General features: G+C 31.9%; 38 protein-coding genes and 1 tRNA gene (1 of these 39 running past the window's edge). 29 read left to right on the forward strand and 10 right to left on the reverse strand.

The features are described from left to right. The first annotated feature begins 11 nt into the window (after positions 1-11). Positions 12-1,793, forward strand: a complete 1,782-nt coding sequence (locus HY951_09800) for an arginine--tRNA ligase (GenBank protein ID MBI5540339.1) — start codon at positions 12-14, stop codon at positions 1,791-1,793. Positions 1,794-1,965: 172 nt separating this feature from the next. Here the strand turns inward: HY951_09800 and HY951_09805 are convergent, their stop codons facing one another. After that, a complete protein-coding gene (locus tag HY951_09805; GenBank protein MBI5540340.1) occupies positions 1,966-2,310 on the reverse strand; it encodes a hypothetical protein in 345 nt (114 codons plus the stop codon). A 208-nt stretch (positions 2,311-2,518) separates the two neighbouring features. Between HY951_09805 and HY951_09810 the strand changes: the two genes are divergently transcribed. Next, on the forward strand, positions 2,519-5,581 hold the full coding sequence (locus HY951_09810; GenBank protein ID MBI5540341.1) for an ATP-binding cassette domain-containing protein: 3,063 nt from the start codon (positions 2,519-2,521) through the stop codon (positions 5,579-5,581). 5 nt (positions 5,582-5,586) lie between these two features. Beyond that, positions 5,587-6,492: a hypothetical protein gene (locus HY951_09815; GenBank protein MBI5540342.1), complete on the forward strand. Its 906-nt coding sequence runs from the start codon at positions 5,587-5,589 to the stop codon at positions 6,490-6,492. 46 nt (positions 6,493-6,538) lie between these two features. Here the strand turns inward: HY951_09815 and HY951_09820 are convergent, their stop codons facing one another. Beyond that, entirely contained in the window at positions 6,539-7,348 is an 810-nt protein-coding gene (locus HY951_09820) for a hypothetical protein (GenBank protein ID MBI5540343.1), read from the reverse strand. 273 nt (positions 7,349-7,621) lie between these two features. Here HY951_09820 and HY951_09825 point away from each other — a divergent pair, with 273 nt between their 5' ends. From HY951_09825 to HY951_09895, 15 genes are all read left to right on the forward strand, one after another. Beyond that, positions 7,622-8,794 carry a proline dehydrogenase family protein gene (locus HY951_09825; GenBank protein MBI5540344.1) on the forward strand — a complete coding sequence of 391 codons (1,173 nt, stop codon included), beginning with the start codon at positions 7,622-7,624 and terminating at the stop codon, positions 8,792-8,794. Then, positions 8,781-9,266, forward strand: coding sequence for a hypothetical protein (locus tag HY951_09830; GenBank protein ID MBI5540345.1), 486 nt, complete (start codon positions 8,781-8,783; stop codon positions 9,264-9,266). Before HY951_09825 ends, HY951_09830 begins: the two co-directional genes overlap by 14 nt. Beyond that, positions 9,266-10,402 (forward strand): DNA-protecting protein DprA, encoded by a 1,137-nt coding sequence (dprA, locus tag HY951_09835; protein MBI5540346.1) that lies wholly within the window; start codon positions 9,266-9,268, stop codon positions 10,400-10,402. The genes HY951_09830 and dprA overlap by 1 nt, the downstream gene beginning before the upstream one ends. Positions 10,403-10,421: 19 nt before the next feature. Continuing rightward, the gene (locus HY951_09840; protein MBI5540347.1) at positions 10,422-11,189 is read left to right on the forward strand and encodes a TatD family hydrolase; all 768 of its coding nucleotides are present in this window, start codon (positions 10,422-10,424) and stop codon (positions 11,187-11,189) included. Between the two features lie 4 nt (positions 11,190-11,193). Continuing rightward, positions 11,194-12,231 (forward strand): asparaginase, encoded by a 1,038-nt coding sequence (locus HY951_09845; protein ID MBI5540348.1) that lies wholly within the window; start codon positions 11,194-11,196, stop codon positions 12,229-12,231. A 117-nt stretch (positions 12,232-12,348) separates the two neighbouring features. Beyond that, positions 12,349-12,439: transfer RNA gene (locus HY951_09850), tRNA-Ser, on the forward strand. Between the two features lie 19 nt (positions 12,440-12,458). Beyond that, on the forward strand, positions 12,459-12,686 hold the full coding sequence (locus tag HY951_09855) for a hypothetical protein (GenBank protein MBI5540349.1): 228 nt from the start codon (positions 12,459-12,461) through the stop codon (positions 12,684-12,686). Then, on the forward strand, positions 12,679-13,614 hold the full coding sequence (locus HY951_09860; protein ID MBI5540350.1) for a substrate-binding domain-containing protein: 936 nt from the start codon (positions 12,679-12,681) through the stop codon (positions 13,612-13,614). The genes HY951_09855 and HY951_09860 overlap by 8 nt, the downstream gene beginning before the upstream one ends. Positions 13,615-13,625: 11 nt before the next feature. After that, on the forward strand, positions 13,626-15,347 hold the full coding sequence (locus HY951_09865) for a tetratricopeptide repeat protein (GenBank protein ID MBI5540351.1): 1,722 nt from the start codon (positions 13,626-13,628) through the stop codon (positions 15,345-15,347). A 434-nt stretch (positions 15,348-15,781) separates the two neighbouring features. Then, on the forward strand, positions 15,782-16,594 hold the full coding sequence (locus tag HY951_09870) for a MotA/TolQ/ExbB proton channel family protein (protein MBI5540352.1): 813 nt from the start codon (positions 15,782-15,784) through the stop codon (positions 16,592-16,594). A 72-nt stretch (positions 16,595-16,666) separates the two neighbouring features. Next, on the forward strand, positions 16,667-17,266 hold the full coding sequence (locus HY951_09875) for a biopolymer transporter ExbD (GenBank protein ID MBI5540353.1): 600 nt from the start codon (positions 16,667-16,669) through the stop codon (positions 17,264-17,266). 14 nt (positions 17,267-17,280) lie between these two features. Continuing rightward, positions 17,281-17,916, forward strand: a complete 636-nt coding sequence (locus HY951_09880) for a biopolymer transporter ExbD (protein MBI5540354.1) — start codon at positions 17,281-17,283, stop codon at positions 17,914-17,916. Between the two features lie 11 nt (positions 17,917-17,927). Beyond that, a complete protein-coding gene (locus tag HY951_09885; protein ID MBI5540355.1) occupies positions 17,928-18,695 on the forward strand; it encodes an energy transducer TonB in 768 nt (255 codons plus the stop codon). Positions 18,696-18,879: 184 nt separating this feature from the next. Then, complete coding sequence (locus HY951_09890; protein MBI5540356.1) at positions 18,880-19,659, forward strand: energy transducer TonB; 780 nt, start codon at positions 18,880-18,882, stop codon at positions 19,657-19,659. A gap of 218 nt (positions 19,660-19,877) precedes the next feature. After that, entirely contained in the window at positions 19,878-20,648 is a 771-nt protein-coding gene (locus HY951_09895; protein MBI5540357.1) for an energy transducer TonB, read from the forward strand. A 69-nt stretch (positions 20,649-20,717) separates the two neighbouring features. Here the strand turns inward: HY951_09895 and HY951_09900 are convergent, their stop codons facing one another. Beyond that, entirely contained in the window at positions 20,718-21,329 is a 612-nt protein-coding gene (locus HY951_09900) for a riboflavin synthase (protein MBI5540358.1), read from the reverse strand. 178 nt (positions 21,330-21,507) lie between these two features. Here HY951_09900 and HY951_09905 point away from each other — a divergent pair, with 178 nt between their 5' ends. Beyond that, positions 21,508-23,661, forward strand: a complete 2,154-nt coding sequence (locus HY951_09905) for a cation:proton antiporter (protein ID MBI5540359.1) — start codon at positions 21,508-21,510, stop codon at positions 23,659-23,661. Positions 23,662-23,717: 56 nt separating this feature from the next. Here the strand turns inward: HY951_09905 and HY951_09910 are convergent, their stop codons facing one another. The 6 genes from HY951_09910 to alaS all read right to left on the reverse strand — a co-directional run bounded on the left by HY951_09910 (position 23,718) and on the right by alaS (position 31,169). Next, entirely contained in the window at positions 23,718-24,569 is an 852-nt protein-coding gene (locus tag HY951_09910; GenBank protein MBI5540360.1) for a hypothetical protein, read from the reverse strand. Positions 24,570-24,664: 95 nt separating this feature from the next. Then, positions 24,665-25,435: a carboxypeptidase-like regulatory domain-containing protein gene (locus HY951_09915; protein MBI5540361.1), complete on the reverse strand. Its 771-nt coding sequence runs from the start codon at positions 25,433-25,435 to the stop codon at positions 24,665-24,667. Between the two features lie 61 nt (positions 25,436-25,496). Beyond that, positions 25,497-25,985 carry a hypothetical protein gene (locus tag HY951_09920; protein MBI5540362.1) on the reverse strand — a complete coding sequence of 163 codons (489 nt, stop codon included), beginning with the start codon at positions 25,983-25,985 and terminating at the stop codon, positions 25,497-25,499. Between the two features lie 16 nt (positions 25,986-26,001). Then, positions 26,002-26,583, reverse strand: coding sequence for a GNAT family N-acetyltransferase (locus HY951_09925; protein ID MBI5540363.1), 582 nt, complete (start codon positions 26,581-26,583; stop codon positions 26,002-26,004). A gap of 11 nt (positions 26,584-26,594) precedes the next feature. After that, positions 26,595-28,544, reverse strand: a complete 1,950-nt coding sequence (locus HY951_09930) for an ABC-F family ATP-binding cassette domain-containing protein (protein ID MBI5540364.1) — start codon at positions 28,542-28,544, stop codon at positions 26,595-26,597. Continuing rightward, complete coding sequence (alaS, locus tag HY951_09935; protein ID MBI5540365.1) at positions 28,545-31,169, reverse strand: alanine--tRNA ligase; 2,625 nt, start codon at positions 31,167-31,169, stop codon at positions 28,545-28,547. A 105-nt stretch (positions 31,170-31,274) separates the two neighbouring features. On the opposite strand from alaS, the gene HY951_09940 reads away from it, so the two are divergent. Together HY951_09940 and HY951_09945 are read left to right on the forward strand one after the other, a co-directional pair. Then, on the forward strand, positions 31,275-32,252 hold the full coding sequence (locus HY951_09940; protein ID MBI5540366.1) for a M23 family metallopeptidase: 978 nt from the start codon (positions 31,275-31,277) through the stop codon (positions 32,250-32,252). A gap of 36 nt (positions 32,253-32,288) precedes the next feature. Continuing rightward, positions 32,289-32,657, forward strand: a complete 369-nt coding sequence (locus HY951_09945; protein MBI5540367.1) for a MerR family transcriptional regulator — start codon at positions 32,289-32,291, stop codon at positions 32,655-32,657. Here HY951_09945 and HY951_09950 read toward each other — a convergent pair. Continuing rightward, positions 32,632-33,162: a hypothetical protein gene (locus HY951_09950; protein MBI5540368.1), complete on the reverse strand. Its 531-nt coding sequence runs from the start codon at positions 33,160-33,162 to the stop codon at positions 32,632-32,634. The two genes, HY951_09945 and HY951_09950, sit on opposite strands and share 26 nt — an antisense overlap. Before the next feature lie 75 nt (positions 33,163-33,237). Between HY951_09950 and HY951_09955 the strand changes: the two genes are divergently transcribed. The 8 genes from HY951_09955 to HY951_09990 all read left to right on the forward strand — a co-directional run. Then, positions 33,238-35,454: a tetratricopeptide repeat protein gene (locus HY951_09955; GenBank protein MBI5540369.1), complete on the forward strand. Its 2,217-nt coding sequence runs from the start codon at positions 33,238-33,240 to the stop codon at positions 35,452-35,454. 10 nt (positions 35,455-35,464) lie between these two features. Next, a complete protein-coding gene (locus HY951_09960) occupies positions 35,465-36,235 on the forward strand; it encodes a hypothetical protein (GenBank protein ID MBI5540370.1) in 771 nt (256 codons plus the stop codon). 428 nt (positions 36,236-36,663) lie between these two features. Continuing rightward, positions 36,664-37,884 (forward strand): aminotransferase class I/II-fold pyridoxal phosphate-dependent enzyme, encoded by a 1,221-nt coding sequence (locus HY951_09965; protein ID MBI5540371.1) that lies wholly within the window; start codon positions 36,664-36,666, stop codon positions 37,882-37,884. Between the two features lie 86 nt (positions 37,885-37,970). Beyond that, positions 37,971-39,620 (forward strand): phosphoenolpyruvate carboxykinase (ATP), encoded by a 1,650-nt coding sequence (gene pckA, locus HY951_09970; protein ID MBI5540372.1) that lies wholly within the window; start codon positions 37,971-37,973, stop codon positions 39,618-39,620. A 147-nt stretch (positions 39,621-39,767) separates the two neighbouring features. After that, entirely contained in the window at positions 39,768-42,104 is a 2,337-nt protein-coding gene (locus HY951_09975) for a tetratricopeptide repeat protein (GenBank protein MBI5540373.1), read from the forward strand. Between the two features lie 67 nt (positions 42,105-42,171). Continuing rightward, positions 42,172-44,379, forward strand: coding sequence for a tetratricopeptide repeat protein (locus HY951_09980; GenBank protein ID MBI5540374.1), 2,208 nt, complete (start codon positions 42,172-42,174; stop codon positions 44,377-44,379). 9 nt (positions 44,380-44,388) lie between these two features. Then, on the forward strand, positions 44,389-44,727 hold the full coding sequence (locus HY951_09985; protein MBI5540375.1) for a translation initiation factor: 339 nt from the start codon (positions 44,389-44,391) through the stop codon (positions 44,725-44,727). A gap of 334 nt (positions 44,728-45,061) precedes the next feature. Continuing rightward, a protein-coding gene (locus tag HY951_09990) for a gliding motility-associated C-terminal domain-containing protein (GenBank protein MBI5540376.1) crosses the window boundary here: on the forward strand, positions 45,062-57,671 show its 5' portion. The gene runs 4,631 nt beyond the window's last position; the window shows 12,610 of its 17,241 coding nt (coding positions 1-12,610); its start codon is at positions 45,062-45,064; its stop codon lies off the right edge, out of view.

The following is a 57,671-nucleotide window of genomic DNA, read 5'->3' on the forward strand; positions in this document are numbered from 1 at the left end:
AAAAACAGAAAATGACAATTGAAAATTTTCTTTGTACCGAGTTTTGTATAGCCATTAAGAATTTATATTCTCAGGAAATTGAAATAAAGCAAGTACAAATTCAGAAAACAAAAAAGGATTTTAACGGTGATTATACTGTTAATGTATTTCCTTTTTTAAAACTTTCTAAAAAATCTCCTGAACAAACGGCAACTGAAATAGGAGATTTTCTTAAAAATTCTTTAAAAGAAATAAGCAATTACGAAGTAATAAAAGGATTTTTAAATATTAGTTTTTCAAATTCATTTTGGATTAGTAAACTAAATGGAATAATTTCCAATAATAAATCTGATTCATCTGACAATAAAAATATTTTAATAGAATACTCCTCTCCTAACACAAATAAACCATTACATTTAGGGCATATTCGTAATAATTTACTGGGACATAGTTTATCAGAAATTTTAAAAGCAAATGGTAACAAAGTAACAAAAGTAAATTTGGTAAACGACAGAGGTATTCACATTTGCAAGTCAATGCTTGCATGGCAAAAATGGGGTAATAACATTACACCCGAAAAAGCAGGAAAAAAAGGAGATAAACTTGTTGGAGATTTTTATGTTTTGTTTGATAAGGAATATAAAAAACAAGTAGCAGAATTAATATCGCAAGGAAAAACACAAAAGGAAGCTGAGAATCAGTCTCAATTTATTATCGAAGCTCGTGAAATGCTTCAGAAATGGGAAGCTCATGATCCTGAAGTTTTAGAACTCTGGAATAAAATGAATGGATGGGTTTATGATGGTTTTGAGAAAACATATGTTGAATTAGGAATAACATTTGACAAAATATATTACGAATCGCAAACATACGAACTGGGTAAAGACGAGGTAATAAAAGGTTTAACAAATGGTGCACTTATTAAAAAAGAAGACAATACTATTTGTGCCGATTTAACCAATGATGGTCTTGACGAAAAAGTACTTTTAAGAAGCGATGGAACTTCAGTTTATATGACACAGGATATTGGAACAGCCATTATGCGTAAGGAAGAGTTTAATGCCGATGAAATGATTTATGTTGTTGGTAACGAGCAAAATTATCATTTTCAGGTTTTAAAACTTGTATTAAAAAAACTAGGAAAAGATTGGTCTGATCAGATTTCGCATTTATCATATGGCATGGTTGAATTACCCGAAGGTAAAATGAAATCACGCGAGGGAACTGTAGTTGATGCTGATGACTTAATTGAAGAAATGTATTCAACTGCAAAAACAATTTCCAATGAATTAGGAAAACTTGATGGCATTCCTGAAAATGAGAAAAATGAAATAATAAAAATGGTAGGACTAGGAGCTTTAAAATATTTTATTTTAAAAGTCGATCCTAAAAAGAATATGGTTTTTAATCCAAAAGAATCTATTGATTTTGATGGTAACACTGGTCCGTTTATACAATATACCCATGCAAGAATAAAATCAGTATTACGAAAAGCAAATGATACAGGTATTACAATTCCAAATAGTATTTCAGAAAATATTGAAATAAATGAAACTGAGAAATCAATAATTAAACAAATTGCAGAATATTATAATATTATTTCGGAAGCAGCAAAAGAACAAAACCCTGCAGTAATTGTAAATTATACTTACAACCTTGTTAAAGAATATAATCAGTTTTATCATAACCATACTATTTTAAAAGAAGAAAATTCGGAAATTAAAGGATTAAGACTTTTATTAAGTAATGTTACAGCAGAAAGAATAAAAGAGTCAATGAAACTTTTAGGAATAAATGTTCCTGAAAGAATGTAAGAGGAAAAGTTATAAATGCCTTAAGTACTTAAAGTGCCTTAAGTATAAAAAATAAGATTCATAGACCATGTAAGTTTTTTCTTTTTAATTAGTGTCAATTAGTGTCAGTATTTAAAAAAAAGACCCCCCATCTTTTACAATGGAGGGTAGCTAAACTAACCAATGAACAAGATTACTTGCTGAAGATAAACTTGTAAACAAACGACTTTTCGGTTAACTTAGACACTTTCTTGATTACTACTTTCTCAAGCTTTTCTTTTACGTAACTAACTAAATCAGGGCTACCATTAATTTCGTTAACAACAATTTTTCCGTTTTCATTAACCCTAAAATCAACTGCAACGGTAGCAATTCCTTCAAAACACACTTCTGAATCTTTTGGATAATCTACAGCACTTGAAACTACTCTTTTAACTTTTCCTTCTTCATTTGTTGGATTTGAACCCGCAAATGATTGTACATTCATTAAGAGTAAAAAAAATGTACTTGTTACGATTAGAATCTTTATTGTTTTCATATTACTTAATTTTTAATGTTTTAACAAATTTGATCGTATGACGTCATCAAATATTTAAAAGTTACAAGTCAAACAATAAAATATTTTAATAATCTCATATTCAGACATATTTACTTGTTAATATACATTAATAAAAAATAGTAAATCTTAATCGTTATTTTTTTATTTCTTTGTATAATTGTTATTCAATTCTGAAAAAAACTGAACTATGAGCGAATCCATTTTAAAAGCATTAATGAGGCTTTTTGCAATAATAGCCGATGTTGAAATTGGTGAAAACGGTGAAATTAATAATCCTGGAAGAGTTATTGTTGCATCATATTTAAAACAACAACTTAATCAAGAACTTGTAGACGAATATTTAAAACTTTTTGACGAATATATTGCACAACACCATAATAAAAAAGGCAAAAAACGTATGTCGGCTAATAGCGTTAAAGTTTTGGCTATTTGCTCACAGGTTAACGATGAACTTCGTCAGGAACAAAAAATGCTTGTTCTTCTTAAATTATTTGAATTTATACATCATGGAAGTGACATTAAAGAGGAAGAACTGGAGTTTGTAAAAACAGTTGCAGATACTTTTAATATTAACGAATTAGAATACAATAATTGCAAATCATTAATTCTAGACACACCTGATAAAATTCCACATAAAGAAAATCTACTTTTAATTGATGGTAATAAGGAATTTTCTAATCCTGAAGTTAAACATATTTTTATTGAACACTTTGTAGGACAATTGGTTATTTTACATATCGAAAGTACAAACATGTATGCTTTTGGTTATGTTGGCGAAGAAACATTCTACTTAAACAGTCAGGTTATTAACCCTATGAGGGTTTATGTGCTTGTAAAAGGTTCTTCAATCAGAAGCAGAAAAACCAGTCCTATTTATTACAGCGATATTGTTGGTGCATTTCTTAGCCAGTCAAAATCTGAGAAAATTATTTTCACTGCTAAAAATGTTGAGTTCAGATTTAAAAATTCGGATAACGGTTTACATTGTTTTAATTTCTCTGAAGAAACAGGTCAGTTAATTGGTGTTATGGGTGGAAGCGGTGCTGGAAAGTCAACGCTTTTAAATATTTTAAATGGTAACATTCAACCACAAAAAGGTGATGTTTTAATAAACGGTTATAATATTTACACTGAAAAAGAAGCTATCAAAGGCGTTGTTGGCTTTGTTCCACAAGATGACTTGCTTATTGAAGAGCTTACTGTTTACCAAAATCTTTACTATAACTCAAAACTTTGCTTTAGCGGATACACTGAAACCCAGATTGATGATGCTGTAACAAAAGTCTTACAGGATCTGGATCTTTATGAAATAAGAAATTTAAAAGTAGGCGGTCCGTTAAATAAATACATCAGCGGTGGTCAGCGAAAAAGACTAAATATTGCACTTGAATTAATTCGTGAGCCAGATGTTATGTTTGTTGATGAACCGACTTCCGGGCTTTCTTCAATGGACTCCGAAATGGTAATGGATTTACTTAAGGAAATTACCCTAAAAGGAAAACTTGCAATAATAAATATTCATCAGCCATCATCAGATATTTTTAAATTATTTGATAAAATATTAATTCTCGATAAAGGTGGGCACCCTATTTACTTTGGTAACCCTACCGAATCAATTGTTTATTTCAAAAAAGCAACCAACCATGTAAATGCAAACGAAGGCGAATGCACAACTTGCGGAAATGTTAACCCAGAGCAGGTATTACAAATTATTGAATCGAAGGTAGTCGATGAATATGGAAAGTTAACAAAGAGCAGAAAGATTTCTGCAAAAGAATGGAATAAGCATTACATGGATACTCTTGATGTTAATTTTAAAGAAAAAGAGTATTCTAAGACTATTCCAAAAAACAACTTCAAAATTCCTAACAAAATAAATCAGTTTAGAATTTTCACAGTTCGCGATGTACTCTCAAAGCTTACTAACAAACAATACATTTTACTAAATTTCCTTGAGGCTCCTCTTCTTGCATTTATTCTTGGATATTTTACAAAATATGTTGCAGGTGAGAAATTTTTATTCAGCGAAAATGAAAACCTTTACGCTTATTTATTCATGGCAATTGTTGTTTCATTATTCTTAGGAATGACAGTAAGTGCTGAAGAAATAATTCGTGACAGAAAGATATTACAACGAGAACGATTCTTAAGTTTGAGTCGCTTTAGCTACATCAACTCTAAAGTAATGATAATGTTTATTTTATCAGCAATTCAAATGTTCACATTTGTAATTATTGGTAATTACATTTTGGGTATAAAAGGATTAACATTCAATTACTTTATTATTTTATACAGTACATCATGTTTTGCTAATATGCTTGGATTAAACATTTCCTCGGCATTAAACTCTGTTGTAACAATTTACATTTTAATTCCTTTCATATTAGTTCCACAACTTCTTTTGAGTGGTGTTATTGTAAAATTTGACAAACTGCATAAATCATTTGCATCACATAAATTTGTCCCTGTTGTTGGTGATTTAATGACTTCCAGATGGGCATTTGAGGCATTAGCTGTAACACAATATAAAGATAACAAATGGGAAAAAAACTTTTTTGATATCGAAAAAAAGAAAAGCTATGCAGAATTCAGATTTAATTATCTTATTCCAGAGTTAATAAATAAACTTGACGGATGCCAAAGATATTTAGAACAACCTACAGCTGAAATTAATATTAATAAGAACTTACTTATTCTTAAAAACGAAATTGAATTATTAGACAAAAGTTTTTCTAAAAAAACTTTTAAGAAATTAGATCAGCTTAATAAAAAATCTTTTAATAGTGAAGTAGCTGAATATACTTTAAATTATCTTGAATCGAAAAAGAAATATTTTAATAAAAAATATAACGAATCAACAATTGAAGCTGATAAAAAGTACACAGAACTTACAAAACAATATCCAAATAAAAATGATTTAATTACATTAAAAGAGGATTATTTCAGTAACGGATTATCTGATCTGGTAACAAATAAAAATAGTTTTCAAACAATTTACGAAACAGATGACAGACTGATTCAGATGACCAAACCAATTTATAAAGATCCTGAATCAAATTACGGTCGTGCCCATTTCTACGCTCCATACAAAAATTTATTTGGAAAAAAGATAGATACATTATGGTTTAATACAGGATTTATATGGCTAACAACAATATTCATGTATCTTGCTTTAGTTTTCGACTGGCTTAAAAAGCTATTAAATATTGGCGATAAAATTAAGTTTGGTCGTAAAAAAGATCGTGACTAATGGCTATGACTATTAGTGGCTTCACAATGGTGAGAAATGCCACACGTTTTTATTTTCCTGTAAAAGAGTCAATATTAAGTATATTGCCAATTGTTGACGAATTTGTTATTGCTCTTGGCAAAGGCGATGAAAGTGATAAAACCGAAGAAGAAATACTTTCAATTGGCTCACCAAAAATCAAGATTATTCATAGAGTCTGGGACGAATCAAGGTTTTTAAACTCTGCTGTTTTTCGCGATGAAACAAATGCTGCATTAAAAGAATGTAAAGGCGATTGGTGTTTTTATATACAGGCAGATGAAGTAGTTCACGAAGACGATCTAGAAGAAATAAAGAATGTTTGCCAAAAACATCTTAACAATAAAAAAGTGGAAGGAATACTTTTTAATTATTATCATTTCTGGGGCGACTACAATCATTATTTACCTTTTCATGGTTGGTATAAAAATGAAATGAGGATAGTAAGAAACAATCCTGACATAGTTTCATATAAGGATGCACAATCGTTCAGAAAAAAAGATAACTCCAAGCTAACAGTTGCAAGTTCTAAGGCACATATTTATCATTATGGCTGGGTACGACCGCCCGATAGAATGAAAAGCAAAAAGAAGGAACATGATTCAATTCACAGAGGAAAAACAAATAACGAACAAGTTATAACTTATCAAGGTTTTGATTATGGTCCTTTAGGAAGAATTCCATTATTTAAAGGAACACATCCTAAAGTAATGAATGAAAAAATAAAAGAGTTTTTCTGGAAGGATAAACTAAATTATGGCAATAAATTAACAAAGGACCATGATTTATATAAACACGAAAAAATAAAGTATAGATTAATTACATGGTTTGAACGAAATATATTTGGAGGAAAACAATTATTCGGATATTCTAACTGGAAACTAATAAAATAAAAAAAGAGGCATTAAGCCTCTTTTTTTATTTTATTAAATATTGTTATTACAATCTAGGTTTCAAAGTAGCGGTCTCAAAACCTTTTTCTGAGTATGAATCACCGGTAGAAACGCCATTACTAATAGTTGCAGTTTGAACTACATCATCAATATCACGTTCCATAACAATTTTCTTACTTCTTAATTCTCTTAATACCCAAGTCTGTGCAAATTCGCCATTTGAATATTTTCTTTCACTGCTTGTTACAAAAGTATTAAATGTATTTCCTGGAAGAGTAACTCCATTTTCATCTACCTGCCAGTATGTTAATACAGTTGTTTGAGTAATGTTATTAGATTCAAATATCAGACATAGTCTTTCTTTATCTTTATATTTATTTACACCATGTTTTTCAACACTGCTTAAGAAATTCCATGAACCGGCAGCTCTTTCAACATATGTATATACCATTTTATTGTAAGTTGTAATATTTGTAGCTTCATCCATTTTTGTCCATAATTTAGACATTTCATAATGAAACAAATACTCCATTTTACTATTTTTATCGAAACGATAAAAATCTTCTTTAATAATACCATTTGTTGTTACTGAAGTGTCATGAGAAGTATTAACTGAATCTACAATTTCAGCTATTTTATCATCCGTGACTTTAAAATTAATTTTGGCGGTAGTTCCGTCATTTAACAATTGGGTAACATTACGTTCCATTGTTTCAATGGCCCAGTCACCTGTAACTCTTGCTTTGCGACTGCGAATAGAGAAAAACGGGTCATCATCTCCTCTTTTACAACCGTCAAATACCAAAATGCTACTTAATACGATTAAAATTACTGCGTATCCAGATAGTCTTTTCATAGTTTAATCCTTTAATTATTAGGCACTTCTATGTTAGCGTTTAAAACCTTTTGAAAAACGTAAAATTATTCTATTTCTCTAATTAAACAAAAAAAAACATTTTTTTTTCAACATATAATTAACAAATAATTCACAATTCTACATTTACATGGCACAAATATAACAATTAAATAATTAAACTAAAGTAATTTAAAATTTATTTTCTACTGTTAAAAAAAGTTCATTTTTTTTCATTTTTCATTAGTAATTTTGAAAATTCGAATAATCAATAATATGATTTCATTAGAAAATACAAAAGTTGCATTTGAAAATAAGTCTGTAAAAGACCTTAAGAGAATGCGTCTATTATTTAAAATGATTTCTAAAAATTGGATTGTAAATTCATCTAAATCACTAGTTAAAATTGCTTTATATATTCACTTTCCTATAAAATGGATTGTAAAGCCAACCATCTTTAAACACTTTTGTGGTGGAGAAACTTTAGAAGATTGCTTCAATACTGTTAATAAGCTTTCAATTAATAATGTTTACTCAATATTAGATTTTTCTGCTGAAAGCACAAGTTCAATTGAAATAATTAATGAAGTTACTTTAGAAATTATTAGAAACATTAAAAATGCTGCAAATAATAAAAATATACCTTTTGCAGTTTTTAAGCCATCTGCTTTAATTCCAAACCAAATTCTTGAAAAAAAATCAAATGGTGAAGTTTTAAACGAAAACGAAAAAATTGAATTCGAGAAATTCGTACAAAGAATAAATTCCATTACTAATGAAGCATATAATAATAAAGTAAAACTATTAATTGACGCAGAATACTTCAGATTTCAAAACATCATTGATATTATTGTTTCAGACATGATGGAAAAGTACAATAAAGAAGAAGCTTTTGTTTTTAATACTTTGCAGATGTACCGTAAAGACAGATTACAATATTTGAAAAATGCTCATAAGATTGCTTTATCCAAGAATTACAAACTAGGTATTAAATTCGTTAGAGGCGCTTATATGGAAGAAGAAAGATTACTTGCTAAAAGCAATAATTATCCATCGCCAATTCATGATACAAAAGAAGAAACAGATAACGATTTTGACTCAGGTATTGAATATACAGTTAGTAATATTAACAGTATTGAAACTTTTTGCGGAACTCATAACGAAAAAAGCTGTTTACTTTTAGCTGAATTGATAATTAAAAACAACATAAAGTGTAACGATAAAAGAATTTGGTTCTCTCAATTATATGGAATGAGTGATAATATTAGTTACAACTTAGCTAAAGAAGGCTTTAATATTGTAAAATATATTCCATACGGGCCGGTTAAAAAAGTTTTACCATATTTAATAAGACGTGCAGAAGAAAACACTTCAATTAAAGGGCAAACAAATAGAGAACTTTCTTTAATTAATAAAGAACTAAACAGAAGAAAAAATGAAATTAGATAACAAAGATGCATATGATAGAATAAGAGGACAATTTGTTTTAGCAATTTTTATTGCTGCAACTCTGATTTCCTTTTCTGTATTCTACGATTATTTAACATTATATTTTATACCTATCAGCAATCTTGCATATGCAATTATTTTTAGTTCTTTATTTATTATATATATTATATACAGACTTCAACTTAAATATCATTTTATAATTTATGACGACGAAGGTGACAAAATAGTTATAAGATATTACCCAGTAACTTCATTTATCACTAAATACATTTCAATTGAAATACCTTTTGATTCTTTATTCAAAATTGAAATTAAACGTACTTTCTTTAACCAAAGAGAAGAACTAATAGTTCATCAGACTACAAAAAAAGGAATTGCAAAGTATAAACCTATTCCATTAACAGCCTTAACAAATAACCAAAAAAGGGATTTAATTAACGCTTTAAATTCATTAGCAAAAGTAAAAATGTAATGAGCGAACAATCAGATCTCTTTAAAATCGCAATAAAGCTTATTCCTCTTGTTGGTGATATAGTTGCAAAACGTATTATTGGATATTGTGGTAGCCTTGAAGCGGTTTTTACAGAAAAAGAAAGAAATCTTGCTAAAATTCCAGGAATAGGAACTATTATAGCTTCATCAATTGCTAACAATTCTAAGAAGAAAGAAATTTTTAAGATAGCAGAAAAAGAAGTAGCATTTAATATTAAATACGGAGTAAGAACTGTGTTCTTTCTTGATGAGGATTATCCGAGAAGATTAGTTCATTGTGAAGATTCACCTGTAACAATCTTTGTATTAGGAAATATTGATTTAAATCACCCAAAAGTTTTAAGTATTGTTGGCACAAGAAAAGCTACACAATATGGAAAAGACTTTTGCAATAAATTAATTTCAGACTTTAAAGACTTAAATATTAATGTTCAAATTATTAGCGGACTTGCTTTTGGTATTGACATTGCTGCACATAAAGCTGCCATGGAGTTTAATCTTTCAACAGCTGGAATTTTAGCACATGGCTTAGATAAAATATACCCGGCTTTACATAGAAAATATGCTAAACAAATGATAGAAGAAGGCGGATTAATTACCGAATTTATTACTAATACAACACCCGACAAACAAAATTTTGTAAAAAGAAATAGAATAATTGCAGGCCTTGCTGATGCTACACTTGTTGTAGAATCGGGTAAAAAAGGGGGTTCACTTATTACAGCGGATATTGCAAACTCATATAATAGAGATGTTTTTGCAGTTCCAGGCAGAACAATTGATCCATGGTCATCCGGAACAAATTATTTAATAAAAACAAACAGGGCTGCACTTGCAGAATCAGCTTCTGATATTGCCAATTATTTAAGCTGGGAAACAAATTTAAAAAGTAAAAATATACAATCACCACTCTTTATAGATTTTGAACCCGACGAACTTTTAATTGCACAACAAATTGAAAAACAAGGAGATTTAACAATAGACATATTGTCATTACTTTGTAAAATGCCAGTAAGTAAAATCTCAGCTACACTTTTAGGAATGGAATTTAAAGGAATTGTAAAATGCCTACCAGGAAAAGTTTTTCAATTGTGTGTAACCATACCTAAAAATTAAACATTTTATTTTTTTATTTATGTTTATTGATACCCATACACATATATATGCTGAACAATTTGATACTGACAGATCGGAAGCTATTAAAAGAGCTGTTAATGATGGCATAAAATCTTTACTATTACCTGCAATTGATAAAAGTACACAAAATTCATTATTAGATTGTGTAAGAAACTTTCCAGAAAATTGTTTACCAATGACTGGACTCCACCCTACTTCTGTAAAAGAAAATTATCTTGATGAACTGGATTTTGTAAAAAACGAATTAAAAAATAACAAATATCACGGAATCGGTGAAACTGGATTAGATTACTATTGGGACAAAACATATATTAAAGAGCAGGAAATTGCTTTAAGAGTACAAATTGAATTAGCTTTGGAATATTCACTTCCAATTGTTCTTCATTCACGTAAATCTTTAAATGAACTTTTTAACATTATACGCGAATATAAAAATACCGGACTTACAGGGGTTTTTCATTGCTTTCCCGGAAATATAATTGAAGCACAAAAAGCCATCGATTTTGGGTTTTATCTTGGAATTGGAGGAGTAGTAACATACAAAAATTCAGATATGGCTGAAGTGGCAAAAAATGTTTCATTAAGTAACATTATACTCGAAACAGATTCACCATATTTAACACCTGCTCCTTTTCGTGGAAAAAGAAATGAAAGTTTGTATATTAAAAATATAGCAGAAAAAATTGCAGAGCTTAAAAATATAACATTAAACGAAGTTGCAGAGATAACAACAAAAAATGCAAAGCAATTATTCAAATTAAGTTGATTTTATGAAAGAAAATAAACCTTCAATACTTATTATTTACACTGGTGGGACTATTGGAATGATAAGAGATCATGAGACAGACTCTTTGCAACCGTTTGATTTTTCAGGAATCGAAAACAAAGTGCCAGAAATTAAAAAATTCGGTTACCAGATTGATACAATTTCTCTAAAACCATTAATTGACTCATCAAATATAAATATCAGTTCATGGGTAAAAATGGCAACCGTTATAAAAGAGAATTATAATAACTATGATGGTTTTGTGGTTTTACATGGTACCGATACTATGTCATATTCGGCATCTGCATTAAGTTTCATGCTAGAAAATCTTGAAAAACCAATCATATTTACTGGATCTCAATTACCTATAGGAACTCTTAGAACTGATGGAAAAGAAAATCTTATTACATCTATTGAGATTGCAGCAGCAAAACTAAACGGAACTGCAATTGTTCCCGAAGTATGTATTTATTTTGAAAATAAACTTTTCAGAGGTAACAGAACTACAAAACACAGCACAAAAAATTTCAGTGCATTTATTTCAGACAATTATCCCCCACTTGCAATTGCCGGAATTGAAATTGAATATAATTTAAGTGCAATTCATTACCCAACATCAGCTGGAAAGTTCAGAATTTATAACAAATTAAACGAAAATGTAATTATCATAAAATTATTCCCCGGATTAAGTAAAGAAGCATTCTCGTCAATTCTTTCTATTCCAAATTTAAAAGGCATAGTGTTAGAAACGTATGGATCAGGGAATGCTCCTACCACAAAATGGTTTCTTTCTCTTTTAAAACAAGCTATTGAAAATGAAATAATAATTTTAAACATTACACAATGTGACTCTGGTGGTATAAATATGGGAAAATACGAAACCAGTCGAGAATTATTAAGGATGGGAGTTGTAAACGGTGCCGATTTAACAACAGAGGCAGCATCAACAAAACTCATGTTTATTTTAGAAAAACAATTAACATATAACGAAATCAGAAATCAATTACAACATTCAATTCGTGGAGAAATGAGTGAATCATAATGCACTATTTAGCTCTTAAACACAACAAAAAATTAAAAATAAAGTTTTATAGGTTAAGTTTTATTTAGTACTTTCACGCTCTTAAAAAAAGTTCTTTTTTTTAATCTTAAAATAATTGGAGAGGTGTCCGAGTGGTCGAAGGAGCACGCCTGGAAAGTGTGTATACCTCAAAAGGGTATCGGGGGTTCGAATCCCTTCCTCTCCGCCAGAAATTAATAAATGACAAAATGCCAAATCATTTTTCATTTTCTAATATAATGTTTTATTTCGGGCTTATAATGATTTTATTTTACATTGGAGCCGGACTAATACTTATTTTTGCATCAGTATTACCAAATACTCCAAAAGAGTTTAAAGTAATATTTGGCATTTTCTTTGTCCTTTATGGAATATTTCGCTTTGTAAGAGTATACCCAAAACTAAAAAACCGCAATCAAGATGAAGAAAATGAGTAAATTATGTTACCTAGCATTGGTTATTTTATTATTTTCTTGTAACCAACAACCAAGTCAGACTTATGACGAAACTCCAACTCGAGGAAATATAAAAATCGCCTGCGACGAATCTTTCAAACTTCTTTTTGATACTGAGATATATACATTTGAAAGTTTATACAAATTCGCAAAAATTAATCCAACATATTTACCTGAAAATGATTTATTCAATCTGTTTTTCAATGACTCTGTTAGATTAATTGTAACCACAAGAAAACTTACAAAAAGTGAAGAAGATGGATTGGTTGGCAATAATATAGTACCAAAAACTACTGTTATTGCTTACGACGCATTAGCGTTTATTATTAATAATGATAATACTGATACAACAATTATATATAGTAATATTAAAAAAATATTTACAGGAGAAATTAAAACCTGGAAAGATTTAAATCCTAAATCAGAATTAGGCGATATTGCTATGGTATTTGATAACGAAAAATCAGGCAATGTCAGATATATCAATGAAAAATTTGAATTAAAACAAGGATTTCCTTCAACCTGTTTTGCAGTTAATTCTAATGAAGAAGTTATTAATTATGTAGAAAAAAATAAAAACGCAATTGGATTATTAAGCGTAAATTACATAAGTGACAGACACGATTCTTTAACTATAAACTTTTTAAATAGAATTAAAGTACTTGCAATTAGTGCTGAAACAGATGATGGCACTACTGGTTATTATTTTAGACCATATCAGGCTTATATCGCAAATGTATCTTACCCATTCAGACGAGATGTATATATTATTAGTCGTGAAACATTTACAGGACTTGGCTCAGGTTTTAAACAATTTGTTGCGGGTGAAGTTGGTCAGAGAATTATTTTAAAATCAGGACTTGTTCCTTCTAATATGCCTATTAGGTTAATACAATTATCAAATGAATAATTTTTTGTAATATGACAAAAAGAATTTTAATTTTAGTCGCATTAGTTAGTTTACTAAGTTTTAGTAGTTTTAAAAGTCAGTCACAAACTTTAACTGATGCTATTCGCTTAATGCAAAGCGAACAATTTGATGCTGCAAAAAAAGCATACAAAAGTGTAATTTCTAAAGAACCAAGAAATGGTGATGCCTATTTTTATTTTGGGCAATGTTATCTTTATTCATTTATTGTTGATTCGCTTTCATATTCATTAGATGAAGTAGCCGATTCTGCTTATTTTTACTACAAAAAAGGTACAGAATCAGATCCACTCAATCCTCTTAATTACACAGGTTTGGGAAAAGTAGAATTACTTAAAAAAAATGCAGCAAATGCAAAAGCAAGTTTTGATAAAGCCATTTCATTACTTCCAAGTAAAACTAATAAAAACAGCGAAATATCAAAAGAAAAACAAGCATTAACCTATGCTAAAATTGCTGAAGCATATGCCCAGGTTACTCCATCACAAATGAAAGAGGCATATGCTTACTTGCAATCAGCCCAGTCATATTCAATTCAAGATCCTGCAATATATATCATTACAGGTGATATTTACTTAGAGGATGGAGATGCAACTAATGCAATATTAAACTATAAAAAAGCTCAGGATTTATTACCAAATTCTCCATTAGCAAAAATAAAAATTGGAAACATTTACGTTCGTGGCAGAAACCTAAAAGCAGCCATACCTTATTTTGAAGAGGCTCAAGTAATAGACCCAAAATTTGCTCCGGTATATCGCGAAATGGGCGAATTATATATAAAATCAGGCAATAACGAAAAAGCTAAAGAGAATTTCTCAAAATTCTTAGAATTATCTAACAAAAATATTGCTGCAAGAATTAAATATATTTATGCACTTTTCCTTTGCAAAGATTATAACAATGTACTTGTTCAGATTAACGAAGTATTTGCGACAGACACATCATCAACTATTCTTAATAGGCTTGCTGGATATTCATATTTTGAAACTACAAAATATAATGAGGCTAAGAAATCAATGGATGTTTTCTTTTACAAAACCAAACCAGAACGCATAATAAGCAGCGATTTTGCATATTACGGACGTATCCAGAGCAAATTAGGAAGTGATTCACTTGCAATCGAAAGCTTTAAAAAAGCAATTTCTAAAGATACTTCTAACTATGATCTACTAACAGAGACAGCAAACATCTTAACAAAGCAAAAAAGAAATAATGAAGCTATTGATTTGTTTAATAAAAAAATAAATTCGGGTAAAGCAACTTCACTAGACTACTATTACCTGTCAAAAATATATTATGGTTTATTTGTTAATATAAGTTCCAAACCAGAATATCCAAAAACAGATAGTTTAAAAGTTAAAGCAATTGAATATTTAACTAAAGCAGACACATTATGTGGAAGTTTTATAGCCGACCAACCATCTTCTATGCAAGGACTTCAAAGACGCGCTCAGATTAAAGCTGCATTAGATCCCGAATTTAAAGGTTTAGCAAAACCATTTTATGAAAAAGTATTGGAAAAAGCTCAGGCAGACTCTGTAAAATATACTAAAGAATTAATGGATTCATATGAGTATATGGGATGGTATAATTATATTACAACTCAAAACTATGCAGTTTCTAAAATGTATTACAATAGAATTTTAGCCATCGATCCAAAAAATGCAAAAGCTAAAAAAGTGTTGGAACTGCCAAAACTTAAGAATTTATAAAATAGCTATTCATAACAATTAAAACCCTTATGTTATTATCAGCATAAGGGTTTTTTATTTTTATTAGTACAACTATAGTACGATATAAAACAATAAAATTTAATAAAAGAAGTTTTTATCACAACAGAATTTATCAGTAAAAAATCTCTGTATTTTTTGATTTTAATTTTAGATAATTATTAAACATATTTTAAATGAAAAAAAGTACATCTGTTAAAACTCTAATAAGTTGCAAATCATTAATATTTTACTGATTTAAAAAAAGGATGGCAAATTTGATTTTTATAAAATCATATATTATATTTGCGACGATAAAAAGCGCATTGGAATTAATTTTTAGGCGATTTTTATTCTCTTTTCATAATTTAAAATTGTTTAATTTCAACAATATTATTTCAATCATTAATTAAAAATAACCTTTAAATCAAACAGTAATGAGTAAAAGTGGTCAATCTCTGAAAGATGCTCTGCAATCGGTATTTGCTGGCGGCGCAATAATTATTGCTTTAATAATTGCTTATTTAGTTTTTAAATTTGTAATGGGAAACCCTGTTAATTTTCAGGGAGGAAACCCAGATGGCGAACCTATGCCTGGTAACTATTTAGCTATTATCTACAAAGGGGGTGTAATTGTTCCTATTTTAATGGCTTTAATTATTATTCTTATTACTTTCACTATCGAAAGATTTTTATCTATTCGTCGTGCTCGTGGAAAAAAACGTTTAAATGTTTTTGTTAAACAATTACAAGGTCTTCTTGCAGAAGATAAAATTGAAGAAGCTTCAGCAGCTTGTGATAAACAAAAAGGATCATTAGGTAATGTAATGAAAGCTGGTTTACACAGATATCGTTCATTAGAAAACGAAACCAATTTAAACAAAGATCAAAAGATTCTTGCGCTTCAGAAAGAAATTGAAGAAGCTACAGCATTAGAACTTCCTATGCTTTCAAAGAATCTAGTAATTCTATCAACCATTGCTTCTATCGCCGTTCTTATCGGTCTTATTGGTACTGTATTAGGTATGATTAAAGCTTTTGCTGCTCTTGCTCAAGCTGGTGCTCCAGATGCTCTTGCTTTAGCAACCGGTATTTCTGAAGCTCTTATTAATACAGCTTTTGGTATTGGTGGTTCAACTTTAGCTATCATTCTTTATAACTTCTTCTCTACAAAGATTGATGCAATGACATTCAAAATTGATGAAGCAGGATTTAGCTTAACACAAACATTTGCTTCTAAAGTAAAATAATTTAGCAAATTATAGCTAAAAATGTCTAAAATTAAGATACATAAGAGTAGTCCGCACATCGACATGACGCCGATGGTAGACTTGTTTGCTCTGCTTCTTACATTTTTCATGCTTACTTCAACGTTTCGTCCTCAAGAACCTGCAGTTATTGATACACCTGCTTCTATTTCCGAAAAACAGGCACCTGATAAGGAAATATTAAGCATATCTATTGATAAACTAGGTAAAGTTTATTTCAATCTTGATAATGGACCAGATACAACAACGAAGTTTCGTGAAAAAGTGCTTGAAAAAATGGCCGAGCAATACAAATTAACTTTCACACCCAAGCAGTATGAAACATTTGCTAAGCTTGGTGCGTTTGGTATGCCTGTTCAGCTTCTAAACCAATGGATTGACAAAAAAGATCCTACTGAAAGAGATAAATTTCAGAAACAATTGGTTGAAGCAAAAAAAGATGGCATCCCAACCGACTCTGTTGATAACCAGTTAGCATGGTGGATACTAATTACTAGACAAGTTGATCAGAATATTCAGGTTGGTATTAAAGCCGACATGGAAACCGATTATAAAGTGGTAAAAAAGGTTCTGGATATTTTGCAAGACAAGAAAGTAAATAAGTTTAATCTTACTACCAACCTTGAAAAAGTTGAAGTTAAAGTTGAAAACTAAAAAAAGGAAATGGTATGGCACAAATAATAGAAAATAATGCCGGTAAAGGCGGAGGCGGTAAAAGAAAACCTAAAAAACATTCGACAGCCATAGATATGACTCCTATGGTGGATTTGATGTGTCTCCTTATTACATTTTTCATGTTAACAACTGCTTTCAGTAAACCAAAGGTTATGGAAATAGTTTTACCTGAAAAAGATGTTGATACAACTAAAACTAAATCACCTCCTGTAGATAAAAAGAGAGCTGTTACAATTATTCTTGCAGAAAATGATATAGTTTACTATTATGAAGGTTTAGCAAAACCTGACTCACTTCCTGCATTAATTAAAACAGATTATAGTAAGGATGGAATTCGTAAATTTTTACTAAAACGCAACAAACCTCTTTTTGACAAAATCATTGAATTAAAAGAAAAGATTAAAAAAGGAGAGCTTGTACTTCCTAAGGATTCTGTTAGTTCAGAATTGAAGAAATTAAAAAATGATGACCATGTAGGTCCTATCGTATTAATTAAAGCAGCAGATAATATTAAATATAAAAATTTCGTAGATATTATCGATGAAATGGCTATTACAAATATTGCTCGTTATGCTGTTGTTGATTTAAATGCTTTAGAACTTAAAATGCTCGAACTTGCACCTAAATAACTACTAAAACTATGTCAACAATAACAAGTGTTAAAGTAGAAAAATTGGATGAGATCGTATTCGCGCATCGTAATAAAGAATACGGAGCATATGAACTAAGAAAAAAGTACAATAAAACTGTTACCAGAGCTTTGTTCATTGCTTTTGTAGTTTTAATTATCACTGCCGGAACACCATTCATTATGGCTCTTAAAAACAGTGGAAACAATAAAATAGTTGATGAAACTATTCAGGCTAATCTTTTAGATGTTAAAAATCAGGAAGAAGAATTGCCACCTCCTCCACCTCCTCCTCCTCCTCCTGCTTTGGAACAACAGGTAAAATATACTGCTCCTGTAGTAGTAGATTCAGTTGACGAAAAAGTTGAAATAGCAACAACTGATGAACAGGTTAATACTGCTGTTAATGAAGAAGTAACTGAAGAAGTAGTAGAAACTAATCAGGCTATTCAGGAAGAAGAAGTAATTAACTTTTATGTAATTGAAGAGAAACCTGAATACCCAGGCGGTATAGAGGCAATGAATAAATGGATTGCAGAAAATGTAAAATATCCTGAAATTGCTAAAGAAAATGGTGTAACAGGAAAAGTTTTTATTCAATTTGTAATTGATAAAGACGGTAAAGTCTCAAATGTTCAATTACTAAGAGGCGTAGATCCTTATCTGGATAAAGAAGCTTTACGTGTTATCTCAGCTATGCCATCATGGACACCTGGAAAACAACGTGGAAAAACAGTTAAAGTATCATTCCAGATACCGATTAACTTCAAACTTAATTAGAATTAATAATCTATTTTAAACCCTCTGATTAATAATCAGGGGGTTTTTTATTTTGTAATATTTTAGTTTGCAAACAATATGAAGTATAGATTTACGTTTTAATTTAAAACCAACTCAAATTATTATTTATGATGGCATAAATACATTAAATGTTCTGTATTAATAAACCTTAAACATTAATGTTATGTCAACAAATAAAAAAAACAGAGAAGAAAACCTGGATGAAATTGTTTTTGCCCAAAGAAACAAAGAGTATGGTGCATATGAACTTAGAAAAAGGTATAAAAAGAATGTAATTAAAGCACTAAGCTTTTCATTTTTTCTTTTATTGGTTATTACTATAACACCATTAATTATGGCATTTACCGGCTATAATAGTAACATTTTTATTCCTGACATAACAGAATATGGCTTTACAGAAGTTACAGAAACAGAAACTGTAACACCACCCGAAGCTCCACCACCTGTAGCTAAAGTAGACATTGAAGCAGTTAAATTTACTACACCGATAATTGTAGAAAATTCAAAGGATACAGTTGAAATGGGCTCAACTGATAATTTAATTGAGAATACTGAAAATCCTGAAATTACTGAAGAACCATATGTTGAGAAGAAAAATGCAGCTATTGATGATGAAAAATCATTTGAATATTCATGGATAGAAGAAAAACCAGAGTTCCCTGGTGGCGAGGAAGCATTACTAAAGTGGATTGCTGACAACACCAAATTTCCTGAATCTGCAAAAGAGATTGGAGTATCTGGTAAAGTTTGTGTAAATTTTATAATAAATAAAGAAGGAAAAGTAGTTAATGTTGAACTTTTAAATAGTGTTGATGAATACTTAGATAAAGAAGCATTAAGAGTAATTTCGTCAATGCCCGACTGGAAACCCGGAAGAAATAATGGAAGAGCAGTTAATGTTTCTTATAGAGTACCAATAAAATTCACGCTTTGCAATAAATAATTAAAAAAATCCCCTTGAAAAAACCAAGGGGATTTTTTTTTGCACATTATTTTAATTTGTATTATGGAAAAAAAAAATTAATGCATCATAAATTCAAAATTAAAAACAATAAGAAGTAGAGTAGTTACGTTCTTAATAGAAACTAACCAAAACCTGTACAATTTGAGGACATAACTACATTAATATTTCAGCAATTACAAACCTTAAACATTAATGTTATGTCAAAAAAGAAGAAGACCAGAGAAGAAAACATGGATGAAATTGTTTTCGCTCACAGAAACAAAGAGTACGGAGCATACGAACTCAGAAAAAAGTATAATAAAAATGTAGTTAAATCAATGGGATTTGCATTCTTCCTATTGTTATTAACTACCATTACGCCATTAATTATGGCATTGAATGACAGTATTGGCAACAGCATTGTTGACGAGACTGTAACTGCAAACTTATTAAAAATTGATAATCCTATTGATGTGCCTCCTCCACCACCACCTCCTCCACCTGACCCTGTGCAGGAAGAACAAAAAGTAAGATATACTGCTCCCGAAATTGTTGATTCTGTTGATAAAGATATTGTTATGTTATCAAATGACGACCTAATAAAAAAGACTGTTCCGGATGACATTCCAACTGATGTACCAGAAACAAATGATGTTATTAAAGGAGATGATGTAGTTAATTTTTATGTTATTGAAGAAAAGCCTTCTTTCCCAGGTGGAGAAAAAGCGATGATGGAATGGATTGCTAACAATACAAAATATCCTGATGTTCCTAAAGAAAGTGGAGTAACCGGAAAAGTTTTCGTGAAATTTATTATTGATAAAGAAGGAAAGGTTACAGATGTTGAACTACTTAATAATGTAGATCCTTATCTTGACAAAGAAGCATTAAGGGTTGTTTCTGAAATGCCATCATGGACACCTGGCAAACAACGTGGAGAAACAGTTAAAGTTTCCTTTCAGATACCTATTAAATTTATGCTGTACTAAAAAAGTTTAATAAAAAACCCCTTGAGATCTCAAGGGGTTTTTTATTAATATTAAAATTTATTAAATAAATTAAACCTGTTTCTTCCAGTTTTCCAACTGAGCCATCATAATTTTCTGAATATATTTTCCAATAATATCAAACTCAAGATTCACAACAGTTCCTTCTTTTATCTGATGAAAATTAGTTATATCGTATGTAAAAGGAATTATTGCAACAGAAAATTTATCTTCTCTTGAATTTACTACTGTTAAGCTAACACCGTTCACAGAAATTGAACCTTTTTCAACAGTAATATTACCTTTTGTTTGATCATATTTAAAAGTGAAATACCAGCTTCCATCAGCCTCCTTAACCTCAGTACAAACAGCCGTCTGATCAACATGCCCCTGAACTAAATGACCATCTAATAATTTATCAACTGTCATACTTCTTTCGAGGTTAACTTTACTACCAACCTGAAGTAATCCTAAATTAGTTTTATCAAGTGTTTCCTGAATTGCAGTAACAGTATATGTTGAATCAGTTGTTTTAACAACTGTCAGACATACTCCGCTATGCGCAATACTCTGATCGATTTTCAAATCTTTAGTAAACGAACATTGCATGGTAATATGAAGGTTACCACCATCTTTTTCTAATGCAACCACTTGAGCTGCTTCTTCTACTATTCCTGAAAACATATATATTTTTTTTGGTAAAATTAGTAAAAAACATAAGAATCAAACTTGATTTTAGCTTTTAAAAAGTTGATATTAATTAAAAACATATAAATAAATTATAATAGAAGCCTACAATAGTATATTTTTGTAAAAAAAATTAAAGCATATAATTTTAATTTACAAATCAAGAGCTTTTTAAATGGACACATCATATTTTGAAAATCTCTTAAAAGAATTCCACAGACCTTTACACGATCCTGTATTAGTGTTTTCAGTTATTCTGATGATTATATTGTTTTCACCAATTGTTTTAAGAAAACTAAGAATTCCCAGTATTATCGGACTGATTATCTCTGGATTAGCCTTAGGTCCTCATGGAATAAATTTACTTGAAAAAAACTCTGCTGTTGATCTTTTTTCCACTATAGGTCTGCTTTATATTATGTTTATTGCAGGATTGGAACTTGACATGAACGAGTTCAGAAAAAACAAACATAAAAGCATCATTTTCGGATTCTTATCTTTTACAGTTCCATTTGTATTTGGCTTTCTTATATCTAAACATTTATTTAATTATGAATGGAATACATGTTTACTAATAGCAACATTGTTTTCTACACATACTATGGTTGCATATCCTATTATCAGCAAATACGGATTGGCTAAAAATGAAGCTGTTGCCATAACTGTTGGCGGAACTATTTTAACAGATACTGCTGTTCTTATAATACTTGCAATAAATTTAAGTTCAGCTCAGGGAGAACTAAATAGTGATTTCTGGATAAGAATGGGAATATCTCTTCTGGTTTTTCTTATAATTATGTTTTTTGTGATTCCAAGAATTGCCAAGTGGTTTTTCATGAAACTTGAAAGTGAAAAAACTTCACATTACATTTTTGTTTTATCTGTAGTTTTTTTTGCTGCCTTTCTTGCAAAATTATCAGGATTAGAACCAATTATTGGAGCATTTGCTGCCGGATTAGCACTTAACAGGTTAATTCCACATTCATCTACATTAATGAATAGAATTGAATTTATAGGAAATTCCATTTTTATTCCATTTTTCCTAATTAGTGTAGGAATGGTAGTTGATCTCAGGGTATTCTTAAATGGAACAACAGCTATAATTATTGCAACTATTTTTACTATTGCTGCATTAACTTCAAAATGGCTTGCAGCTGCTATTACACAATTAATATTCAGATATTCAAGCAATCAACGACAATTAATTTTTGGATTGAGTAGTTCTCATGCAGCTGCAATTCTTGCTGTAGCTTTAGTTGGTTATAATTCCCATATTATTAACGAAGAAGTATTAAACAGCGCAATTATAATTATTCTGGTAAGTTGTATTGTGGCATCATTTGTTACAGAAAGAGTTGCAAGAAAAATAATTCTTAACTCAACTACTGATGACGATAAAACCATTTCTTTAAAACAAAAAAACTACGAACATATACTTTTACCTTTAGCAAATTTCAGTAATATGGAAAATTTGCTTGACTTTGCTTCGTTACTTAAAAATAAAAAGTCGAATAATCCAATCACAATATTATCAATCGTTCCGAACGATAAAGAAGCTGAATTAAATTTACAAAAAGCAAAGCAAAATCTTGATTCTTTAGCAAAACATGCTTCAGCAAATGAAACTCATGTAAACGTTGTTGCAACAATTGACCATAATGTTGCAAGTGGAATTGTAAGGACATCAAAAGAAATAATGGCAGATATTATTATTCTGGGGTGGCCAAAGAAATCAAGCTTAGTAGATAAATTAATGGGAGAAAGAACAGACTCTATATTAAACGAATCAGATAAAAATATTTTCCTATGTAATATCGACAAGCTACTTATAACCGGAAAAAGAATAGTTTTAATAGCACCTCCTTTTTCGGAACTGGAAAACGGATTTGAAACATGGTTACAAAAAACAATTAAGTTAGCAAATGAATTAACACTTACTATTACTTGTTTTTCTAATAAAAAAACAGAAGAGGCAATACAATTATCAATTGCTAATTCTAAATCAGGAAATATTTTATACAATAATTTTAATGATTGGGAAGATTTTCTGATACTTTCCCGACATATCAATGATGATGATATCATTGTTTTTATATCAGCCAGAAAAGGCTCTGTATCGCATCATGATTACATGGAAAATCTTGCTAACAAATTAGAAAAGTTTTTTCCAAACAACTCGAAATTCTTAGTTTACCCACAAAGAAATGACAGTGATAACAAATATACAGAGTATAACGATGTAAATTCAGAGACTATAACAAAGAGCCTAACAACTCTAAAAAAGGTTGGTAAAGAATTAAAAGTATTTATACAAAAGAAAAACAAATAGCTTAAACAAAAAAACTCCGGTTATTACTAACCGGAGTTTTTTTGTTTATTTTTAAATTATTGTATCACTACATTATAAGTCTGACCATATATTGTAAAACTTGCATTTCCGTCACAAGCACCGGTTCCATAATCAACTAATATTGACGGTTGGTTACCAACCACAATAGTAAGTTTTCCTTGTTTTATAAAACGGCATGTCCAACTGGTAAGCAAAGGATTAGCACTATCAATAGTTATTGTATAACTTTCATTAGCTGTTGTAACTCCACTTGCAGAACCTGTTGTTGAAAATTCATCATCCCATGGATATATTGGAGTTCCTTGACCACTTAACCATTCAGTAACTCTATCGGTTGTCCATGTGTGATGTTCACCAGCAGGGTGTGTAATTACGCCATTTGTAACAACTACATGATAAGTTAAATGTTGGCTGGCATTTAAACCCTGATTCGTTATGGTTTTTGTACCTTCAACTTTGTAATCGTTTACATAATAATTATTTGTTGTTACAGTACAAACTGAACCAGCTTCATGCATCCAGTTAGATGCGGTATAAATTACTTTACCTTTTCTGGTTACACCGTAACTATCAGTACATCCTGTACCAAAATCAACAGTAATATGTTTTGGCCAGGTAGTTAAATTAAACTCGCCTGCACCTAATGTTATTGTAGCACAGGGATATGCACTTATAGATTTTTTTCCAGCACAAGAATCTTTCATATAAGATGATGAATAATCAACTTGTTTGTAAACATCATCAAACATAGAGCTAGCTATAGAATTGTTTGTTGCTGCATTCATATTAGATGTAGCATTGAACGGATCCTGCTTTGTTTCATCAGCTTTCTTACAAGAAATTAAAGCTACAAAAGCAATAAACAGACAAAGATTTAAGATTTTCATAATATTATATATTTTTTGGTTAGGTTTTAAATTAATATGTATTACAAATATAAGGACTGTTTTTAGATAATAATAGTTGCTTTGAATTTACAAGTTTATTTGGTTTGTATATTATCACAATACAATTTATATTTTTCTGTAATTTTTAATACAATTTCGTAATCAGTAGCCGACAATAAATAATCTTTACTAAAATTACACCACGACATAAACTTAATAGTTTCATTGCCTTTTAATCCAGTAACTCTTTCTACAATAAATTTATTGTATTTCTGGTCTATTGCATACACATTCCATTTATCATTTTCTAATTCATGATATCTTCTTATGCTTTTTTCGCGCTGACTAAAATTGTAATACAGATATGATATTGGACTAGAAACAGCAAAAGCTAAGCTTTTTACATATTTTTCATTTTCAAAATTATGTATTGTAGTTCTATTTTTTAATGTAATTCCGGGAATTACATAATTATCTTCCTTAGTTTTTAATGCTAAAAACTGAGTTTTAAACTCATTATAATTTGAAAAAGGTAAAACAGTTACTTCATTCAATTTTACAGTATCAACCGAAAGACATAGAAATTGTTTTTCGTTCATTTGATTTTCAGAAATAATCAGAAATTTTGTTTTGTATCCAACTGATGTAAATCTTAAAATATCATCTGCTTTAACCTTAATTTGAAAGTTTCCCTGAGAATTGGTTGCAACAGCATAACCAGCAGTTTCATTAACTATATTTATAGATGCTAATGCTTTACTGTCTTTGCAATCTAAAACATTTCCATTAAAATAGAAATAATTATCTCCCTGGGAATACCCAAAAAGTGAAATTAAAACTATAAATATCAGCAGATAATATTTCATTGTTATTGCAAATATAAGACGAAAAACTATTCGCTTTGTTACATTAAATTAATTTAACAAGTTATTCTTCAGTTTTTTCGGGTACTGAATTAAGCAATTCTTCAACAATTTGTATGACTACTAGTTCGCACGATTTTTTAAGTAAAGCATCTTTATATGCTTCTTTACCTTCTTTCATATAAACTCTGATTCTAATTCCACGTTTCTCATTACTTTTTAATTTTCCGACCTTTTCAGGTGAGCAAACTTTAAATTTTAACTGAGTATCTTTAGTTGTCCAGATGCCATGTATCATAGTTATTTTAACTCCTTTTCCGAGACTGTCAAGTTCTATTCCGCTCCAGTTATAAACCCCGTCAACTTCTTCTACTTCTCCAAATCTTTGTTGAATTGCATCTATAAACAAATCAATACTATCATTAACATCAATATATGATTCAACTTTATTATTTTCTAAAATAATTCTATTTATATGCACTCTTAAACTATCTTCTTGTGAATAAACAGAATAACTTATAGAGATTAAGATGATTACTAATATTTTTTTCATGAGGTTGTATTATCAATTAGAATACCATTTCGCTCCAGGAATTTCTCATTTTAAATTCACTTTTTAATAATGAGAACATTATTGAGTTTTTAAACGTTCCATCAATTAAAAAATTTTGTCGAAGTATTCCTTCTTTTTTAAATCCCAGCTTTTTATAAAGTTTTATTGATGCAGTATGCTCTGTATAAATCTGAGCTTCAATCCTATTTAAGTTAAGTTTATTAAATGCAAACCATAAAACTGGTTGCATTGCTTCTGTCATAATTCCCTGTTTCCAAAAAGATTTCCTTAAAAAAGTACCCACCGAAGCATATTTGTGTTTCATATCAGGATGCAAAGAAATATCTCCAATTACTTTATGACTTTGTTTATCCTGAACTGCCCAGAATATCATTTTACCCTCTGAACTTGCTTCAGTTACAGTTTTAATAAATAACAATGTGTCATCAAGAGTTTTATGTGGATCGGGACCTGCCCACTTCATAACATCCTCATCACTATACCAACTAAATGCATCGTGAGCAAACCTAGCCGAATAACGAATTAAACGAACTCTGTGAGTTTCAAATTCGGTAAATGGAAGTTTTGAATTATTCATAATGGTAATATTTAGTTACCCTTTTTTAATGTTTCCAATTCTTCGTTTAATTGTTCCCACTCCCCCATTTTTTTCTCCAAATTTAGCTTTATTTCGTTATATCTTTCAAAAACTTTTGGATCTGAAGCTACTTTTTTAAATTCCTCAGGATTAATCAATATCTCATCCATCTTTTGCATTTCAAGTTCGAGTTCACCTATCTCTTTCTCACATTGTGCAACTTTATTTTCTGCCTTTTTTAATAGTTTATCAAATTCTTTTTTCTGAGCAAATCTTTGTTTATTATCTTCTTTTGCTGAAGTTGGCTTTGCAAGCTTCACCTGAACTTTTTTTCTATTAAGTTCATTAAGTGTTTCAACTTTCTTGCTTGCCAAAAACTCCCAGATATTATTGGAATATTCTTTTAACTTTTTATCCTTTACTTCAACAATTCTTGTAACAAGACCATCTAAGAAATCACGATCATGAGATACAATTAACAACGTGCCATCATATTTTTGTAGTGCTTCTTTTAAAACCTCTTTTGATATCATATCAAGATGGTTTGTAGGTTCATCAAGAATTAGTAAATTAACAGGTTCAAGTAAAAGTTTAGCCAAAGCAAGTCTACTGCATTCGCCACCAGAAAGCACTTTAACTTTTTTATCAACATCTTCACCACTAAAAAGAAAAGCACCTAAAATTCTTCTGATCTTTGTTCTTACTTCACCAACTGCGATATCGTCTATAGATTGTAAAACAGTTCTATCTTTATCTAAAATCTGATCCTGATTCTGTGCATAATATCCAATTTTTACCTGATAACCACATGTTCCGGTTCCTTCGAATTCAAGTTCCCCTTTTATCATTCTCATTAAAGTAGTCTTGCCTTCACCGTTTCTACCAACTAACGCCAGCTTATCACCTCTTTCGATAATTAAATCAACGTTTTTCAGTACTTCATTTGTACCGTAACTTTTAGAAACTTCTTTAAATTCATATACTACAGAACCTGATCGCGGAGAAGGCGGAAAAGCAATATTCATTGACGACACATCTTCCTGATCTACTTCAATTCTTTCTACTTTATCTAATTGTTTTATTCTTGATTGAACCTGAACAGATTTTGTAGCTTTATATCTAAAACGCTCAATAAATTTTTCAGTATCATCAATCATTTTCTGTTGATTCTTAAATGCTGATAGCTGCTGCTCACGACGTTCTTCACGCAATGCTACAAACTTAGAATAGGGAACTTTATAATCATATATCTTCCCTAATGAAAGTTCAACAGTGCGAGTTGTTACATGATCAAGAAAAGCTTTATCATGAGAAATTAATAACACAGCACCATTATATTCTTTTAAAAAATCTTCAATCCACTGAATTGCCTCAATATCTAGATGGTTTGTAGGTTCATCTAATAAAAAAACATCCGGCATTTGTAAAAGAATTTTGGCAAGTTCTATTCTCATTCTCCAACCACCACTAAATTCTGTTGTTTGCCGGGTAAAATCTGTACGCTTAAAACCAAGACCAATAAGAACTCTTTCAGTTTTCTCTTCTATATTGTTACCATCTAAATAAATCAACCTTTCATTAAGCTCTGACAGTTCAGTAGCTAATTGTATTGATTTATTTGAATTATCATCTACTAAAGAAGTAAGTTCATCATGTAATTCATCAATTCTTTTCTGAATATTGTTAACTTCTTTAAATGCAGTAATTGTTTCTTCCCAAACTGAAGTACTATCGCTATAATCTAATAATTGAGGCAAATATCCAATAGTTAAACCCGAAGGTTTACTTATTACGCCTTCATCTGGAGTAACTTCACCTATTATTAATTTAAAAAGTGTTGATTTTCCTGCGCCATTCCGACCAACTAATCCAACTCTGTCTTTTTGCGATACAAGAAAAGAAACTCCTTTAAAAAGCTCAAAACCACCAAATGAAAGGCTTACATTATCTAATGAGATCATTTATTTAATGTATTTTTCTGCAGACAAAAATGCTGAATGTATTCCTTCTGGCTTTGTTCCACCTGCTGTTGCAAAAAATGGTTGACCACCACCACCTCCATTTATCTCTTTTGAAATATCTTTTATAATATTTCCGGCATGTAGATTTCTTTCTTTTACAAGATTATCTGAAATAAATACAGCAACATGTGCTTTACCTTCAATTTCAGTTCCCATAACTAAAAATAAATTTTCAGTTTCTGCCTTTAACTGAAAGGCTATATCACGAAGCAAACTTAAATCAGGAATTGAAATTTTACAAAAAGCTGTATTTAATCCGTTTGATGATACAATTTGTTGTTTTATTTCATTTTTAATCTGAATAGATTTTTCTTTTAAAAATCCATCTAAAGATTTACTGAGTTTTTCATTATCTGCAATTAAAGACTCTACTGATTTCAAAATTTCTTTTGGATTTTTTAAAAGTTCTTTAATCTGTAACATCTGGCTTTCAATATTTTTGTAATATGTTACTGCTTTTTCTCCAGTGACTGCCTCTACTCTTCTTATACCAGTTGCAATTGATGCTTCAGATAAAATTTTAAATAATCCGATTTTTGCAGTATTTTCAACATGAGTACCACCGCAAAGTTCTATAGATTCTCCAAATTTAATAACACGCACATGATCTTCATATTTTTCGCTAAAAAGTGCCATTGCACCTAATTCCTTAGCCTCTTCTATTGGAATACTTCTGCTTTCTGTTAATACGATTCCTTTTCTTATCATTTCATTTACTAGAACCTCTACTGCTTCTACTTCCTCAGCAGACATTTTCTGCATATGTGAAAAATCGAAACGAAGATGATCAGGTCCTACCAATGAGCCTTTTTGCTCAACATGATTTCCTAGTACTTTTCTTAATGCAAAATGTAATAAATGAGTTGCTGAATGATTTTCCTGAGTTCTGTTTCTTCTGGAATTATCAACTATAGCAACACATTCTCCAGAAAAACCATTAGGTAATTCATTTAATATGTGATTTGTTAAATTATTCTCTTTTTTTGTATCAACAACTTCTAATTTATTTCCATTCCATTCAATCCAGCCTGTGTCACCAAGCTGACCACCACTTTCACCATAAAAAGGAGTTTTAGCTAAAACAACCTGATAATAAGATTTTCCTTTTTGCTCTACTTTTCTGTATTTTATTATTTCTGTTGTTACAGAAGTTTCATCATATCCAACAAATTCTGTTTTTTCAATTTGCTTTAATATTGTCCAATCTCCTGTTTCGACTACTGATGCTGACCTTGAACGATCTTTTTGCTGTTTTAAACATTCGTCAAAACTTTTTGTATCAACAGAAAGTTCATTCTCACGAGCAAGAATTTGAGTTAAATCTAAAGGAAATCCGAATGTGTCAAATAATTCAAAAGCAAAATTTCCTGGAATAACTTTAGTTTTAGCAAGGTTATTTTTTTCTTTTAAAATATATCCTTCAAATTTCTGAATACCTGTTTCAAGAGTTCTTAAAAATGAAATTTCTTCTTCCTGAATTACTTTAGCAATAAAAGCCTTCTGGCTTTGCAATTCTTTAAAGTATTCTCCCATGTTTGACTCAAGAACTGCAACAAGCTTATAAATAAAAGGCTCGTTAAAACCTAAGAATGTATAACCATAACGAATTGCACGACGCAAAATTCTACGAATAACATAACCTGCACCGGTATTTGAAGGCAATTGACCATCAGCAATGGAGAAGGACACAGCACGCAAATGATCAGCAATTACACGCATTGCAATATCATCAGAAACTTTTACACCATATTTTTTATTTGACAGATTTCCAATTTCCGATATGATAGTTTGAAAAACATCAGTATCGTAATTTGATTTTTTATCTTGAACAACCATACACAATCGCTCGAATCCCATCCCAGTATCAACATGCTTTGCAGGTAATGATTCTAATGCACCATCTGCTTTACGATTAAACTGAATAAACACTAAGTTCCAAATTTCGATAACTAAGGAATGACCAGTATTTACAAGACTTGCACCAGGAACTTTATTTCTTTCACTATCATCACGTAAATCAATATGAATTTCTGAACATGGACCACAAGGGCCTGTATCACCCATTTCCCAGAAATTATCCTTTTTGTTACCAAAAATAATATGGTCTTCGGGCAAATATTTTTTCCAAAATTCTAAAGCTTCTTTATCAGCTTCGATATTCTCAGCTGGACTTCCTTCAAAAACGGTAGCATATAAATATCTTTTATCAATTTTTAATTTTTCAGTTAAAAATTCCCATGCCCAATCAATTGCTTCTTTTTTAAAATAATTACCAAACGACCAGTTTCCAAGCATTTCAAACATGGTATGATGATACGTATCATGACCAACTTCCTCTAAATCATTATGCTTTCCCGATACGCGAAGACATTTTTGTGAATTTGCAACACGAGGATATTTTGCTGGAGAATTTCCCAGAAATATATCTTTAAACTGGTTCATTCCTGCATTGGTAAACATTAAAGTAGGGTCATTCTTTACTACCATAGGTGCAGATGGAACAAATGCATGTTCCTTAGAATTAAAAAAATCGATAAATGCTTTGCGAATTTCTTTTGAGTTCATTTACTGTTATAAAAAAGGTTAAATAAAATTTTAGATTGCAAATTTAGATTTTTTACGCTAAATTTGTCATGCAACATGCAGTTTATCGAAAAACATTTATAAGAAATGTCTAAAATTAAATATAGATTTAATCCCGAAACACTCAGCTATCATAAAATTGAGATTGGCATAAGAAAAAGGCTAATCAGGTTGTTACCTTCAGTAATTTCAGCTTTTGTTTTTGCTTTGGCTGGTATAGTAATTTATACTTATACATTTGATTCACCTAAGGAACGTCAGTTAAAAAGAGAAAACAGACAACTTGCTGTTCAATATGAGATTCTGTTAAAAAAAATAAACCAAAGTGAAAATATTCTTGCAGATTTAAGATATCGCGATGATAATATTTACAGAACAATTTTTGAAGCAGAACCCATACCTGAGTCTATGCGAAATGCTGGATTTGGTGGTGCTAACCGATATGAAGAATTAGAAGGATATGATAATTCTGAATTAGTAATTTCTACTTCTAAAAGACTAGATAAACTTATGAAACAGATTACAATCCAATCTAAATCATATGACGAAATTGTAAAGTTAGCAAAGAGTAAAGAAAAATGGCTTGCTTGTATGCCGGCAATTGTACCAATATTAAATAAAGATCATTATAAATTTTTATCACATTTTGGAACAAGATATGATCCTGTTTATAAGAATACTGTTAAAATGCATGAAGGAATTGATTTAGCCGGCGCTACCGGAACCAATATCAGAGCAAGCGGTAATGGAGTTGTAAAATCAGCAGAATATTCAAAAGGCGGATATGGAAACGAAATTATTATAGATCATGGCTTTGGATATACAACAAGATATGCTCATTTAAGCAAAATATTAGTTCATACCGGACAAACGATTACACGTGGTGAAGTAATCGGAAAACTTGGAAGTACTGGTAAATCAACTGGTCCACATTTACATTATGAAGTAAGAAAAAATAAAATTGCATTAAATCCTATTCATTTCTTTTATCAGGACTTATCTCCTGCTGAATATGATAAGATGATTGAATTATCTGCTCAGGAAGGTGGTATTGCTCTTGATTAATCAGTTAAAATTTAAATTTAATAAGTTTATTAATAAATGGCACCATACAAAGAACCAAAAATAGAAAAAATCTTTTTCCCTATTGGTGAAGTTGCTGAAATGTTTAATGTAAATCAATCGTTAATAAGGTTTTGGGAAAAAGAGTTTGATATACTAAAACCACAGAAAAACAAAAAGGGAAATCGATTATTTACTAAACAGGATATAGAAAATCTAAGATTAATTTTTCATCTTGTTAAGGAAAGAGGAATGACACTAAATGGAGCCAAACAAAAACTAAAGAATAATATTGAAGATACTACCAAAAATTTTGAAGTAGTAAAGAAATTACAAAATATCAAATCACAACTTCTAAATATTAAGACTGAGTTAGACGAACTTAAATCGAACCAAGTACCTTCTTAACTCTAGTTCTTACAGCCATTGAGTTATCTTCCTTAACTAAATCTAAAACTGAAATAAGTTCATTTTTTAATAAAGGTTCGGCTTTACAAGCATTACATATTACATCAATTGCATATACTTTAATTGCTGGGTTCTCATTTTGAGAAACAATCCACTCAAAACATTGATTAATTAATAGTCCACTATCATTTAGGTTAATAATATCAGGCAATTCAGAAATTATTTTTAAAAAGCTCCTTCTTACTCCTTCTATTTTAGTGCTTAAAGTATAATTAACAAGATTCTGTAAATAAGGAGTAATTAACAAACTATTATTCTCTACACAAAACTGCACAGCTCTTGCAGCCCTCATACTTACAGGGTAAGGTTTTGTTAAACAATAGTCAAAAATAATTTTAAAATATTCTGGATTATCTCCAACTTCTCCGATAATAATTTCTGCTATAGCTCTAGAACTATCTGTTTCTAAAAGTTCAAGAAAATGTTTTTCGATTGATGGATTCATAAAAATCAATAATTCATAGAATTTTATTATTTTGCAATAAAATTAAATTATAATTTTCATAAACTAATATAATTAATGAAGAAAGTTTTTTTTCTTATTTTCACAATAATTATCAATTTTAGTTTAAACGCTCAATCAACTATAACTGATAGTTTATTGAAAATTGTTAAGACCTCTAAAAATAATATCGAAAAAACTAACGCCTTAAATTCATTATTTATACATTATGAATTTGACGATACAATAAAAGCAAAACAATATCTTATTTCAGCATTTGAATTGGCAAACAAAATAAATTATGTTGAAGGGAAAGCTGTATCATATACTCAATTTGGTTTTTACTATGAGGACCATGGTGACTTTAACAAAGCATTACATTATTACAATCTTTCTTTAAAAGAATATACATTTTTAAAAGAGTCTAAAGTTACTTCAATTTCATTAGTCGGCGAGAATGGGATTGCAGGATGTTATATCAATATGGGTAACGCTTTTATTTACTTATCAAATTACCCACTTGCGTTAAATAATTATCAGAATGCTTTAAAAATTTATGAAAAAATAGTTCTTAAACAAAGTGGAAAAATTATTAAAGATAAAATTGCATCATGTAATAACAACATTGGTAATATTCATTTTTATCAAGCAAACTATAATCTAGCTTTAAATTATTATAAAAAGTCGTTACAAATAAATGAAGAAACCAAAAACAAGAATGGGGTCGGACAATGCTACGTTAATATAGGTGCAACTTTACTTCAACTGCATAATGATTCATTAGCATTAGAATATGAGAATAAAGCATTATTAATTCACAATGAACTCGGAAACAAAAACGATGCTGCTAATTGTTATTTAAACATCGGTGACATTTATTTAAAATGGGGAAAATTTAATTTGGCAATAGATTTTTTTCAAAAGGCATATGACATAAGTATGGAGGCTGGTAATAAGAGTATGTTATCATCTGTTTCGGGAAGTTTATCCACATGCTATTTGAAAATAAATAAAAATAAAGAAGCGATAGAATATGCTCATAAAAGTTTAACAATTGCAAAGGAAACAGGTTCTTTAGAAAGACAGAAAGCAGCATATACAAATCTCTCTATCGCATATGAAGATATTGGAAAAATCAAAGAAGCTTTAGAATATTATAAATTAGAAAGAATTTTTAATGATAGCACATATAATAAAGAAAAGCTTTCACAGCTTTCAGAAATGGAAGCTATTTATCAAAATGATAAAAAAGAAAAAGAAATTGAGTTATTAAATAAGAATAAAATTTTACAAGACAAAGAAATAGAAAAACAAACACTTTTAAGAAATTCATTCATTATTGGATTTATTTTAATATTTGTTATTGCTGTAATAATACTGGTTTTTGCATTAATTATTTTAAGATATTATCGACAGAAAAGAAAAATAAATCAAATATTAACAATAAAGAATATTGAAATCGAACAACAGAAAGAAGAGCTTCTTACTCAAAGTGAGATGCTTATAGAGACTAACACATTATTGGAAAATAGAAACCTCCTTATAACTGATAGTATCAGATACGCCAAACAAATTCAGGATGCAATTTTACCTTCTGAAGAATTCATAAAACAATACTTTCAGGAATCATTTATATTTTTTAAACCCAAAGACATAGTTAGCGGAGATTTTTACTGGTTTACAACAACAGAAGATTATATTTTTATTGCTGTTGTAGACTGTACAGGACATGGTGTTCCTGGTGCTTTTATGAGTATGATTGGAAACACACTATTAAATCAAATAATAATTCAGAAAGGAACATATAATCCCGAAAAAATATTAACAAAGCTTGATGAAGGTGTAAGTTACTCATTACTTAACCAAGGAAATAAACAACATGCACAAGATGATGGAATGGAAATATCGCTTTGTAGAATAGATAAGAAAAATAAAGAATTACAAATAGCATGTACAAATCAACTCGCAATTGTTATAAAAGATAATGAGTTCATTGAAATAGAAAACAACATACACTCAATTGGTGGAAGTTTAAGTAAAAACAAATCATACAAAACTCAAAAAATTAATTATAACACTGAAGCTCTGGTATATTTATTTACTGATGGATTTCAAGATCAGTTTGGAGGCTCATATAACAATAAGTACCTTTCAAAACAAATAAAAGAATTAATCGCTTCTAATAAAAACAAAACTATCAGCGAACAAAAAACCATTTTTGAAACTTCATTAAAAGAATGGATGGGTAATAACGTGCAGGTTGATGATATAACAATTGTTGGAATAAAAATTTAAAATCAAATTTATGCGTAAAACACATCACAGTGAAACTTCAGAAAAAACTTTACCAGCAGTTCGTAAATATTATCCCAATGCAATAAATATAGATAAAATTACTGATGAACTTTTTGCTATATTCAAATCAGAACTTGGTTTAAAACCAAATCAGATTATTCATGCCGATAGTATATGCAGTGATGACGTTAACAATATAGAGTATCCCGAACATGCCAGACAAATGCTTGGTCCATTTAATTTAGGTGGATTATGTGGCTTTCCTTTCACAGGAGTTACAGGAATTACTGCCTTTGCACATCATGTTCCTAAAAATGGTGCCGTAATGATTTATTATGGTCCACATATAGGTGTTTCAAAACAAGGTGAAGTCGGAAAGTTATTAAGAGTAGGACAAAACATACATTCTTCCTGTTGCGGAGCAGTAAATGCAGCAATTAAAAAACTTTTCAAAAACGAAATCAAAAAAGATGAAATTACTGAATTAGATTATCAGCAAAATATAATTGAACAAATTTTATTATTAAATAAAGAAAAGATTAAAAATGCTGAGCATCCTATTTTTGAAGCAACAGAAGTTTTATATAATGCTATTGAAGATCGCATAAATGAGTTAGCCACTAAGACAGATTATCCTTGTAAGCACATTATTCTAGTTGGTGGAATTATTATTAATTCTGATTACGATGCAGGCTCATATTTTGAATGCAGAACTTTTAAGATTATTGATACCGAAACAGACAGAATTAAAGACGTGTTATCCCTAATCAATGTTTCATAAACAATTGTTCAAAAGAAAAAATATTAAATTTCAAAAAGCATTATAACTTTAATTCAACAGAAATATTAAAGACTGTACTTAACATATGATTTAGAGAAAAATAACATAACAACTGCATAAACAATAATTTAACTTATTAAATTATCAATAATAGATATTTAAAAACATAGTTTTAATTTTACAACCACACACTTAAAGAACCATAGCTCATAATATCAAACACATACAAATAAAGTATTTACATTAAGTTTTAATTATTTGTGAAAATAAAACTTGGATTCTTTTTAAATTACTTTAGACATTAACTAAATACCAATTACTTACATTAATATAATTTTCGAAAATATGCTTTGCAACTTAAATTGTATTTTCAATTATTATTATTTATAATTTTGAATCCTTTTTAAAACTTAAAAAACTTAGTAATTATGACTATCAGTTTGATTGGAAGAGGAGTTTGCGAATCTGCAACGTTAAAATTAAACGAAACCTTTTCAATTCTAAAAGCCAAAGGCGAACCTGTAATACATTTAGGTGGCGGTGAGCCAAAATGCAAAGCACCTTTTGATGCTTTAACAACTGCAGCAGGACTGCTTAATTCAGGCGAAATAAGATATGCACCTGTTGACGGAACTGTAGAAATGAAACAAGCTATTATCCGTTATACATATGAGTTTTATGGAAGAAAAGTAACACCTGAAAATGTAATAGCTTCAAGTGGTGCAAAACAAGCAATTATGGTAGCAATGCAAGCCATTTTAAATCCTCAGGATGAAGTTATTTTTATGGCTCCATTCTATGTTAGCTATCCTGAAATGATTAAACTTTGTGGTGGAATTCCAGTACCAACATATGCTGAAGATGGCACATTCTACCCAACAATTCAAGACGTTACAAGAAATGTAACATCCTATACTAAATTAATTATTATTAATAGTCCAAATAACCCAACCGGTGCTATTTATTCTGCTGATTTTATTAAACAAGTAGTTGAATTCTGCGAAGAAAAAGGTATTTACCTAATGATGGACGATATTTATCATCGTTTAATTTTTGACAACAAAAAAGTTGTTAATCCTTTTGATTTTACTAATAAAGATTTAGAAAATTCTAAACTTATTATTATTAATGGAGTTTCTAAACAATATGCTATGACTGGTTTCAGAATTGGTTGGGCAGTTGCAAATAAGAAACTTATAAAAGTTATGTCAAACATTCAGGGACATCAAACTTCTGGTCCATCAATTTTATTACAAAAAGCTGCTATTGGTGCAATCAATGGCTTACAGTCATATGTTGAAAGTTTAAGAATAACATTAGAAAACAATAGAAATGTTTTAATGCAGTATTTAAGAACTATGGACGGTTTAAAAATTACTGTACCTGATGGAACATTTTACTCTTTTATAGATTTTAGTGCATATTATAAAGATTCTACAGCATTATCAAAGCTTTTACTTGATAAAGTTAGAGTTTTAACAGTTCCAGGTATTGAATTTGGTGCCGAAGGTCATTTAAGAATTTCATTCTGTGGCTCAATTAAAGACATTACAGAAGGTGTTGAAAGAATTAAATGGGCTATTGATCCAAGTTCTTCGAATGAATTATTTATTGGTCAGCGTAAATTAATCAGAGACTGGAAAAACTAGTTAACTATTTAACCAAAATCATTATAATTAAAGTGAGATTACATAAAGAAATACCTCACAAACAAATAACTTAAAAAATAACAATTGTGGCTAAATATTTAGAATTTGAAACTCCTGCACAAAAACAAGCAGCAGAATTTAAAAGCGAATACGGACTAAAAAATCACGGTTTAGTTCATCTTGACAGAGTTTTCTGGAATTTACCTGAAGCAGCTTTATATGAAGAAGCTATTTTTCGTGGTGAGGGTAAATTAGTTACAGGCGGAGCTTTTCTTGTTCACACAGGAAAATGGACTGCCAGAGCAGCTAATGACAAATACTTTGTAAGCGAAAATTCAACCGATGAGCATATTGACTGGGGTAAAAACAACCGTCCGATTTGTCAGGAAAAATTTAATGGAATACTTCATAGAATGCAAGCTTTTCTTCAGGGTGAAGAGCTTTTTGTTCAGGATGTATATGCTGGAGCTGATCCTAATTACAGACTTGGGATTAGAGTAATTACAGATAAAGCTTGGCAAAGTCTTTTTGTCAGAAATGTTTTAATTACTGAGCCAGATCCTAACAAATTAAAAACATTTATTCCTGATTTTACTATTATTGTTTCACCATCCTTTAAACTTGATCCAAGAATTGATGGAACTCAAACAGAAACCGGAATAATTATCGATTTTTCTAAAAAAGTTGCAATTATTGCTAACTCGTGTTATGCAGGCGAAATAAAGAAAAGTGTTTTCACAATAATGAATTATTTATTGCCTTTGCAGGATGTAATGGCAATGCATTGCTCTGCAAACGTTGGGAATGCTGGTGATGTTGCATTATTTTTTGGTTTGAGCGGAACCGGAAAAACTACTTTATCTGCAGATCCAAATCGTCAATTAATTGGTGATGACGAGCATGGATGGAGTGATAATTCAGTTTTTAATTTTGAAGGCGGTTGTTATGCAAAAGCAATTCGCTTATCACAAGAACAAGAACCAGAAATTCACGCATGTACACATCGCTTTGGTACCATACTAGAAAATGTAGTTTTCGATAAAGCATCACGTATTATTGACTTAGATGATGAAATCATTACTGAAAATACACGTATGTCCTACCCTCTTCACTTTATTCCAAATGCAGTAAAGGAGAAAATGGTTTATAAACAGCCTAAAAATATTATATTTTTAACATGTGATGCTCAAGGCGTTATGCCTCCTATCGCTAGATTAAACCCTGAACAGGCTATATACCATTTTATTAGTGGCTACACTTCTAAAATTGCAGGAACTGAACTTGGTTTGGGAATTGAACCTGAAATAACATTCTCTGCTTGTTTTGGTGCACCATTTATGGTACATCACCCATATTTTTACGCTAACTTACTTAGACAAAAAATGGAAAAAAACAATGCAACAGTTTGGTTAGTTAATACCGGATGGGTTGGTGGAAAATTTGGAATTGGTAAACGTATTAGCATACGCCATACAAGAAATATGTTAAATGCAGCTCTTGATGGAAAGCTTGACAATATTGAATTCCGCACTGATAAAGTATTTGGATTTGAAGTTCCTTTATCATGTCCAGGTGTTCCTGATGATGTTTTCGAACCATCAAATGCTTGGGGTAATAAAGATGAATACTGGAGAAAATTTGAAGATTTAGCATCTCGATATATTGAGAATTTTAAAATGTATCAGGAAGACGTACCACAAGAAATTATTAATGCTGGACCAAAGCGTCTGAATTAATAAAACAAAAAAGACCATAAAAAAAGAGAAGCATACTTTATGCTTCTCTTTTTTTTGTTTAAATAACAAACTACATTACTACCCATCTCAAATATTAGGTTTTAAAACATAAAATAAGTAATTTTATATTTTAAATTTCTAAAATAAATGAAGATTATACTCGCAATAATACTCTCAATTACAGCACTTCTAAAAACAGAACTTGTTCTTTCAAATAACAGTCCTACACAAATTGACAGTTTAATTTCTGTTTTGAATAACTCTAAAGCTGATACAACTAAGGCAAGGTTAATGAATATTATTGCTGCAAAACTTATATTCTCAGATTCGCAAAAAGCAATTGAATACGCAAATAAAGCTCTTAATCTTAGTATAAAAAATCACAATATTGTTGAGCAAGGTGCTGCATATAATTCCATCGGAACATTTTTCTATTTAAAAAAAGAACTTGACTCTGCTTTATATTACTATCATAAAGCCAGAAAATTATTTGATTTATCTAATGAAAAGAACAGATCTACAAAATCACTAATGAATATTGCTGTAGTTTATTCAGAAAAGAGTGATTATAATAAAGCCATTAAATACAATCAGGAAGCATTAAAAATAAAAATATCACTAAAAGATTCTATTGGAATAGCAACAATATACAATAATCTTGGAAATTGTTATAACTTAATGGGCGATGTTAATAATGCTATGACTAACTTTTTAAAAAGTATTAATATATATGAAAAACTTGACGATAAAAATGGCTTATCTACTGCATATTACAATTTAAGTTCAGTAAATTATTATAAAGAAAGTTATGATATAGCATTAAAATATTGTGATCAATCTTTAAAAATAAGAGAAGAAATAAATAACCCATACGGTATTGCATATTCTCTTTTACTTAAAGGTGCTATTTATGAACGTACAAAGGATTATCAGAAAGCAATAGAATGTTTTAACAAATCTTTAAAAATTGAAAGAGAATTAAGCGACAAACAAGGAATTGCAAGTGTCTTAACAAATTTATCAAGGGTTTATCAATCACAAAACAAATATGATCTTGCAAAAAAAATGAGCATTGAAGCATTAAGCATATGTCGTGAAACCGGAATAGTAAGATTAGAATCTTCAATATTAAGTGATTTAGCTGCATTAGAGAGCAACTCCGGCAATCCAAAGGCAGCCTTAACATACTACAATCAATCATTAACACTTGCAAGAAACAATGGAAATAAGGCTGAAGCAAGAGATGCATTAAGCGGATTATCTGATGTATACTCTCAATTAAAAGATTATAAAAATGCTTACGAATATCATAGAATGTTTTTATTTTTAAAAGACTCATTATTTAACGAAGAAAAAAATAAGCAATTGGCAGAAATGGATGCCAAATATCAAAGCGAAAAAAAAGAAAAAGAAATACAGCTTTTAAATAAAAATAAAGAACTACAAAAAGTTGAAATTGAGAAAAAACAGGCACAAGTAAATAAGCAACGTCTAATAATTTTTGGTTTTATTGGGGTATTTGTTATTATTATTGTTTTTTCGTTTATAATACTACGTTTATATAATCAAAAGAAAAAAGCAAATTTTATTCTGGCAAATAAAAATGAAGAAATACTTCAGAAAAATGAAGAAATAACTGCGCAACGTGATGAAATTGAAGCGCAACGTGATGAAATATCAAATCAACATTCTATTGTAACAATACAAAAGGAAAAAATAGAAGAAATACACAAAGAAATTACAGACAGCATCCAATATGCTAGACGCATACAAAGAGCTACCTTACCTAAAACTGAAACTCTTAAATCTCATTTTACAGATTCATTTTTATTATTTAAACCAAGAGACATTGTTAGTGGTGACTTTTATTGGATTGCAGAAGTTGAAAATCATCTTATTGTTACAGTTGCTGATTGTACTGGTCACGGTGTGCCAGGAGCTTTTATGAGCATGCTTGGAATGTCAATACTTAAAGAGGTAGTAATTAAAGAATATATAACTCACCCTTCGTTAATTTTAAAAAGATTAAGAAAAGAAATTATTAATGCCCTTCAGCAAAAAGGGGAATTTGGAGAGCAGAAGGATGGAATGGATATGGCACTTATTAGCATTGACCTTTCTACTAACATACTACAATTTGCAGGAGCAAATAATCCATTATACATTGTTACAAACAATGAATTAATAGAATTAAAAGGCGATAAGATGCCTATTGCAATTCATGAACACATGGAAGCATATACAACACAAGAATTTTCTTTAAAAAAGGGAGAATGCTTATATTTGCTTAGCGATGGTTTTGAAGATCAGTTTGGCGGTCCAAACAATAAAAAATTCAAATCTAAGCCTTTAAAAGAATTATTATGCTCGATATCTGAATTACCTCTTGAAGATCAAAAAAATGAACTTGAACAAGAGTTAATTAAATGGATGGGAACTAATGAACAAATAGATGATATAACTATATTAGGAATTAAAATATAGTTTTAAAACAAGTAACTTTTATATTCATGTTACGTTTCAAATAAAGTTAAAATTGTTATATTTATTGATGCAAAAATTAAAGCATTTATTACTTTTATTTTTTTTAATAGCCTTATCAACTACTATTAAAGCAGATGTTATTGACAGCTTAACTAATCTGCTAAATATTTCAAAAGCAGACACTATTAAGATTCGCTTATTAAACACTCTTTCAGAGAAATACTATAATATAAATATTGATTCATCCATTTCATTTGCTAACAAAGCACTTATAAAAGCAAAAAATGTGAACTTCAAAAAAGGAATGGCTGATGCATATTCAAATATTAGTGATGCATTATATTATAAAGGTGAATATAAAACTGCTATAAAAAATATTCAGGAAGCAATAAATTTATATGAGACAGAAAACATTGTAAACGGGCTGATTGATTCTTACATAAGCCTTGGTCAAACATGGAAAGAACTGGGTGACTTACCCAAATCAATGGATAATTATTTACTGGCATTAAAAGCTGCTGAAAAAGTAAAAGAAGATAACAGAATAGGGCGAACAATGATTGCAATTGGAGTTCTACTTTTAGATCAAGGAAAATATGATGAAGCTTTAAAATACTCGAAGGATGCTTTACCACATTTAAAAAAAGCTAATGTAAAATCAAGCATTGCTAATGCTTATGCACGTATTGGGAATGTTTTTGGAAATAAACAAAATCCAAAATACAATAATGATTCTACACTCTTTTACTATAAAATTTCTTTAGAACTTTTTACAGAAGCAAACATTCCCAGAGGTATCGGTGTAATTTATAATAACATTGCCAGCATTTACATTGATCAGGGTGAAACAGATAAAGCAATAGAATGTTATAAAAAGGCTTTTGAAATAAGAAATAAGCTTGGAGATCAGAATGGGATGGCTATTATATTAAATAACATGGGATCAGTTTATAAAGGCTTAAAACAATATAATCTCGCTTTAAAATATTTAAATCAAAGTCTGAAAATATCAATTAAGATTTCAAAACCAGAACAAACAATTGATAATTACAATAACATTGCATCTTGTTACGAAGCTTTAGGGGATTATAAAAATGCATATTACTATAAAAATTTATATATTTCATATAAAGACAGTTTGTTTAATGACAATAACAGTCGGCTAATTACAGAGATGCAAACTAAATACGAAACTGAGAAAAAAGAAAAGGAAATAGAATTATTAAATAAGAATAAAATTGTAAGCGATCAGAAAGATAAAGAACAGCAAGAAAAGCTATTATTACAAAAATATATCATCTATGGTTCTATAATAGTAATTATTATAGTCTTATCACTTTCATTCTTTTTATTAAGATTATTTTTCCAGAAAAGATCAGCAAACAAATTGCTTAAGGAGCAAAACATTGAAATCACACAACAAAAAGAAGAAATAATAACCCAACGTGACGAAATAGAGGCGCAAAGAGATTTGGTAACAAAGCAAAAAGATCATATTGAAGAAATTCATGAAGAAGTAACCTCAAGTATCAGATATGCACAACGAATACAAGATGCAGTACTACCTTCTAACGATCAACTTAATGATATTTTAACCGATTACTTTATAATATATAAACCATGTGATATAGTATCTGGTGATTTTTACTGGGTAACAAAATTAAAAAATTGGATATTATTTTGTGTTGCCGACTGCACCGGTCACGGAGTACCAGGCGGATTTATGAGTATGCTTGGCATATCTTTCCTAAATGAAATTGTTAGAAAAGAAGAAGTCACTAATGCTTCAGAAATTCTTGATCACCTTAGAGATTATATGATTTTATCTCTAAAGCAGAAAGGTCATATTGAGGAACAAAAAGACGGTTTAGATATAGGGCTTTGCGCAATTAATAGCGATAATTTGTTATTACAATATGCAGGAGCATATAATTCATGTTACATTGTTAGAAAACAACATTCCGAAGTTACACTTCACGAAATTAAAGGAGATAAAATGCCTATTGCTATACATCAACATATGGAATCGTTTACATTAAATGAATATCAGTTACTAAAAGATGATAATATTTACATATTTAGCGATGGTTTCGCAGATCAATTTGGAGGACCAAAAAGAAAAAAATATCTAGCTAACAATCTTCGTAATACATTAAAAAATATAAACAATTTTAAACTCTCTGAACAAAAAAATAAATTAGAAGAAATATTTTCAGACTGGAAAGGCAATTACAATCAGGTTGATGATGTAACAGTTCTGGGAATTAAAATTTAATTATATATCATGAAAAAGAAGACTAACTCAGGAATTGTATATAGTACTAATCCAAGTTTTAACTTTATTAAAGAAGAAAATGAGATTATTAATACTCTTGCTCCTCAACAACAAAGCCTTATTATTTTTTTAGACAAGAAATCCAGAGCAGGAAAAGCAGTTACACTGGTTAAAGGATTTATTGGTAAAGAAATTGACTTGCAAGAATTAGGAAAGTTTATTAAAACTAAATGTGGAGTTGGTGGAAGTGTAAAAGAAAATGAAATTTTAATCCAAGGCGACTTTCGTCAAAAAATAAAGTTACTTCTAGAAGAAAAGGGATATAAAGTTAAAATATCCGGAATATAGATAACTAAACTTTTTTTACATTTTTTTTATTATTCTACTTATTCATTTGAGAATTAAACTGTGATATATTATATACATATTTAGATTTATCTATTGTTTATTTAAATTACCATATTTTACAACACTTTTAGTCAATTATAATGAAACCTTTTTTGTGATAAAGCGTTAAAAAAAACAAGTTAAATCTTAAAAAATCATAATAAAAAAATCATTTTAATTTTTAAAATCAAAGGTTTAATTATTGCATCAATGAAATATTCGTATATCATTGATAATTTTCATTTTGCATTAACAGAAGGCATTTAACATGAATTTTTAAATAAAATTATATATTATGATGAAACTATACCGTTTCAAAGCGCTATATATTGCAATTTTAATTTGCATATATAATTTAACATTCGGACAAACAACTACTGTACTAATAAATGCTTCAGGAAATTGGACATGTCCTCCGGGAGTAAATTCTGCGACTATTGAATGTTGGGGAAGTGGTGGTGGAGGCGGTGGTGCTACTGGGAACATTGCTGGCGGCGGCGGTGGATCAGCAGGTAGTTATTCAAAAAGCATTATTGCAGTTACACCATTAACAAATTATCCAGTAACAGTTGGAGCTGGAGGTACAGGTACAACTGCTGCCGGTGGTAATGGAAATCCTACTTGGTTTAATACCGTTGGAACAGTATACGCTGTAGGTGGATTAGGTGGCTCTCAGGCAACAGTTAATGGAACATCTACAGCAGGAGGTGCAGCTGTAGTTGCAGGAAATATTGGAACAACAATATTTTATGGAGGTGCAGGTGGAACAGGCGCAACCGGTGCTACTGCTGGCGGCGGCGGTGGAGCAGCAGGAACAAATACTACAGGAAATGATGGAGGAGTTACAATCGGAGGAATAGGTGGTGATATAGGTGGAGGAAATGGAGGAAATGGAGGATTAACATCCGGAACAGGCGGCAATGGAAATGCAGGTACTAGTCCAGGTGGAGGCGGCGGAGGTGGTCGCGCAGGTAGTGCTACTGATAGAAATGGCGGTACAGGTGGAGCAGGATTAATAAGGATAACTTATTTAACTCCTCCCAACATTACCCCATTTTCAGATTTATCTTTTTGCGGAGGAGCTTATCCTACTGCATATCAAACTGTTAATTTTTCACTAAAAGAAAGATTAGCTACCGATTTTACTAGAAATCAGACAACCGGCAGAACTATTATTCTAACTTTACCAGCTGGATTTGAATTTAACCCTGCTGCTGCACATTCTGTTACTAAAAATGGTGGAGGTAGCGATATTACAACATTAACCTTAACAGGTGTAACTACTACCACAATAACTATTACAGTTAACACAAGTATTGCTAATCCAAACACAAACTTTGATGAAATATTTTTTAATAATTTTCAAATAAGGGCAACAGCAATTGGAAGTGGAAATTTATTAAGATTATCTACAAATCCGGGTACTTTCTTAATTAACACTACAACCCAAAACCCACTTTCTTCAGAATCCTTTGGATTTATGTATTCAAATGCTGCAACTGTTTATAACAGCAGTTCAGTTTCGCAATATACAACAGATAATATTAATCGTAATTGTGCATCAAGCAGAAATGCTGTTATTAGCAGGTTGAGAATTAGTGTAACTGGTGGTTGTCCACCCCCTGATGTAACACAATTTAATTTCAATACAAACGGTGATGCAGGTTTTTCTCAAAATCCTTTAACAAATATATCTTCAGCAAAAGTATATTTTAATGGTCTTTTAGAAGGCGCACCTGTAATTACAGCAAGTACTTCTGTTTTTGGTACTATAAGTAATCCAAACGGTGCTTTCACCATAAACGGATCACAAAAATTAAACCAAGGTCCAGGTGATTATTATTTCTTTCTTGTATACGATGTTCCGGTTACTGCAAATGTTGGTGATGGACTTGATGCTTCTTTAACATCTTTTGTTATGGATGGTAGTACTATTTCCAATATGACAACGCCAAATCCTACCGGAAAAAGAACAATTGTTGATGAGATTTGTTATACACCTGACGAACCTAATCCCCCATCTAATATAGAAACTATTCCACTTGGCTCCTATGTAATTCCAATGGATAACAATAATCAAGCATTAGTAGCTCCTTTTAATTTAAGGTCATATGGTTTAGTTCATAGTTTATTAATGAATGATATTCCAGTTAAGTGGGTTATACTTTCAGGAAAAGCTAAAGATGCTGTTGATTTTACAGCCAATGCATCTCGTGTCTATCCATCAGCTGTTGCTTCAGCACCAGTTTCATTTATTGCAAGTGCATTCATTATTGACAGTACATGGATAAACAAATCCTTTTATAGTACAGGAAAAACTGCTACTCAAGTAATCACAGATTATTATGCCCTAGGTGCAGGATACAATCAGGTTACAGTTTATAGATTAACAAATAACGAAAATCTTAATGTAAGATATACACTTCATCAAAGACCAAAAATTGCTGTTTTTAGCAATGGTGGAAATCAGGCAATTCATCAAACAATGCTTGATAATGCTGGTATAACAAATTATTTTATTCAAAATGCTGGAAATTTCTTAGGTCTTGCAGAATGTTATACATTCTGTTCTGAAGCTCATTGGGATTTTAATACTAATCCCGATATTAATCCTGTTCAAAATGTTTTGAAATTTGTAAACGAAGGAGGTAATTTTCTCGCACAATGCGCAGGTATTGACCTCTACGAAGATCACCAGCCCGGGGGTGGACATTTCCACTCATCACATGGAATAAACTTTTCTAATGTTGCTACAACAAATACATACTCTAATACTGACATGGCATTTAATCAGTATCATGGTGTTGTAACAACAGATATGGGAAGTACAATCAGATTATTTTGGCCTGGAGTAGCTTCAGCATTTCAACCCAACATGTATCCATGTATAAGTGCACCATTACCAACAACAAATATGGTTGCAACTGCTGCTCACGTTGGCCCTCAAGATTCAATCGGAGGTAATGTTTTCTATTTAGGAGGTCACAATTATTCAAATGACAATTTAATTCAGCATGTAAATGGTGTAAGAATGTATTTAAATGCAACACTTGTACCAGCAGCACGACCAACAGCTTTTACACTTGATGCAGGAGCTAATAGAGCAATTTGTATTGGACAAAGCACAACATTAGGTGGAAGCCCCACCGGAGGTTCTGGTGCAACTAATTATATTTGGTCGCCTACAACCGGTTTAGATGATCCTAATTCAGCCAATCCAATAGCAACTCCAACTACTACAACGACCTATACAGTTATTGCAAATGATAATGGTTGCCCAGGTGGACCAGCAACTGTAACCGTAACTGTAAACGCATTACCTACTCCTACTGCTTCTAATACAGGACCATTCTGTGAAGGTGGAACTATTCAATTAAATGTTACTGCCGAAACTTCATATAACTGGTCTGGACCAGGTGGATTTACAAGCACCTTACAAAATCCAACCATTTCTGGCGCAACTCTTGCCATGGCTGGGGTATATTCAGTAACTGTTACAAATGCCGAAGGATGTACTGCAATTTCTACAACAACAGTTACAGTAAATGCAATTCCAACTCCTATAGCAACAAACACAGGACCATATTGCGAAGGAAACACAATACAATTGAGTGTTACCTCTGCTACCTCATATAGCTGGTCAGGTCCAAATGGATTTACAAGTACAATACAAAATCCTACAATATCAGGAGCAACTCTTGCTATGGCAGGATTATATTCTGTTACAGTAACTAATGCTGCAGGATGCACTGCCAGTACAACAACAACAGTTACAGTAAATGCGTTACCTGTGCCTACTGCTTCAAACACAGGACCTTATTGCGAAGGAACAACTATTCAATTAAATGTTACTGCTGCTACATCTTATAACTGGTCAGGACCTGGTGGTTTTTCCAGCATCTTACAAAACCCTACAAGAGCAGGTGCGACGCTAGCTATGGCTGGATTATATTCAGTTACAGTCACTAATGCCGCTGGATGTACTGCTGTTACAACAACCACTGTTACTGTAAACGCTGCACCAACTCCCGTTGCTTCAAATACAGGTCCATATTGTGAAGGAGCTACAATACAATTAAATGTCAATGCAGCTATATCATATAATTGGTCAGGACCAGGAGGATTTACAAGTGCCCTACAAAATCCAAATATTGCAGGATCAACACTTGCTATGAGTGGAATTTATTCTGTAACTGTAACTAATGCCGCTGGATGTACTGCAGTTTCCACAACAACAGTTACTGTAAACGCTATTCCAACTCCAACTGCTACCAATACAGGTCCATATTGTGAAGGCAGCACAATTCAATTAAACGTTACTGCTGCTACATCATATAACTGGTCAGGACCTGGTGGATTCACAAGTACATTACAAAACCCAACCAGAGCGGGTGCTACTTTAGCAATGAATGGAATATATTCTGTTACAGTTACTACTGCAGGATGTTCTGCAATAACAACTACTACAGTAACTGTAAATGCAGTTCCAGCTCCTGTTGCATCAAATACAGGACCTTATTGTGAGGGTGCAAATATTCAATTAAATGTTACAGCAGGAACTTCTTATAACTGGTCGGGACCTGGTGGTTTTTCGAGTGCTTTACAAAACCCAACCAGAGCAGGTGCTACACTTGCTATGGGCGGTGTATATTCTGTAACTGTTACAAATGCAGGATGTGCTCCTGTTTCTACAACAACCAATGTAATTGTAAATGCATTACCTACCCCTACAGCATCTAATACCGGACCATATTGTGAAGGTAGTACTATTCAATTAAATGTTACAGCATCTACTTCATATAATTGGTCAGGACCGGGTGGATTTACAAGTGCTTTACAGAACCCCACAAGAGCAGGTGCAACTATGGTAATGACTGGAATTTATTCTGTTACCGTTACCAATGCTGCTGGATGTACTGCTATTACAACAACAACAGTTACAGTTAATGCTAATCCAGTACCTACTGCTTCTAACACAGGACCTTATTGCGAAGGAAATACAATACAATTGAATGTTACTGCTGCTACTTCATATAACTGGTCAGGACCAGGTGGATTTACAAGTGCACTACAAAATCCAACAAGAGCAGGAGCTACACTAGCTATGGCTGGCATATATTCTGTTACCGTTACAAATGCTGCAGGATGTACTGCCATTGCGACAACAACAGTTACAATAAATGCTAACCCCACCCCTACTGCATCCAACACAGGACCTTATTGCGAAGGAAATACTATTCAATTAAACGTAACAGCAGCTACTTCTTATAACTGGTCAGGGCCAGGTGGTTTTTCAAGTGCTTTACAAAATCCAACAAGAGCTGGAGCTACACTTGCAATGGGTGGTGTATATTCGGTTACTGTAACAAATGCTTCAGGATGTACTACAGTTACTACTACTACTGTAATAGTTAATGCAATACCTACACCTACCGCATCTAACACTGGACCATATTGTGTTGGTAACACTATTCAACTAAATGTTACTGCAGCAACATCATATAACTGGTCTGGACCGGGAGGTTTTTCAAGTGCTTTACAAAATCCGACAATAGGAAGTGCAACAGTTGCTATGAGCGGTATTTATTCTGTTACCGTAACAAATGCAGCTGGCTGTACTGCAATTTCTACAACAACAGTTACAGTAAACAACTTGCCTACTCCGACTGCTTCTAATACCGGCCCATATTGTGAGGGTTCAACTATTCAATTAAATGTTACAGCAGCCACATCATATAACTGGTCAGGTCCAGGTGGTTTTTCAAGTGCATTACAAAATCCAACCAGAGGAAGTGCAACAGTTGCTATGAGCGGTATTTATTCTGTTACTGTTACAAATGCAGCTGGTTGTACTGCAATAACAACAACAAATGTTATAGTAAGCGCCGTTCCGGCTCCTACAGTAACTAACACAGGTCCTTATTGTGAAGGTAACACTATTCAATTAAACGTTACAGCTGCTACCACATATAACTGGTCAGGACCCGGAGGATTCTCAAGTGTATTACAAAATCCAACAAGAGCTGGTGCAACGCTTGCTATGGCTGGTGTTTATTCTGTAACTGTTACAAATGCTGGGTGTGCTCCTGTATCCTCTACAACAACAGTTATTGTAAATGCTTCACCAACACCTACAGCATCAAATACAGGTCCTTATTGCGAAAGCGCTACTATTCAATTAAATGTTTCAGCAGCGTCGTCTTATAATTGGTCAGGACCAGGTGGCTTTACAAGTGCACTTCAAAATCCAACAATATCTGGAGCTACATTAGCTATGGCCGGTATATATTCTGTTACTGTTACTAATGCTGCTGGTTGTACAGCTATTACAACAACAACAGTTACAGTTAACGCTAATCCAGCACCTACAGCTTCTAATACAGGACCTTATTGCGAAGGAAATACAATACAATTGAATGTTACTGCTGCTACTTCTTATAACTGGTCAGGGCCAGGTGGCTTTACAAGCACATTACAAAATCCGACAAGATCTGGTGCAACACTTGCAATGACTGGTTTATATTCTGTTACCGTAACAAATGCTGCAGGTTGTACTGCAATTTCTACAACAACAGTTACAATAAATGCCATTCCAACTCCTACTGCATCAAATACAGGACCATATTGCGTTGGAAATACTATTCAATTAAATGTTACAGCAGGCACATCATACAGTTGGTCTGGACCTGGTGGATTCACAAGTGTTGCACAAAATCCTACAAGAGCCAGTGCTACATTAGCTATGGGAGGAGTATATTCTGTTACTGTTACTAATGCTGCGGGATGTACAGCCATTACAACAACAACAGTTACAGTTAATGCTAATCCAGTACCTACTGCTTCTAACACAGGACCTTATTGCGAAGGAAATACTATTCAGTTAAATGTTACAGCAGGCAGTTCCTATAACTGGTCAGGACCTAGTGGATTTACGAGTACTTCACAAAATCCAACAAGACCAGGATCAACATTAGCTATGGCAGGCATATATTCTGTTACTGTTACTAACGCTGCAGGTTGTACAGCTGTAAGAACAACAACAGTAACAGTTAACACTTTACCAACACCAACTGCATCTAACACAGGGCCTTTCTGTGAAGGAACAACTATTCAATTAAATGTTACTGCTGCTACAACTTATAACTGGTCAGGACCAGGAAGTTTCACCAGTACATTACAGAACCCTACCAGGACAGGAGCATCTATGGCTATGGCCGGATTATATTCTGTTACAGTTACCAACGCTGCAGGTTGTACTGCAGTTTCTACAACTACCGTAGTTATTGATGCAATACCTACTCCCACAGCAACCAATACAGGCCCTTATTGTGAGGGAAATACTATCCAACTAAATGTTACTGCTGGCACTTCATACAATTGGTCAGGACCTGGTGGCTACACAAGCACTTTGCAAAATCCAACAATAGCTGGGTCAACTCTTGCAATGGCCGGATTGTATTCTGTAACTGTTACTAATGCTGCAGGTTGTACTGCTTTATCAACTACAACAGTAATAGTAAATGCCTTACCTATTCCAACAGCCTCCAATACGGGACCTTATTGCGAAGGTAATACAATCCTGTTAAACGTTACAGCTGCCTCGTCTTATAATTGGTCAGGGCCAGATGGATTTTCAAGTGCATTACAAAATCCTACAATATCCGGATCTACTCTTTCCATGAACGGAGTTTATTCAGTTACTGTCACTAATGCTGCAGGATGTACAGCAATTACTACAACTACTGTTGCGGTAAATGCATTACCTTCTCCTACAGCATCCAACACTGGACCATATTGTGAAGGAACCACAATACAATTTAATGTAACAGCAGCAAGTTCATATAACTGGTCGGGTCCCGGAGGATTTAGCAGCACATTACAAAATCCTGTAATTACGGGCGCAACACTAGCAATGGCGGGAGCTTATTCTGTAACTGTTACCAATGCTGCAGGATGTACAGCAATTACTACTACAAATGTTACAATTAACCCTATTCCTGCAACTCCTTCTGCCAATGGAACATCAATATGTATTAACACTTCAACTAACATTACAGCTACTGCACCAGGTGGAACATATGAATGGTATGATGCTTCTTCAGGTGGCACACTTTTATTCACAGGAGCAACATTTACATCACCTGTATTAGTAACAAATACCACATATTATGTACAGACTACAATATCTGGATGTACCAGTATTAGAAAAGCTGTAAATATAATTGTAAGTCCCGTACCAGCATCTCCGACAGCATCAGGTACAGGTATTTGCACAGGAACAACTGCAACAATAACAGCTACTGCTCCAGGTGGAACATACCAATGGTATGACGCTTCTTCTGGTGGCACATTGTTAATTACTGGAGCTAGTTATACTACTCCGGCTCTTTTTGTCCCTACTACTTATTATGTACAAACTACTATTGGAGGATGCGCAGGACCTAGAACAGCAGTTGATGTTAATGTTAACCCACCTCCTGCAGCTCCAACAGCATCGGGAGCTACCATTTGTCAAAATAATTCAACAACTTTGAGTGCTACAGCTCCAGGCGGAGTGTACGAATGGTTTAATGCTGCATCAGGTGGCACATTGTTATACACTGGATCAGATTTTACAACACCCGTATTAATTGCAACAACTACATATTATGTTCAATCAAATGTTTTCGGTTGTATTGGACCAAGATCAGCAATTACGGTAACTGTAAATCCTATACCTGCACTACCTACTGCTCCTGGCACATCTATTTGCACTGGAAATACTGCCATATTAAATGCATCGGCTCCCGGTGGAACATATGAATGGTATGATGCTTCTTCAGGTGGCACACTATTACAAACAGGTTCTTCCTATACAACCCCTGCCCTTATTTCTACTACAACATATTATGTGCAAACTACAATTAGCGGCTGTACAAGTGCACGTAGAGCAGTTACAGTAACAGTTAATCCCTATCCGAATGCACCTTCTGCATCAGGCACTACGATTTGCGAAGGGACTACTGCTATACTTTCTGCCACAGCGCCAGGAGGTACCTATAGATGGTACAATGCTCCAACTGGTGGCACATTGTTATTTACGGGAGCTAATTATACAACACCCCCTCTTTCGGTTTCAACTGATTATTACGTTCAGACTACCGTACTCGGATGTGTAAGCACAAGAACCCTTGTTACAGTTACAGTTACCCCTACCCCAGTTGCACCAACTGCTTTAGGAACTACAATTTGTCAAGGAACAAATACAATTTTATCAGCAACAGCTCCGGGAGGTTCTTATGATTGGTATGATGCTGCTACTGGAGGCAACTTACTATCAAATGGAGTTAACTATACTACTCCAAACTTAAATTCAACTACAACCTATTATGTTCAGACTACTATTTCTGGCTGTGCAGGACCAAGAACTGCAGTTCAGGTAACAATAACCCCAACTCCAGCTGCACCAACCGCTTCAGGAACTACAATATGTGAAGGATTTACTGCAACATTAACAGCAACTGCACCAGGAGGTTCATATGATTGGTATGATGCTGCTACTAGTGGAAATCTTCTTTCTTCTGGTTCAACATATACAACTGCTGCCTTAACTTCAACAACATCATTTTATGTTCAGACTACTGTTAGCGGATGTACAGGTCCAATGTCAACAGTTACTGTTAATGTAACTCCAACCGACGACCCGTCTTTCTCATATCCATTGGGAACATATTGTATTACAGGAACTAATCCAATACCCACTATTACCGGAGGTTTTCCGGGATCATTTACCTCATCACCTGCTGGTCTTGTTTTCGTAAGTACCACAACAGGAGAAGTAAATCTTGCTGCATCAGCATTAAACACTTATTCTGTTACTTATACAACAACAGGTCCATGTCCAGATTCATATTCTGCAAATTTGACTATAACAATTGCTCCGGATGCAAGTTTCTCATATAGCAATCCATATTGCCAGGAGGGCATTAATCCTATTCCAACATTTGGCCCAGGAACCAGTGCTGGAGTTTTCACCTCAAGTCCTTTTGGTTTGACTTTTATTAATCCTTCTACAGGGGAAGTAGATTTACAAAATACATTACCGGGGCTATATACTATTACAAATACAATTCCAGCCGGTGGTGGTTGTGCTTTAACAATTGCTACTAACAATTTAACAATTAACACTTCACCAACTGTAGATGCAGGGCTAAATCAAACCATTTGTGAAAATTCTCAGGCAACAATTTCAGGAACTATTGGTGGATCTGCTTCCAGTGCTACATGGACAGCATCTTCAGGTTCATTTGCTAATGCAAATAATCTTAACACGGTTTACACAGCACAAGCAGGTATTTCGTCTGTTTGGTTACATTTAACTACAAATGACCCAGCAGGACCTTGCTCTTCAACAAATGACAGTCTTCATTTAACTATTACTTCTCTTCCAGCAGCACCAACTGCAAATGGAAATACTATTTGCTCCGGAACAAGTACAACATTAACAGCTACATCACCCGGAGGAAGTTATGAATGGTATGATGCTGCAGTTGGTGGAACTTTGTTAGCATCCGCTGCTTCTTACAATACACCAGTATTAATGAGTACTACAACTTATTATGTTCAAACTACTGTAAATGGATGTGCCGGACCTAGAACTCCAGTTATTGTTGATGTTACACCATTACCACCTGCTCCAACAGTTGCTGACGCTTCAATTTGCGATGGGGATTACATAACATTAACTGCCACAGCTCCCGGAGGAATTTATGAATGGTTTGATGCCTTATCTGGAGGCATTTTACTTGCAACAAATGCAAACTATACAACTCCTGTTCTAAATACATCAACTTCATACTTTGTTCAGACTACTGTATCAGGTTGCTCAGGACCAAGACAGGAAGTAGTTGTGACTGTAAATCCTATCCCAATTACTCCAACAGCTTCAGATATAAGTATTTGTTTTGGCAATACCGGAACACTGGCAGCAACAGCACCAGGCGGAACATATCAATGGTACGATGACATAATAGCTGGAACTCTATTATTTACAGGCAGTTCATATACCACTCCTGTATTATTTTCAAACATTTCTTATTATGTAGAGTCAACCATATTAGGTTGTACAGGTCCAAGAACTCAGGTAGATGTAACTGTTAATCCTATTCCAGATGCTCCTACTGCTTCCGGAACAACAATATGTTCTGGTGAAACAGCCAACATTACCGCTACAGCTCCGGGTGGAACTTATAATTGGTATTTAACTCCTACTGGAGGTATTTCACTTTTTACAGGAGCATCCTTCACTACACCAGCTCTAACAACTAATACAACATATTATGTTGAAGCAACTGTTTTAGGTTGTTCCAGTTCATCAAGAACAGCAGTAACAGTTAATGTAACACCATTACCAGATTCACCTACTGCATCAGGAATCTCCATATGTGATGGTGAAAGTACTATCCTAACAGCTACCGATCCCGGTGGTTTTTATGAGTGGTTTGATGCCCCGACAGGCGGAACTCTTTTAGCTTCCGGAAATTCATTTTCTACACCAATTTTAAACATCACTACATCCTATTTTGTTCAAACAACATTAACGGGTTGTACAGGACCAAGAACTGAAGTAATTGTAACAGTTAATCCAATTCCTGTTTTACCTACTGTTAATAATATTTCAATATGTGATGGTAGTACAGGTACTTTAACAGCAACAGCTCCAGGCGGAACATATCAATGGTACGATGCTGCATCAGGTGGCACATTGTTATATACTGGTAATAGTTTTATAACACCACCACTAAATGCAACTACAACCTATTACGTTCAAACAACAGTTACAGGATGTACAAGTGGAAGAAAAGCAGTTACAGTTACAGTTAAACCTATACCAAACACTCCAACAGTTTCAGATGAAACAATTTGCGAAGGAGATTTTGCAATATTAACAGCTACAGCACCAGGAGGAACTTACAGATGGTATGCTTTACCAACAGGTGGCACCCCATTATTCACAGGCGCATCATTTAATTCACCTCCTTTATTTGCTACAACCACTTACTATGTTCAAACAACAGTTCTTGGATGTACAAGTCCTAGAACACCTGTTTTAGTTACAGTAAATCCAATTCCTTCTGCACCTACTGCACTTAGTGCAACTATTTGCGAAGGTTTTACAACAACATTAAATGCAACAGCTCCAGGTGGAAGTTATGAATGGTTTGACCTTACTATCGGGGGAAATAGTCTTGGAACAGGCAGTAGCTATACCAGCTCAGTTTTAACAACAGACACATCATTCTTTGTTCAAACAACAATTCTAGGTTGTGCTAGTCCAAGAACAGAAGTTATTGTTACTGTAACTCCAACAGATGATCCTACATTTAACTATTCTTCAGGCACATTCTGTGTTTCTGGTGTTAACCCTATTCCAACAATAACCGGAGGTTTCCCTGGATCATTTACTTCCAATCCGGCAGGATTGACGTTTGTTAATGCCAGTACTGGTGAAGTTGACCTTTCTTCCACTTTGTTAAATACATATAACATAACTTATACAACTACTGGTCCCTGCCCTACAACACGAACAGAAATAATAACAATTACAGATGCACCTTTAGCAACATTCATATATAATACTCCATTCTGTCAATCAGGAAGTAATGAATTACCTTCATTTGGAGTTGGTGCAAGTGCAGGTGTATTTAGCGCGTTACCAGCGGGATTAAATTTTATTGATGCTATTTCAGGTGAGATTGATATGGCAAATAGTACTCCAGGAAATTACACTATCACTAATTTCATTGCTGCATCAGGAGGATGTGCTCAGGCTACTGCAACATATGACATTGTTATAGATCAACCTGCTACAGTTTCTGCCGGTATTAACATTCAAACATGTGAAGGATTCAATGTACCGCTTTCTG

This window comes from Bacteroidia bacterium, from assembly GCA_016218155.1.
In the GTDB taxonomy this organism is placed as follows: Bacteria; Bacteroidota; Bacteroidia; order Bacteroidales; family GWA2-32-17; genus GWA2-32-17.

Excerpts from the sequence above, each read along its gene's own strand:
- HY951_09800 (MBI5540339.1), top strand. The coding sequence starts at position 12 with ATGACAATTGAAAATTTTCTTTGTACCGAGTTTTGTATAGCCATTAAG.
- HY951_09805 (MBI5540340.1), bottom strand. The coding sequence starts at position 2,310 with ATGAAAACAATAAAGATTCTAATCGTAACAAGTACATTTTTTTTACTC.
- HY951_09810 (MBI5540341.1), top strand. The coding sequence starts at position 2,519 with ATGAGCGAATCCATTTTAAAAGCATTAATGAGGCTTTTTGCAATAATA.
- HY951_09815 (MBI5540342.1), top strand. The coding sequence starts at position 5,587 with ATGACTATTAGTGGCTTCACAATGGTGAGAAATGCCACACGTTTTTAT.
- HY951_09820 (MBI5540343.1), bottom strand. The coding sequence starts at position 7,348 with ATGAAAAGACTATCTGGATACGCAGTAATTTTAATCGTATTAAGTAGC.
- HY951_09825 (MBI5540344.1), top strand. The coding sequence starts at position 7,622 with ATGATTTCATTAGAAAATACAAAAGTTGCATTTGAAAATAAGTCTGTA.
- HY951_09830 (MBI5540345.1), top strand. The coding sequence starts at position 8,781 with ATGAAATTAGATAACAAAGATGCATATGATAGAATAAGAGGACAATTT.
- dprA (MBI5540346.1), top strand. The coding sequence starts at position 9,266 with ATGAGCGAACAATCAGATCTCTTTAAAATCGCAATAAAGCTTATTCCT.
- HY951_09840 (MBI5540347.1), top strand. The coding sequence starts at position 10,422 with ATGTTTATTGATACCCATACACATATATATGCTGAACAATTTGATACT.
- HY951_09845 (MBI5540348.1), top strand. The coding sequence starts at position 11,194 with ATGAAAGAAAATAAACCTTCAATACTTATTATTTACACTGGTGGGACT.
- HY951_09855 (MBI5540349.1), top strand. The coding sequence starts at position 12,459 with ATGCCAAATCATTTTTCATTTTCTAATATAATGTTTTATTTCGGGCTT.
- HY951_09860 (MBI5540350.1), top strand. The coding sequence starts at position 12,679 with ATGAGTAAATTATGTTACCTAGCATTGGTTATTTTATTATTTTCTTGT.
- HY951_09865 (MBI5540351.1), top strand. The coding sequence starts at position 13,626 with ATGACAAAAAGAATTTTAATTTTAGTCGCATTAGTTAGTTTACTAAGT.
- HY951_09870 (MBI5540352.1), top strand. The coding sequence starts at position 15,782 with ATGAGTAAAAGTGGTCAATCTCTGAAAGATGCTCTGCAATCGGTATTT.
- HY951_09875 (MBI5540353.1), top strand. The coding sequence starts at position 16,667 with ATGGTAGACTTGTTTGCTCTGCTTCTTACATTTTTCATGCTTACTTCA.
- HY951_09880 (MBI5540354.1), top strand. The coding sequence starts at position 17,281 with ATGGCACAAATAATAGAAAATAATGCCGGTAAAGGCGGAGGCGGTAAA.
- HY951_09885 (MBI5540355.1), top strand. The coding sequence starts at position 17,928 with ATGTCAACAATAACAAGTGTTAAAGTAGAAAAATTGGATGAGATCGTA.
- HY951_09890 (MBI5540356.1), top strand. The coding sequence starts at position 18,880 with ATGTCAACAAATAAAAAAAACAGAGAAGAAAACCTGGATGAAATTGTT.
- HY951_09895 (MBI5540357.1), top strand. The coding sequence starts at position 19,878 with ATGTCAAAAAAGAAGAAGACCAGAGAAGAAAACATGGATGAAATTGTT.
- HY951_09900 (MBI5540358.1), bottom strand. The coding sequence starts at position 21,329 with ATGTTTTCAGGAATAGTAGAAGAAGCAGCTCAAGTGGTTGCATTAGAA.
- HY951_09905 (MBI5540359.1), top strand. The coding sequence starts at position 21,508 with ATGGACACATCATATTTTGAAAATCTCTTAAAAGAATTCCACAGACCT.
- HY951_09910 (MBI5540360.1), bottom strand. The coding sequence starts at position 24,569 with ATGAAAATCTTAAATCTTTGTCTGTTTATTGCTTTTGTAGCTTTAATT.
- HY951_09915 (MBI5540361.1), bottom strand. The coding sequence starts at position 25,435 with ATGAAATATTATCTGCTGATATTTATAGTTTTAATTTCACTTTTTGGG.
- HY951_09920 (MBI5540362.1), bottom strand. The coding sequence starts at position 25,985 with ATGAAAAAAATATTAGTAATCATCTTAATCTCTATAAGTTATTCTGTT.
- HY951_09925 (MBI5540363.1), bottom strand. The coding sequence starts at position 26,583 with ATGAATAATTCAAAACTTCCATTTACCGAATTTGAAACTCACAGAGTT.
- HY951_09930 (MBI5540364.1), bottom strand. The coding sequence starts at position 28,544 with ATGATCTCATTAGATAATGTAAGCCTTTCATTTGGTGGTTTTGAGCTT.
- alaS (MBI5540365.1), bottom strand. The coding sequence starts at position 31,169 with ATGAACTCAAAAGAAATTCGCAAAGCATTTATCGATTTTTTTAATTCT.
- HY951_09940 (MBI5540366.1), top strand. The coding sequence starts at position 31,275 with ATGTCTAAAATTAAATATAGATTTAATCCCGAAACACTCAGCTATCAT.
- HY951_09945 (MBI5540367.1), top strand. The coding sequence starts at position 32,289 with ATGGCACCATACAAAGAACCAAAAATAGAAAAAATCTTTTTCCCTATT.
- HY951_09950 (MBI5540368.1), bottom strand. The coding sequence starts at position 33,162 with ATGAATCCATCAATCGAAAAACATTTTCTTGAACTTTTAGAAACAGAT.
- HY951_09955 (MBI5540369.1), top strand. The coding sequence starts at position 33,238 with ATGAAGAAAGTTTTTTTTCTTATTTTCACAATAATTATCAATTTTAGT.
- HY951_09960 (MBI5540370.1), top strand. The coding sequence starts at position 35,465 with ATGCGTAAAACACATCACAGTGAAACTTCAGAAAAAACTTTACCAGCA.
- HY951_09965 (MBI5540371.1), top strand. The coding sequence starts at position 36,664 with ATGACTATCAGTTTGATTGGAAGAGGAGTTTGCGAATCTGCAACGTTA.
- HY951_09975 (MBI5540373.1), top strand. The coding sequence starts at position 39,768 with ATGAAGATTATACTCGCAATAATACTCTCAATTACAGCACTTCTAAAA.
- HY951_09980 (MBI5540374.1), top strand. The coding sequence starts at position 42,172 with ATGCAAAAATTAAAGCATTTATTACTTTTATTTTTTTTAATAGCCTTA.
- HY951_09985 (MBI5540375.1), top strand. The coding sequence starts at position 44,389 with ATGAAAAAGAAGACTAACTCAGGAATTGTATATAGTACTAATCCAAGT.